41 protein-coding genes (2 of these 41 cut by a window edge) are annotated in these 57,671 nt (G+C 35.5%); 33 read left to right on the forward strand and 8 right to left on the reverse strand.

Going from position 1 to position 57,671, the window contains the following annotated elements:
* The 18 genes from gatB to LEGAS_RS02700 all read left to right on the forward strand — a co-directional run.
* A protein-coding gene (gatB, locus tag LEGAS_RS02615; RefSeq protein ID WP_013231296.1) for an Asp-tRNA(Asn)/Glu-tRNA(Gln) amidotransferase subunit GatB crosses the window boundary here: on the forward strand, positions 1-1,283 show its 3' portion. Its footprint begins 157 nt before the window's first position; the window shows 1,283 of its 1,440 coding nt (coding positions 158-1,440); its start codon lies off the left edge, out of view; the stop codon is at positions 1,281-1,283.
* A 159-nt stretch (positions 1,284-1,442) separates the two neighbouring features.
* Positions 1,443-2,432, forward strand: a complete 990-nt coding sequence (locus LEGAS_RS02620; protein WP_013231297.1) for a diacylglycerol kinase family lipid kinase — start codon at positions 1,443-1,445, stop codon at positions 2,430-2,432.
* Between the two features lie 78 nt (positions 2,433-2,510).
* The gene (gene rlmD, locus LEGAS_RS02625; RefSeq protein ID WP_010390293.1) at positions 2,511-3,905 is read left to right on the forward strand and encodes a 23S rRNA (uracil(1939)-C(5))-methyltransferase RlmD; all 1,395 of its coding nucleotides are present in this window, start codon (positions 2,511-2,513) and stop codon (positions 3,903-3,905) included.
* Between the two features lie 190 nt (positions 3,906-4,095).
* Positions 4,096-5,712, forward strand: coding sequence for a CTP synthase (locus LEGAS_RS02630; RefSeq protein WP_013231298.1), 1,617 nt, complete (start codon positions 4,096-4,098; stop codon positions 5,710-5,712).
* A 78-nt stretch (positions 5,713-5,790) separates the two neighbouring features.
* Positions 5,791-7,581 carry an excinuclease ABC subunit UvrC gene (uvrC, locus tag LEGAS_RS02635; protein WP_013231299.1) on the forward strand — a complete coding sequence of 597 codons (1,791 nt, stop codon included), beginning with the start codon at positions 5,791-5,793 and terminating at the stop codon, positions 7,579-7,581.
* A gap of 69 nt (positions 7,582-7,650) precedes the next feature.
* On the forward strand, positions 7,651-8,403 hold the full coding sequence (locus LEGAS_RS02640) for an ABC transporter ATP-binding protein (RefSeq protein ID WP_013231300.1): 753 nt from the start codon (positions 7,651-7,653) through the stop codon (positions 8,401-8,403).
* Position 8,404: 1 nt separating this feature from the next.
* Entirely contained in the window at positions 8,405-9,199 is a 795-nt protein-coding gene (locus tag LEGAS_RS02645; RefSeq protein WP_013231301.1) for an ABC transporter permease subunit, read from the forward strand.
* A gap of 207 nt (positions 9,200-9,406) precedes the next feature.
* Entirely contained in the window at positions 9,407-10,726 is a 1,320-nt protein-coding gene (gene obgE / locus LEGAS_RS02650; RefSeq protein WP_013231302.1) for a GTPase ObgE, read from the forward strand.
* 258 nt (positions 10,727-10,984) lie between these two features.
* Positions 10,985-12,670 (forward strand): acetolactate synthase AlsS, encoded by a 1,686-nt coding sequence (gene alsS, locus LEGAS_RS02655; protein WP_013231303.1) that lies wholly within the window; start codon positions 10,985-10,987, stop codon positions 12,668-12,670.
* Positions 12,671-13,191: 521 nt separating this feature from the next.
* Complete coding sequence (gene nrdD, locus LEGAS_RS02660) at positions 13,192-15,333, forward strand: anaerobic ribonucleoside-triphosphate reductase (RefSeq protein ID WP_013231304.1); 2,142 nt, start codon at positions 13,192-13,194, stop codon at positions 15,331-15,333.
* Positions 15,323-15,910 carry an anaerobic ribonucleoside-triphosphate reductase activating protein gene (gene nrdG / locus LEGAS_RS02665; protein ID WP_013231305.1) on the forward strand — a complete coding sequence of 196 codons (588 nt, stop codon included), beginning with the start codon at positions 15,323-15,325 and terminating at the stop codon, positions 15,908-15,910. The genes nrdD and nrdG overlap by 11 nt, the downstream gene beginning before the upstream one ends.
* Before the next feature lie 162 nt (positions 15,911-16,072).
* A complete protein-coding gene (locus LEGAS_RS02670; protein ID WP_013231306.1) occupies positions 16,073-17,170 on the forward strand; it encodes an ABC transporter ATP-binding protein in 1,098 nt (365 codons plus the stop codon).
* A gap of 7 nt (positions 17,171-17,177) precedes the next feature.
* Positions 17,178-17,993, forward strand: a complete 816-nt coding sequence (locus LEGAS_RS02675) for an ABC transporter permease (protein WP_013231307.1) — start codon at positions 17,178-17,180, stop codon at positions 17,991-17,993.
* 72 nt (positions 17,994-18,065) lie between these two features.
* Positions 18,066-21,620, forward strand: coding sequence for a CDP-glycerol:glycerophosphate glycerophosphotransferase (locus LEGAS_RS02680; RefSeq protein WP_013231308.1), 3,555 nt, complete (start codon positions 18,066-18,068; stop codon positions 21,618-21,620).
* Positions 21,621-21,911: 291 nt separating this feature from the next.
* Entirely contained in the window at positions 21,912-23,387 is a 1,476-nt protein-coding gene (locus tag LEGAS_RS02685) for a DUF6020 family protein (protein WP_013231309.1), read from the forward strand.
* Between the two features lie 119 nt (positions 23,388-23,506).
* Positions 23,507-24,457 carry a glycosyltransferase family 2 protein gene (locus LEGAS_RS02690; RefSeq protein ID WP_013231310.1) on the forward strand — a complete coding sequence of 317 codons (951 nt, stop codon included), beginning with the start codon at positions 23,507-23,509 and terminating at the stop codon, positions 24,455-24,457.
* A 91-nt stretch (positions 24,458-24,548) separates the two neighbouring features.
* Positions 24,549-27,461 carry an acyltransferase gene (locus LEGAS_RS02695; RefSeq protein ID WP_013231311.1) on the forward strand — a complete coding sequence of 971 codons (2,913 nt, stop codon included), beginning with the start codon at positions 24,549-24,551 and terminating at the stop codon, positions 27,459-27,461.
* Between the two features lie 106 nt (positions 27,462-27,567).
* A complete protein-coding gene (locus tag LEGAS_RS02700; protein ID WP_013231312.1) occupies positions 27,568-28,542 on the forward strand; it encodes a glycosyltransferase family 2 protein in 975 nt (324 codons plus the stop codon).
* Positions 28,543-28,642: 100 nt separating this feature from the next.
* Here the strand turns inward: LEGAS_RS02700 and LEGAS_RS02705 are convergent, their stop codons facing one another.
* Positions 28,643-29,746 carry a helix-turn-helix domain-containing protein gene (locus tag LEGAS_RS02705; protein WP_013231313.1) on the reverse strand — a complete coding sequence of 368 codons (1,104 nt, stop codon included), beginning with the start codon at positions 29,744-29,746 and terminating at the stop codon, positions 28,643-28,645.
* Between the two features lie 239 nt (positions 29,747-29,985).
* On the opposite strand from LEGAS_RS02705, the gene LEGAS_RS02710 reads away from it, so the two are divergent.
* The 11 genes from LEGAS_RS02710 (at position 29,986) to LEGAS_RS02760 (ending at position 47,295) form a co-directional block, all read left to right on the forward strand.
* Positions 29,986-34,341 (forward strand): KxYKxGKxW signal peptide domain-containing protein, encoded by a 4,356-nt coding sequence (locus LEGAS_RS02710; RefSeq protein WP_013231314.1) that lies wholly within the window; start codon positions 29,986-29,988, stop codon positions 34,339-34,341.
* A 100-nt stretch (positions 34,342-34,441) separates the two neighbouring features.
* Positions 34,442-35,707, forward strand: a complete 1,266-nt coding sequence (secY2, locus tag LEGAS_RS02715; protein WP_013231315.1) for an accessory Sec system protein translocase subunit SecY2 — start codon at positions 34,442-34,444, stop codon at positions 35,705-35,707.
* Positions 35,708-35,742: 35 nt separating this feature from the next.
* A complete protein-coding gene (gene asp1, locus LEGAS_RS02720; protein ID WP_013231316.1) occupies positions 35,743-37,332 on the forward strand; it encodes an accessory Sec system protein Asp1 in 1,590 nt (529 codons plus the stop codon).
* Complete coding sequence (asp2, locus tag LEGAS_RS02725) at positions 37,325-38,866, forward strand: accessory Sec system protein Asp2 (protein WP_013231317.1); 1,542 nt, start codon at positions 37,325-37,327, stop codon at positions 38,864-38,866. Before asp1 ends, asp2 begins: the two co-directional genes overlap by 8 nt.
* On the forward strand, positions 38,847-39,869 hold the full coding sequence (gene asp3, locus LEGAS_RS02730; RefSeq protein WP_081457740.1) for an accessory Sec system protein Asp3: 1,023 nt from the start codon (positions 38,847-38,849) through the stop codon (positions 39,867-39,869). The genes asp2 and asp3 overlap by 20 nt, the downstream gene beginning before the upstream one ends.
* 10 nt (positions 39,870-39,879) lie before the next feature.
* Positions 39,880-42,252, forward strand: a complete 2,373-nt coding sequence (gene secA2 / locus LEGAS_RS02735; protein ID WP_013231319.1) for an accessory Sec system translocase SecA2 — start codon at positions 39,880-39,882, stop codon at positions 42,250-42,252.
* Positions 42,253-42,277: 25 nt separating this feature from the next.
* Entirely contained in the window at positions 42,278-43,285 is a 1,008-nt protein-coding gene (locus LEGAS_RS02740) for a sugar transferase (RefSeq protein WP_013231320.1), read from the forward strand.
* Between the two features lie 14 nt (positions 43,286-43,299).
* On the forward strand, positions 43,300-44,808 hold the full coding sequence (gtfA, locus tag LEGAS_RS02745) for an accessory Sec system glycosyltransferase GtfA (RefSeq protein WP_013231321.1): 1,509 nt from the start codon (positions 43,300-43,302) through the stop codon (positions 44,806-44,808).
* Positions 44,801-46,129, forward strand: a complete 1,329-nt coding sequence (gene gtfB, locus LEGAS_RS02750) for an accessory Sec system glycosylation chaperone GtfB (protein ID WP_013231322.1) — start codon at positions 44,801-44,803, stop codon at positions 46,127-46,129. The genes gtfA and gtfB overlap by 8 nt, the downstream gene beginning before the upstream one ends.
* 18 nt (positions 46,130-46,147) lie before the next feature.
* Positions 46,148-46,357, forward strand: a complete 210-nt coding sequence (locus LEGAS_RS02755) for a hypothetical protein (RefSeq protein WP_013231323.1) — start codon at positions 46,148-46,150, stop codon at positions 46,355-46,357.
* Between the two features lie 53 nt (positions 46,358-46,410).
* Entirely contained in the window at positions 46,411-47,295 is an 885-nt protein-coding gene (locus LEGAS_RS02760) for a glycosyltransferase (protein ID WP_242821466.1), read from the forward strand.
* A gap of 75 nt (positions 47,296-47,370) precedes the next feature.
* Here LEGAS_RS02760 and LEGAS_RS02765 read toward each other — a convergent pair whose 3' ends face one another.
* From LEGAS_RS02765 to LEGAS_RS02775, 3 genes are all read right to left on the reverse strand, one after another.
* On the reverse strand, positions 47,371-47,868 hold the full coding sequence (locus LEGAS_RS02765) for a GNAT family N-acetyltransferase (RefSeq protein WP_013231325.1): 498 nt from the start codon (positions 47,866-47,868) through the stop codon (positions 47,371-47,373).
* A 30-nt stretch (positions 47,869-47,898) separates the two neighbouring features.
* Positions 47,899-48,867, reverse strand: coding sequence for a thymidylate synthase (locus LEGAS_RS02770; RefSeq protein WP_013231326.1), 969 nt, complete (start codon positions 48,865-48,867; stop codon positions 47,899-47,901).
* A 274-nt stretch (positions 48,868-49,141) separates the two neighbouring features.
* Positions 49,142-49,624, reverse strand: coding sequence for a deoxycytidylate deaminase (locus tag LEGAS_RS02775; RefSeq protein WP_010384616.1), 483 nt, complete (start codon positions 49,622-49,624; stop codon positions 49,142-49,144).
* A gap of 72 nt (positions 49,625-49,696) precedes the next feature.
* Between LEGAS_RS02775 and LEGAS_RS02780 the strand changes: the two genes are divergently transcribed.
* Complete coding sequence (locus tag LEGAS_RS02780) at positions 49,697-50,539, forward strand: bifunctional 5,10-methylenetetrahydrofolate dehydrogenase/5,10-methenyltetrahydrofolate cyclohydrolase (protein WP_013231327.1); 843 nt, start codon at positions 49,697-49,699, stop codon at positions 50,537-50,539.
* Positions 50,540-50,606: 67 nt separating this feature from the next.
* On the opposite strand, the gene LEGAS_RS10375 is transcribed toward LEGAS_RS02780, so the two are convergent.
* The 3 genes from LEGAS_RS10375 to LEGAS_RS02790 form a co-directional block, all read right to left on the reverse strand.
* Positions 50,607-50,909 carry a CHY zinc finger protein gene (locus tag LEGAS_RS10375; protein ID WP_081457741.1) on the reverse strand — a complete coding sequence of 101 codons (303 nt, stop codon included), beginning with the start codon at positions 50,907-50,909 and terminating at the stop codon, positions 50,607-50,609.
* Complete coding sequence (locus LEGAS_RS02785) at positions 50,902-51,447, reverse strand: biotin transporter BioY (RefSeq protein ID WP_013231328.1); 546 nt, start codon at positions 51,445-51,447, stop codon at positions 50,902-50,904. Before LEGAS_RS02785 ends, LEGAS_RS10375 begins: the two co-directional genes overlap by 8 nt.
* A gap of 115 nt (positions 51,448-51,562) precedes the next feature.
* Positions 51,563-52,180 (reverse strand): GntR family transcriptional regulator, encoded by a 618-nt coding sequence (locus LEGAS_RS02790; protein WP_010384626.1) that lies wholly within the window; start codon positions 52,178-52,180, stop codon positions 51,563-51,565.
* Between the two features lie 202 nt (positions 52,181-52,382).
* On the opposite strand from LEGAS_RS02790, the gene LEGAS_RS02795 reads away from it, so the two are divergent.
* Together LEGAS_RS02795 and LEGAS_RS02800 are read left to right on the forward strand one after the other, a co-directional pair.
* Positions 52,383-53,576 carry a quaternary amine ABC transporter ATP-binding protein gene (locus LEGAS_RS02795; RefSeq protein WP_013231329.1) on the forward strand — a complete coding sequence of 398 codons (1,194 nt, stop codon included), beginning with the start codon at positions 52,383-52,385 and terminating at the stop codon, positions 53,574-53,576.
* Positions 53,569-55,275, forward strand: a complete 1,707-nt coding sequence (locus LEGAS_RS02800; RefSeq protein WP_010384628.1) for an ABC transporter permease/substrate binding protein — start codon at positions 53,569-53,571, stop codon at positions 55,273-55,275. The genes LEGAS_RS02795 and LEGAS_RS02800 overlap by 8 nt, the downstream gene beginning before the upstream one ends.
* A gap of 215 nt (positions 55,276-55,490) precedes the next feature.
* On the opposite strand, the gene LEGAS_RS02805 is transcribed toward LEGAS_RS02800, so the two are convergent.
* The gene (locus LEGAS_RS02805; RefSeq protein ID WP_013231330.1) at positions 55,491-57,419 is read right to left on the reverse strand and encodes a glycoside-pentoside-hexuronide (GPH):cation symporter; all 1,929 of its coding nucleotides are present in this window, start codon (positions 57,417-57,419) and stop codon (positions 55,491-55,493) included.
* Positions 57,420-57,605: 186 nt separating this feature from the next.
* Here LEGAS_RS02805 and LEGAS_RS02810 point away from each other — a divergent pair, with 186 nt between their 5' ends.
* Positions 57,606-57,671: the beginning of a LacI family DNA-binding transcriptional regulator gene (locus LEGAS_RS02810; RefSeq protein ID WP_013231331.1), read on the forward strand. It continues 945 nt past the right edge of the window; 66 of the gene's 1,011 nt are visible here — the first part of the coding sequence; its start codon is at positions 57,606-57,608; its stop codon lies beyond the right edge, outside the window.

Raw genomic sequence — 57,671 nt, forward strand, 5'->3', positions numbered from 1 at the left:
TAGCGAACAAAGGGGCAATAGAATTTGGTATGCGTGCTGCACTTGCTTTACACGCGACTGTGTCTCCATTCATTCGTTGGGATCGCAAAAACTATTTTTATCCTGATAATCCTAAAGCTTATCAAACAACACAATCGCAAACGCCACTTGGCACAAATGGCTATTTAGATGTGACATTGGCTGATGGGACCGTTAAGCGTGTACGTATTAAAGAAATGCACGTCGAAGAAGATGCCGGTAAGAATACGCACGGTGCAGATGGCTATTCTTATGTTGATTTGAATCGTCAAGGCACACCCTTAATTGAAATTGTTTCTGAACCAGACATTGCTTCCCCTGAAGAAGCTTATGCTTACTTAGAACAATTGCGACAAGCTATTTTGTTTACTGGCATTTCAGAAGCTAAAATGCAAGAAGGCCAAATGCGTGCGGATGTCAACATTTCGATTCGGCCATTTGGTTCATCTGGATATGGTACAAAAGTTGAAATGAAGAATATTAACTCATTTAACTACGTTCGTAATGCCTTGATTTTTGAAGAAAAACGTCAAGCAGAGGTTTTGCGATCTGGTGGTGTGATTCAACAAGAAACGCGTCGATACAATGAACCAACTAAGTCAACAATCTTAATGCGTGTTAAAGAAGGTGCAGATGATTATCGTTATTTCCCAGAACCAGACTTGGCGCCAATTACGATTGATCAAACATGGATAAAAAAAGTGGCTGATGAGTTACCTAAATCAGCTGGAGATCGCCAGCGTGACTACGTATCAAACTTAGGTATTGAACTATATGATGCGAAAGTATTGACACAAACGCTTGCAATGTCTGATTTTTATGATGCAACAGTTGCTGCTGGCGCCGATGCGAAACGTGCGGCAAACTATTTAATTGGTGATGTGAATGCCTTTATGAACAAGCATCAAATTGAATTACAGGACACACAATTAACACCAGTACATTTAGCTGGTATGATTAAATTGATTGAAGCTGGTACAATTTCAACAAAACAAGCCAAGCAGGTTTTTGAAGCAATCATGGCAGGAGAAGAACCAGAATCATTTGCTAAAAAGAATGGCTTGGTACAAATTAGTGATCCGGTCGTCTTATTGGGTTGGATTACTGACGTTTTGGACAATAATCCACAATCAATTGAGGATTTTAAAGGTGGTAAAGACCGGGCAACTGGCTACCTTATTGGCCAATTAATGAAGATGTCAAAGGGACAAGCAAACCCAGGTGTCATGAATAAAATGTTGCTAGAAGAATTAGCGAGACGTTGAGTACCAATGATTTTAATGTCATTATGAGATTGAAATCTATAATGAGTAATATATGGCATACGCTTTATACAGGTTTATACCTGTGTACATAGTTTTATGAAAGGATAGTGTTTCACGGTAACGTGATTGGTAGCTTTAATAGCTATATGACACTTTAAAATGAGAGCACGAATTATTTATAATCCAACATCTGGTCGTGAAGCAATTAAACGGGAAATGCTAGCTATTTTGCATACCTACGAGCTTGCTGGTTATGAAACTTCAGCATTTGCTACAACACCAGAACCAATGTCTGCAGCTAAAGAAGCAAAACGTGCAGCAATAGCAGGGTTTGATTTGATTGTAGCGGCTGGTGGCGATGGCACAATCAACGAAGTTGTTAATGGGTTAGCGCCGTTACCCAAACGCCCTATGATGGCCGTTATTCCGGCTGGTACAACGAATGATTATGCACGCGCGTTAAAATTACCGCGTGATGAACCATTAGAAGCAGCTAAAATTATTTTTCAGCGTGAAACCATTAAAATGGACATTGGAAAAATTGATCAAGCAGGCATGTCGAAGTATTTCATGAATATTGCAGCGCTTGGCACAATCAGTGAAGTCACATATGCTGTACCATCTTTGATGAAGTCGTTGTACGGTTATCTGGCCTATCTTGTTAAAGGAACAGAACTTATTACACGAATAAAACCAGTTAATGCTAAAGTTACTTATGATACCGGTGAATATTCTGGTAAAATCTCAATGATATTTTTGGCTTTAACAAATTCTGTTGGTGGCTTTGAGACAATTGTTCCTGATGCTAAATTAGACGATGGTAAATTCACATTGTTAATTATCAAAGAATCCAATTTAGCCCAAATTTTACAAATAGTTGCCCAAATGCTAAATGGTGGGAAGCATGTTGACAATCAACAAATGATTTATAAAAAAACGAATAAAGTGGCAATCACACCTTTGGATCAAGATCAGTTAAAAGTCAATTTAGATGGCGAATATGGTGGAGATGCACCGATGGTGTTTACGGATCTGCAACAACACATCGAATTTGTTGCTAATCGTTCTGGTATGCAAGAAGCAGCGACTATTTCAGATACCACTAAGGAAAAGTTTGTGGCAGACGTCGAAAAACTCGACGTTAAATAAGGTTGACAGTGGGTGTCTAAAAACCCAAGAAAAGGAGATACGACGTACTATAATTAATGTTGTACGTCGTCAAAACATATGGCAAAAGCTAATCGTGTTTACAAAACAGAAGTACCAGTTAAAAAGAATCAAGAAATTCAAGGGGAAGTGATTGATATCACCTACCAAGGTATGGGTGTTGTCAAAATTGATAATTTTCCTATTTTCGTAGTTGATGCTATTCCTGGTGAAGTGGTTAATCTCAGTATTACCAAGGTTTTAAAGAACTATGCGTTTGGACGTGTCCTTACACGCGTACAAGAATCACCAAATCGTGCTGAAGATGTCGATAAAGTGGCTATTACTACAGGAATTGCACCGCTGGCGAACTTGAAGTATGAGGCACAATTAACATTTAAACAACATCAAATTGAACAAATGTTCAAAAAAGTTAATGTTGAGGTTGATGTTAAGCCCACGCTTGGGATGGAGAATCCGACAAAATATCGTAATAAGGCACAAGTGCCAGTACAATTAATTAATGGTCGGTTAGAAACAGGATTTTATCGTCGTGGATCACATAAGCTTGTGCCAACTGATGATTTTTATATCCAAGATCCCAAAGTTGATGAAGCAGTAGTTGTAACGCGTGATATTTTACGTGATTTAGGGATTTCTGCGTATGATGAAGAAACAAACAAAGGGGTTGTGCGTCATATTATGGCACGTCGCGGTTACTATTCACACGAATTAATGGTTGTGATTGTGACAAATACCAAGAAATTACCTGATGCAACAGAAATTGCAACACGGTTGCAGGCAAAACTACCTGAATTAAAGAGCTTTATCCACAATATTAACAATCATGATACAAATGTTATCATGGGACAGTGGAATGAAACGATTTGGGGCGCTAATGAAATTCATGACCAATTAATGGATAAAGATTTTGTTATTGGGCCAAATTCGTTCTATCAAGTGAATCCACAGACTACAGCGACTTTATATACACTTGCTGCTGAAAAAGCAGGATTAAAAAAGACTGACATAGTAGTTGATGCATACTCGGGTATTGGGACGATAACTTTGTCTATTGCTGATAAGGTTAAGAAAATTTATGGTGTTGAGGTCGTTGAAACTGCTGTCGAAGATGCAGAGAAAAATGCTAAAAATAATCACATCGAAAATGTTTCGTTTGTGACAGCTGATGCACCTGAACAGATGGTTAAGTGGGCCGAAGATGGTTTAAAACCAAACGTTGTATTTGTTGATCCACCACGTAAAGGATTAACAGCTGAATTAATTTTTGCTGTTAGTGCTATGAAGCCTGAAACATTTGTATATATCAGCTGTAACCCAGCGACTCTTGCACGCGATGCTGTCCAAATTTTAGCTGAAGGCTTTAAAATTGATGGCGCAGTACAGCCAATTGATCAGTTCCCACAAACAACGCATGTTGAAAGCATTACAGTATTTAAACGTGTGACAGATTAATTGAACGCTGATTTTTAAGTAATTGTTGAAAAAATTTGACAAAAACAGGTTAAATCTGTATCATATATTAGGGCTCCCATTTAATGGGACAGACGTTAAAAGCTCCCAAGTTCAACTTGGGAGCTTTTCTAATTTATTTTTACCCCTGAAACGTTACGAGCGCGGCTGCGCTGAATCATGAGGAGGCATCATGGCAGATAAGCAAGTTAAGTATATTTTTGTAACCGGTGGCGTGGTGTCATCATTGGGCAAGGGCATTGTGGCTGCGTCACTTGGTCGATTGCTAAAAAACCGTGGGTTAAAGTTGGCGATTCAAAAATTAGATCCATACATTAATATTGATCCTGGAACAATGTCACCGTATCAACATGGCGAAACATTTGTAACTGGTGATGGGCTAGAGACTGATTTGGATATGGGCCATTATGAACGTTTTATGGATATTAATACGAATATGTATTCGAATGTTACAACAGGACGTATTTATTCAGAAGTATTAGCCAAAGAACGCCGTGGTGACTACAATGGTGGGACCGTTCAAGTTATTCCACATATTACAGACGCAATTAAAGATAAAATGAAAAAAGCTGCACAATCAACAGATGCTGATGTTGTTATTGTTGAAGTTGGTGGGACAGTTGGTGATATTGAAAGTTTGCCATTCATTGAAGCGTTACGTCAAATGAAGTCTGATCTTGGTAGTGAAAATGTGTTTTATATTCATACGAGTTTGATTGTTTATCTGACAGCGGCTGGTGAAGCTAAAACAAAGCCAACACAGCATTCTGTTGCACAGTTAAGATCATTAGGCATTCAACCTGATATGATCGTTTTGCGTACTTCAGCACCTCTAGAAGAGAGCTTGATAAAGAAAATTTCAACTTTTACAGACGTGAGTCCAGAAGCAGTAGTTGAGTCTCGCGATGTTGAAACACTCTACGAAATACCACTGAATCTACAAGCGCAAGGTATGGATGATGTTGTTTTAAATAAGTTACAAATTGATGCGCCTAAAGCTGATATGGTTGACTGGTCAAAAATGATTGAAGGCATCAAGAATCCAAAAAGGTCAGTTAAGATAGCTGTAGTTGGTAAGTATACAGATTTGCCAGATGCGTATATTTCTGTTAATGAGGCACTTAAGCATGGCGGCTATGCACAAGAAGCAGATGTGACTATTAAGCACATTAAGTCGGAAACTGTAACAGCTGATAATGTGAAAGTATTACTTGCAGGTGTCGATGGTATCATGGTGCCGGGCGGATTTGGTGAGCGCGGGACAGAAGGCAAAATTGAAGCGATTCGCTATGCACGTGAATCTAATATACCTTTCTTAGGCGTGTGCTTAGGTATGCAGTTGGCTTCAGTTGAATTTGCACGACACGTTTTGGGTTATGCAGATGCGAATTCAACTGAATTAAATCCTGAAACGACAGCACCAATTATTGATTTGATGAAAGATCAACAAGATATTGAAAACCTAGGTGGTACATTAAGATTAGGTCTTTATCCGGCCATGTTGGTTCCAAATACATTGACAGCCAAAGCATATGGTAACGTGGCAGAAATTGAACAACGTCATCGTCATCGTTATGAATTCAACACAACGTATCGTCAAGAGTTTGAATCTGCAGGAATTATATTTTCAGCAACATCACCAGATGATCGTTTAATGGAAGTTATTGAGTATCCAAAGAATGATTTCTTTGTGGCAGCACAATATCATCCAGAATTTTTATCTCGCCCGGAACGTCCAGAAGGATTGTATCGTGATTTTATCGGTGCAGCTTTGCAACATGAAGCCTGAAAATGATGATATTAAAAAACACGCGAACGCGTGTTTTTTTTTAGAACAAATACAACCATAGCTTGGTATAATAGAAACATGCTAGCAAATCCATCAAAACACATTGAACAAAAACTCGCGTTGCTTCCAGCAGAACCTGGGTCATACCAAATGAAAGATCAGAATGGCAAAATTATTTATGTCGGCAAGGCTAAAAATTTAAAAAATCGGGTACGATCTTATTTTAAACAAGAACACAATGGTAAAACAGCTGAACTTGTTCAAAATATTGTTGATTTTGAATTTATTGTCACAAATTCCGATAAAGAAGCTTTTCTGTTAGAAAATGAGTTAATTAAAAAGTATAAGCCATATTACAACATCCGCTTAAAATATGGCACAGGTTACCCTTATATTAAAATTACTAAAGAACGTGATCCTAAAATGGCACTGGTTAATGAAGTTAAAAAAGACGGTGGTTTTTATTTTGGACCTTATCCAAACGTTTATGCAGCACAAGAAACGCTACGGTTTTTAGAAAAAAATTATCCCTTGCGTCGTTGCAATGGCTATCAGGGTCGACCATGTTTGTACTACAATATGGGGCAATGCTTAGGACCTTGTTGGCATGAGGTGTCAAAACAGGATTATGACGAACAAATAGATCGCATTAAACATTTTTTGGATGGTGACACAACAACAGTTAAGAAGGCTATTGCTGAAAAAATGAAGGCTGCCGCTGATACCTTAGAATTTGAACGTGCGGCAGATTTAAGAGACCAATTGAAGTATATTGATGAAACTGTCGAAAGTCAACGTGTTTTGTCTAAAGATACAACACCTAGAGATTTATTCAATTACTATTTGGATAAAGGTTGGATGACAGTTGAAGTTTTTTTCTTAAGGCAAGCGCGCTTGATTAGGCAATTTAAACGGACATTTTCAGTTGTGGGTACAGAAGATGAAGAAATGATGAATTTCATTCAGCAATTTTACGCACAACGTAATATTCAAAAACCACATGAAGTTCTTGTGCCCCATGGTATAAATATTGCTGCCTTAACTGAAATTTTGGCAGTATCAGTGCGTATACCAGTACGTGGCGAAAAACGTGATTTAATGGATTTAGCAAAAAAAAATGCACGCATCGCTTTAGAAGAAAAATTCCGGCTTATGCAATTAAATGAGAAAAAGACAACTGGTGCGATGATGGAAATTACCGATGCACTTAAAATTCCGATGGGACATCGTATTGAGGCTTTTGATCACTCACATACACAAGGTGTTGAAATTGTTAGTGCAATGGTTGTTTTTGATGATGGCGTGCCGAATAAAGATTTATATCGTAAATACAAAATTAAATCTGTTAATCACGCAGATGAGTGGGCCGAAACACAGGAAGTTATTCGCCGGCGCTATTCTCGTCTACTAAAAGAAAATGGTAAGATGCCAGATTTGATTTTGATGGATGGTGGTGAAATTCAATTACATGCCGCTAAAGAAGTGTTAGAAGACGAATTGAATTTGCATGTTCCAATTGCGGCGATGGTCAAAAATGACAAGCATAAAACAGCTGACTTAATTGATGGTAAAACTGAAAAAATAGTTATTCTTGATAAACAGTCAGAAGGATTCTTTTTAATTCAACGTGTGCAAGAAGAGGTACATCGATTTGCTATCAACTTTCATCGGCAACTAAGGTCAAAAAATTCACTTGCCTCAAGACTGGATAATATTCAAGGTGTTGGACCTAAAACACGTCAGAAATTGTTGCGAGAATTCGGTTCATTGCCAAAAATAACAGCAGCAAGCGTAGATGATTTAATGATGATAGGTGTTAATGAAAAACTTGCGCGTGTGATACATTTAAGTTTGCAGGCGGGACAGTGAGTGTAGTAGCGGTAAACTTATTTCCTATAACAATATTCTCAGTGCATTTAATTATTGGAAGGGGTAAATATGTTAGAAGTTAAAAATTTATCGAAACAATTTGGTCGATTCGAGGCAGTCAAGAATGCAAACTTTGCTGTTGATCGGGGAGAAATTGTTGGTTTTGTCGGACCAAATGGTGCCGGGAAATCAACCACAATTGATATGATTTTGGGCCTAACAAAACCTGAAACGGGTGAAATTTTAATCAACAGTGAAATTTTAACGCAAAAATCAGCAGCTAAACTACATCAAAAAATGGGATTTTTATCCACTGACATGAATTTAGACCGTAATTTAACAGGTTATGAAGCATTGGCATTTTTTGCTCATTTACGTGGTGATTGGACGCCAGAGGTCAAAAATAACATCAAAAAATTGGCAGTTGAAATTAATGCTAATCTCAACAAAAAAATCAAAAAATTGAGCCGAGGTAATCGACAAAAAATTGGGCTGATCGCATCAATTATGAATGCACCAGAATTGTTGGTGATGGATGAACCAACGAGTGGCTTTGATCCAATTGTCCAAAGCGAATTTATTAGATTGCTTAAAGCACATAAAGCTCAGGGTGGCTCAGCACTTATTTCATCACATAATTTAAGTGAAATTGCTGAAATTTGTGATCGCGTTGTTTTTATTGTTGGTGGCAGAATTGTTGATAATCAATCTATGAATGAACTCCGAGAAAAAGCACCGAAACGTGAAATTATCGATCTAGATGCTGTGTTAGAAAAACTAGTTGATAAAAATCCAGATCAACGTCTAGAAGAGGGTGAATAACATGCTTAGTAATGTTTTTTTGAAAACGCTATATGAAGAACGGATCGCTATTATTGGTTGGGCAATTGGCATTTTATTAGCAATTATTGGTGTAGGTGTCATGTTTCCTTCGATTAAGGAAATTTTTGGCAGTCAGATGGCACAAATTCCAAAAGAGTTTCAAGGTTGGTTTGGTGAAAATGGTAACATGATGAGTTCATTTAAGGGTTATGTTGCTACGGAACTTGTTGGAAATGTTGGCATCATGCTAGTCATTCAGGCAATTATTTTTGGTTCGAGCTTGTTGGCAGGTGATGAAGAAAACAATGTTTTACAGCCATTGTTAACGTTGCCCATTTCTCGTCGTAGTATTTATGCCCAAAAATGGGTGGCTCTTGCGGTAATTAATTTAACTTTGGTTATTGTTTGGGCGATTGCAGTTGAAATAGCAGCGTTACTGGTTCATGAAACAGTTGGCTTTAACATTCTGTTTCGAATTGGTATAGTTTTCTTCTTAACCAATCTTGCACTGGCAACAATTGCTTATTCAATTGGTGCGATGACTGGTAAACGTTCTGCAGGTGGTATATTCATTGGTGTATATGCTTTTTTGGCTTATTTCATTAATGCCTTAGCAGGTCAAGGTGACGTTGTGAAAACGCTAAATCAGTTAAGCATTTTTAAGTATGCAGGGTATATTGAATTGAGTAGTCACACCATTCTGTTTGGAAATATAGTAGTTATTGTAATGGCTTTGATTATATTTTACGTTTTAGGTCTTTTAATTTTTAGTCGACGTGATATCCAAATGAATTAACCCTGTCTAGATTATGTTCCTGAATTATGTTAGACTATAATATTAGAACTATTCGCAAGTCCACTGTGTGGACAGACAAGGAGAAAATGCGCGCGATGAGATTTGACTTTTAGAAATAAGCAATTATTTTTTCGGTAACGGTGGCTCAACTAGTAGAAAATAGCTTATATCACGTCGAATCATGTCTTATCTCGCGCTCTAAATATTATGGCATTCGTAGATCAAGCAGAAATTGAAGTAAAAGCCGGAAAAGGTGGTGACGGTATTGTTTCATTCCGTCATGAAAAATTCGTAGCAATGGGTGGACCATTTGGTGGCGATGGTGGCCGTGGTGGTTCAATCATTTTTAAAGTGGATGAGGGACTTCGGACATTGATGGATTTCCGGTACAACCGTCATTTCAAGGCCCAGCCTGGTGGCAATGGTGGTACAAAGGGTATGACAGGCGCTTCTTCTGAAGATCGCTATATTAAAGTACCACAGGGAACAACCGTTAAAGATGCAGATACTGGTGAAGTATTAGGTGATTTACTTGAAAACGGGCAGGAACTTTTGGTGGCTCAGGGCGGCCGTGGTGGCCGTGGTAATATTCACTTTGCTACGTCTGCAAATCCAGCGCCTGAATTATCAGAAAATGGTGAACCAGGAATTATTCGGAACTTGAAATTAGAATTAAAAGTCTTGGCCGATGTTGGTTTGGTAGGTTTTCCGTCAGCAGGTAAATCAACTTTGCTGTCTGTCGTTTCAAATGCCAAACCAAAAGTTGCGGCATATCATTTTACAACGTTGTCACCAAATATTGGCATGGTACGTTTAGATGACGAACGAGATTTCGTTATGGCGGATTTGCCTGGATTAATCGAAGGTGCATCACAAGGTATTGGATTAGGATTTCAATTTTTACGACATGTAGAACGAACGAAAGTTGTTCTACATTTAGTTGACATGTCAGGCGTTGAAGGAACGGATCCTTATACACAATACCGTAAAATATTGGATGAATTACAACAATATGATGAAACAATTTTAGATCGACCACAAATTGTTGTGCCAACGAAGATGGACATGCCAGACTCTGATGAAAATCTAGCAAAGTTTCAAAAAGAAATTGCTGCTGAATCTGGACTTCCGGTTCAACCAATGATTGTACCTATTTCAGCTTTGACTAGAGAGGGGACACAAGAGTTGATGAGATTAACAGCAGATATGTTGGCAACAGCTCCTGCACCTGAAAGTTATCGCACAGTAGATGAGACGATTACTAGCGAAAAGACATATGACTTTAAGCCAGAAAATCATGACTTTACTATTGTGTGGTCTGAAGAGAGTGAGCAGTGGATCATTGGTGGTTCAGAAGTTGAGAAACTATTCTTGATGACTAATATCCAACGTGACGCTACAATTATGCGCTTTGGTCGCCAGCTGCGACATATGGGTGTTGATGATGCACTGCGTAAAGCAGGTGCTAAAGATGGCGATGATATTCGTATTAGTGACTCGGACTTTGTATTTGAATTTAGTGATTAATATTATTTGTAAACGGGGAACCACTACTGGTCTCCTGTTTTTTTATTTTTTATAAAACTATAAAAATTAGATTGTGAAGTAAAAAACGTTGACATAGAGATAAACTTCACAATGTTTAATTGGCAATACATGAGTAAAAAGTGCTATGATATGAATAGTTAAAAAATATGGAGGAAATGAGTGACGTTACGCGATTTTGGTTTGTAGCCAGTTGATTCCTTAATAATTAGCCCACGAAACGTCGTCTCTCAGTTTATTATGTCAGAACAAAAGTATGGTGCAGATATTGTCACAGATAGTTTGGTCAATCATGGGGTTGACTTGGTATTTGGTATTCCTGGTGCAAAAATAGATCGTTTATTTGAAACATTAGAACATCCGAAGTCAGGTCAAAAGGTGCCTAAGTTAATTGTCGCACGTCATGAACAGAATGCTGCTTTTATGGCGCAGGCTTTTGCTCGTATTACAGGTAAAACGGGCGTTGTAATTGCGACTTCTGGTCCAGGCGTTGGTAATCTTGTCACAGGATTAATGACAGCAAGCGCTGAAAGCGACTCTGTTGTTGCTATTGGTGGGCAAGTACCACGAAGAGATCTTTATCGTTTGACACATCAATCAACGAACTCTATTGCTTTATTTAATCCAATTACAAATTTCAGTTCAGAGATACAAGATCCAAACAATATTTCAGAAATCTTGGCAAATGCTTTTGCAGCTGCTAATGGGGCCAAAAAAGGTGCGGCGTTTGTATCATTGCCACAAGATATTGATGATGCACCAGTTGATGTTGAGGCTTTGGCACAAGTACCAATGGCTAAACAAGGTGCCGCCTCATTATCTGATTTAGATTGGTTAGCTGGAAAAATCAAACAAGCTAAGTTACCTGTTTTGCTGGTAGGTGCACGTGCATCAGATGATGAATCTGTTACGGCTTTGCATAAGCTACTTAATCAAGTTTCTTTGCCAGTTGTAGAGACGTTCCAAGGTGCTGGTGTTATCTCACGTGACTTAGAAGAGACATCATATTTTGGTAGAATTGGTTTGTTCCGTAATCAAACTGGTGATAAGTTGTTGCAACAATCTGACTTGGTGATTACTTTAGGCTATGATGCTATTGAATATGAACCACGTAACTGGAATAAAGAAAACACCTTAAATATTGTGGCATTGGATACAACACCAGTACAAATTGATAATAACTTTGTACCTCAACGCCAACTCATTGGTGATTTGTCACAAAGTATTGACTTATTAACAGAACGTATCAATGGTTATCAATTGCCAGATGCCAGTCAAAAAATCTTGCATGACCTGAAAACAGACCTCCGTCTGTCAAATGAGCCAACGTACACACCGGCTGAAGGTAATTTAAATCACCCATTGACAGTTATTAAATCAATTCAAACACATGTAACAGATGATATGACAGTTTCAACAGATATTGGATCACATTATATATGGATGGCACGTCATTTCAAATCATATGTTGCGCGTCACTTTTTAATTTCAAATGGGATGCAGACATTAGGCGTGGGTTTGCCATGGGCAATGACTGCAGCGATGGTTCGTCCAAATGCTAAGTCAGTTTCAGTTTCAGGTGATGGTGGTTTCTTCTTTTCAGCAATGGAATTAGAAACGGCTGTACGTTTGAATCTAAATACTGTTCACATTGTGTGGAACGATAATGCACATTATGATATGGTGAAATTCCAAGAAGAAATGAAATATAATGGCGAATCTGCCGGTGTTAATTTTGGAAATATTGATTTAGTTAAATATGCAGAAGCATTTGGCGCTAAAGGATTAAGAGTGACGACACCAGCTGATTTAGATGCTGTTTTAGATGAAGCATTTGCAACCAAGGGGCCAGTTGTGGTGGATATTCCAGTTGACTATTCTCACAACTATGAATTAGGTTCACAATTGATTCATGGTGAAGGTTAAACGTTGATATATCAGTGTTTATAAGCGTATATTTCCTGAGTGTACTTTCAAGTGAAAAAACTGATAAAGTAAAGCGATAGAATAAGAAAAAGTATTAACTAGAAGCAATTCTTGTTAGTGCTTTTTATTTGCTTAGATTGATGATGATAGTTAGTTACCTTTGTTACGCCTATTGATTCGTCAAAAAAACTGTAAAGAAAATGTTACATTAATGCTTATGCAGTATTGAGCATGTTAATCATATGATAACTGTTGTTAAGATAACGTTTGCAGCAACACTTACAAAAAATAATGAATAAATATTTGATGTACTACAAGGGTAAATAACACTGAGTAGCGTGTTGTTACTGGCAATATTTCAAATTGAATATGCTAATAATAATGCCTAGTTATACATAGAACAGGTGTTTGACATCTACCACCTAACACGCGCATAATTCTAAATACAGCCATACACAAGATGTGAATCAATTATCATAATACGCATATTATTTTGTATAGAATAAGGGGAATCAGTATACATGAACAAAATTAATGTAGCAACAACAATCACAAAAAGGTCTGGGGAAAAAGTACAATTTAGACCATACAAAATCGCACTTATTCTTGAATCACTTAATATTGAGGGGGATGTTTATGAAGCAATTATGAGCATTGTGCTATCCAAAGCGACACAACCTAATGTGACGACACAAGTAATTTATCAAACTATTTTGACGCAATTAGAAACATTGTCACCAAAGGCCGCAGAGTCTTTTCAATCAATTCATATAGCAGATGAACAGGCATGGCTGCAAGCGACTAACCCAGAAAATAAACTTAAATCATTAATCAACCAAGATGATAAAACAATGCATGAAAATGCTAACAAAGATTCACATGTGTTTAATACATTTCGTGATTTAACGGCTGGTATGATTGGGAAATCTAAGGGCTTGACGATGATGCCTGAAAGTGTGGCGAAAGCGCATTTGCGAGGTGACATTCACTGGCATGATTTAGATTACACGCCTCTTAGTCCGATGACGAACTGTTGTTTGGTAGATTTTGATTATATGTTTAAATCTGGTTATACAATGGGCAATGCACAAGTTGAAACGCCAAAGTCAATTGGTACCGCAACAGCTCAAATGGCACAGATCATTGCCAATGTTGCGTCTTCGCAATATGGTGGGACATCTATTAATCGTGCAGATGAATTGTTAGCACCATATGCTGAAATGAATTACCAAAAGCATTTACATAATGCCAAAATTTATGTGCAAGCAGATAAGCGCCAAGCTTACGCAGAAACTGCTACCAAGAAAGACATCTATGATGCGATGCAGGCATTAGAGTACGAGATTAATACACTCGCCTCAGCGCAGGGTCAAACGCCTTTTACAACGCTTGGTTTTGGTTTGGGAACGAATTGGCTTGAACGAGAAATTCAAAAATCAATATTTAAGATACGTATTAAAGGCATTGGACCAAATCATAGAACCGCTATTTTCCCAAAATTAGTTTTTTCATTGAAACGCGGTATTAATATGAATGCCGAAGATGTTAACTATGATATTAAAAAGTTAGCCATTGAATGCGCTTCAAAACGGATGTATCCTGATGTATTAAATTATGAAAAAATTGTTGCACTAACTGGATCATTCAAAGCACCGATGGGCTGTCGGTCATTTTTACAAGGTTGGCAAAATGAGCAAGGCGTTGAAGTTAATGAGGGACGCATGAATTTGGGAGTTGTGACGCTCAATGTGCCACGTATTGCCTTGCAATCTCAGGGTAGTAAATCACGATTTTGGGAAATATTAGATGAGCGATTAGCCTTAGCGAAGCAGGCATTAAAATTCAAACTTGCTAGAACAAAAGAAGCAGTCCCTGAAAACGCACCAATTTTGTACAAAAATGGTGCGTTTGGCAAGATGCTACAAGATGATGATGACGTTGACACATTATTTAAAAATGGTCGTGCGACATTATCTTTGGGCTATATTGGCTTATATGAAGTCGGAACGTACTTCTTTGGCCCAAATTGGGAAACAAATCAAGAAGCCCACGATTTTACAGTTGAAATTGTGAGACGATTGCATGTTGCTTGCAAAGCGTGGGAAGCAGAAGATGGTTATCACTATTCTGTTTACTCAACGCCTGCTGAATCATTAACGGATCGTTTTTGTGAACTAGACAAAGCCCGATTTGGAGCGATTGCTGATATAACAGACAAAGATTACTATACGAATTCGTTTCATTATGATGTACGTAAGCATCCCACGCCTTTTGAAAAATTGTTATTTGAAGAAGCCTATCCAAAGTACACGAATGGCGGGTTTATTCATTATTGTGAGTACCCTAACTTACGCCAAAATCCAGCAGCACTTGAGGCAGTTTGGGATTTTGCTTATGATCATGTGGGTTATTTAGGAACCAATACGCCAATTGATAAATGTTTTAAATGTGGTTTTGAAGGCGATTTCAAACCTACAGCACGTGGATTTTGCTGTCCTGAGTGTGGCAATCATGATCCAAAAACGTGTGATGTGGTTAAAAGAACGTGCGGTTACTTAGGAAATCCACAGGCACGTCCAATGATTCATGGCCGTCATGTTGAAATTGCGTCACGTGTGAAAAACATGTCACAATCGGAGGTAGATCAAAAACATGTCAAGTAAATTAGCAAATGGCATCACAGTACCAGAGAGTAAAGAGTGGCAATCAGCTGATTTGTCGCTTAACTATGTTGCTGACTACAAGCCCTTTATTATGGTTGATGGTCCAGGTGTGCGGTGTTCAATATACTTATCAGGTTGTAAGTTTTTATGCCCAGGTTGTTATAATGTTGTTGCGCAAAACTTTCATTACGGTACGGCATATACACAAGAACTTGAAGATCAGATCGTTGCTGATTTAAGCCACTCCTATGTTCAAGGGCTAACGTTATTAGGCGGTGAACCTTTCTTGAATACAGCTGTTGCTCTGAAATTAACAAGACGTATACGTGCGGAGTTCGGACATACGAAAGATATTTGGTCCTGGACAGGCTATACGTGGGATGAATTAATGGCCGAAACGGCTGACAAAAAGGCATTATTGCAAGAAATTGATGTCTTAGTGGATGGCCGTTTTGTGCAAGCATTAATGAATTTAAAGTTGCGATTTAAGGGATCATCCAACCAACGTATTATTGATGTACCTGAATCACTAGTGAAAAAAGAGATTGTTTTGTGGACGGATGAGTATGAGAATTGATTTGGAAAGTTGCTGTTAAAGAACATTTTTTGATATTTAATGTTGTTATATTAATGATATGTATAACAGATCAACGTGCGATGTTCGACTAATTGCTCATAAATAGGGTATAATATAGTGTTGTGACTTTTTCACACATTTATATTTTGTCGGAGGAAAGACATGACTGAAGATAGCAAAAAAATTGTTTATACGCCTACTGATCCACGTGGACTGAATGAACCATTCCTACCGGTGTCTATTGCTAAGCAAATTGATTTACCTGGAAATGATAACGTTTCTGGCGCACCATTAAAGGTGAGCGGTAGATATATTACTAAAGAATATGATATGGGCACTTCGCGTAACGAAAAAATTCAAGCTATTTTGAATCCGTTAAAATCTAAAAAAGAAAAATTTTGGGGACTCAAAGGTATTTCTTTTGATGTTTTTGAAGGTGATGTTGTCGGCGTCGTCGGAGTTAATGGGTCTGGAAAGTCTACGTTACTTAACATTTTAAGTGGGGCGTTGATGGAAACTTCAGGGCGCTTAATTCTTAAAGGTAAAACATCACTTTTATCTGTTTGGGATGGTTTACGAGACAATTTAACTGGACTAGAAAACATTCGTTTAAAATCTTTAATGATGGGACTATCAAATAAAGAAATTGATAATCAAATTAATGATATCGCAGAGTTTTCTGAATTAGGAAAATTTATTAAGCAACCAGTTAAAAACTATTCATCGGGTATGCGTTCAAAGCTAGGCTTTGCAATAGCTGTGCATCAAAATCCTGATATTATGATTATTGATGAAGCCTTATCTGTTGGCGATCAAACTTTCACACGTAAAGCATTGAACAAAATGCAAGAGTTCAAAGCAGCTGGAAAGACAATTTTTTTTGTATCACACGCTTTAGGGCAAATTGAAGAATTTACAGATAAGACAATGTGGATTCAATATGGTGAATTACGAGCGTACGGTGACACAGCAACAATCTTACAAGAGTACAAGAATTGGACTAAGTGGTATAACCAGTTAGATGATGACGTTAAAAAATCGTATGTTGCTGCACGTAAGCAAGCACAAAATGATTTTAATCGAACGCAACTAACTGAGCGTATTGTAGAAGATAATCATTTATCAGATGCTGATAAGAAAAAAATTGCGCGTGATAACGCGGTTGGTGGTCGATTAACTTGGTGGAACTGGCTTTTATTAGCAATTGGAACAGGCATATTTGTTTATGCGGTTTATCTTTATGTGTATTTGGGACGGTAATTAAACTATGAGAGAAATTTGGCTTGTGCTACGGGAGCAAATAAAATACTTCCCCGTCATGCTACGTTTGGCTCGCTATGAAACTCGCGCCAAATACAAAGATCATTCATTAGGGATCTTGTGGGATTTGATTAACCCAGTGATGCAAATTGCCACATATTGGTTAGTCTTCGGTATTGGTCTTCGTCAAGGCAATGTAGCAGATGGTATTCCTTATGTTGGCTGGCTAGTTATTGGGCAAGCAACTTGGCTATTTTTGAACACATCATTTATGGATGCAACTTGGAGCATTCGAAATAATGTGCGTCAGGTATCAAAGATGAATTTTCCAATTAGTATTATGCCAACTGTGCGAACATGGATTAACGTCATTCCTTTTGTTATTACATTGGCTGTTGGCGTATTAATTGCAGTTGGGTCAGGTGTGCACTTAACAATGCATGCATTCCAATTTGTCTATTATTTCATAGCTATGCTTGCGTTTTTGCATGCATTAGGCATATTCAATGCTACAATAACTGTTCTGTTCCCAGATTATCAACAACTAATTCAAACGATTATGCGATTTGTATTTTGGTTCTCCGGGGCTGTTATTGATATTGCCGCCAAGCTGGGACCAGACCACGCGCGAATTAGTCGTTTGATTGAATTGAATCCTTTTTACTATCTAATTTCAGGCGTTCGCGATTCATTTTTGAGCACAGGATGGATATGGGATCATCCGTCACAAAATCTTGCTTTCTGGATGTTTGTGTTGGTGGTCTTACTTCTCGGATCACATTTACACTTAAAGTTCCGCGCTTATTTTGCGGATCTTGTCTAAAACAAGGAAAAAGGGGTGTGGGCGATTGCTCGCCCCCTCTTTGCGTACATAACTGATATAGGAGTTTTAAATATGACTGAACCAATTATCCATATACCAAAAAATCTAGACAAGCCAATAACAGTGGTTAATAAAAGTAATCGTAAAAATACACGTTTAAGTGTTGTTGTCCCTATGTATAATGTTGCGTTGTTTTTAAAAGAAGCATTGGATTCATTATTGCGCCAAGGTATTAATGATGAATTACAAGTTATTTTAATTGATGATGGGTCAAAGGATGAGACATCGACAATAGCAAAAGACTACGTTGACCAATACCCTGACGTTTTTGAACTTTACTTATTTGAAAATGGCGGCTTAGGTGCAGCACGTAATCGTGGGACAAATTTGGCGGTTGGTGAATATGTGACATATGTTGATCCAGATGATATTGTAGTGGATGATTCATATCACAATATGTTATCAATTATTAATAGAACAGGTAGTGATGTCATTGGTGGTGCTGTACGTAGGTTTAATAGTACCGGAAAGCAGTGGACTTCAACTGTTCATAATAAAGCCTATCATGATGCTTATGAAGCAACGACACTAGGAGAACATCCTGAGCTGGTTTGGGATACAACGGCATGGAATAAAATCTATAATTTGGAATTTATTCAATCTAATAGTTTGTATTTTCCAGAAAAAATGCTTTATGAAGATATGCCTATGGTTGTACCAATGTATTCTTTGGCAAAAAAAATTGATGTCTTTGATGAGGTTATCTACTTGTGGCGTGAACGTGATGAAGGGGCTCCTTCAATTACTCAGTCGACCGCACAGAAAAATAATTTTACGGATCGTGTTAAAGGGATGAAAATGATTCTGAGCAGCTTAGCTGATTATGATGCTCCGGAGAATGCACAAAATGAGCAGTTAAATAAGATGCTTAATTTTGATTTACGTTTACCTTTTACATATGAAAAATACATCGCTCTTGATGATGAATATAAGGATACTATTTATGAACAAGTAAAAGGATTCTTGAAATTGTTGACACCTGCGCAGTTTAATCAAGCACAATATTGGTATCGAGCCCTGTACACTGTTTGGTTATATCAACCAAAAGTAGTTGTACAAAATGCAATCACTAAATTTGCAAAGTACGAGTTCTGTGTACAATTTAATCAAGATGATGGTAGTTTTCATAGTAGTTACCAAGATGATTTTGATTTTGACTTAGCAACTCTTAATTCTGATTTCGACCCATTTACTCGATTGTATAGTGTGACCGAAGAAAATAATCAAGTAGTGTTAGTGGGACACTTATTCTATCGTTATATGGATTTACCTACTCGAAATTTAATTTCTAATTTAAAAGTTGAACTGGTGAACAAAAATGGGGAAGTGTTGGTTCATTCTAATGGTGTGGCTGATATGCAGTATGATCCAGATGCGACTGCTAAATGGGGATTTGAAAATACGCAAAGTCGAAGGGAACAAGCAGCCCATAATTTTGATATTTCAAGCTATCGTATTACTGTTCCGTTTGCTGAATTGGAAAGGTTAAACGAAACTGTATATGTCAAACTGAAGTTGACGGTTTATGATCGTGAACTTGAGCTTCTAATTAGTGAACCTATGCCGGGAGATCAACCACGACCGGAAGGTTTCGTTATTGATAACGGTTTCTTATTGACTTCTTACTCATCTGATTGGCGATTACGCTTGACATATTTGGCAAACGCCCCGTTGGTAACTACGTTCACTTGGTCCAGAAATCATTACCTTTGGACAATCAAGAATGCTAAAAAGAATATCATCATCTATAATCCGACTAATAGGGAAATTCTAAAATTAGTCAAAAATGGTAATGAATATTCATTGTCTAAGTCAGATGCTAATTATATTGGAACACCAGGTGGGGCAGGACAAGCCTGGTGGCAGTTTATGACAACTGACAATACTAATGATTATGATTCATTTGAGTTAGTACGTATGGCTACACCAACAATTGCTGAACCACATACATTAAAAAAGAATATGACTGTGTTCCATGTTTCAAATCATGTTGCAACTTTAGCAGTTTCTTGGCAGTATCCATTGATAGCTGATGCTGAACTAGATGATGAAAACGTCACAATTAGGTTTTGGTTAGACGGATGGGCACGATTGGCTAGTAGTGCTAATATTACTTTTATTCAGGATGGTTTGGATAATAAGTATGTTGCAAAAAAAATTGAAGGTAATTTTTTAAAACGTAATTTATGGGAAGTTCAGTTACCATTAGGTTTTGGGTTATATGCTCAAAATCGAATGCTTCATCCGGAAGTAACATTGACGTTTTTCCAACGTCAGCCATTTACAATGCCGTTACGTTGGGGCAAGTCTAAATTTAATATTTTTCGAGAGGAACATCCTGTGGGACGTCTAACATGGTATTTCGGATCCGATGATTCAGAGGAACACCGAGTTTTGACAATGCGTCAAAGTACCAATCGTGAAGGTTTTACGACAATGGGTGAAAAAGTTTCATTTTGGCAAGGAAAGTACCAAGAATGGTTGCAGGAACCAATTTTTGAGAAAACTATTATGTATTCGTCATATTGGGGGCAAGATTTTAATGATAATCCGAGAGCTCTGTACGAATATATTGAAAAGCATTATCCAGGATATCAACATGTCGTCGTATACTCGAATATTTTGCAAGATATTGAACTACCAGGTGTTATTCCAGTGGTCACAGGGACGAAAAAATACTGGTATTATTTGGCTCATGCAAAGTATTTTGTTAATAATGTTAATTTTGAAGGTAAGGAACGTGTTAAGCGACCAGAACAATTAGAAATACAAACGATGCATGGCACACCATTGAAACAAATGGGCTTTAAAGTTCTTCAAGATTGGACATCAGCGTCCTATGAGCAATATTTAGAAAAAAATCGTAACTGGGACTATTTGACGGTACCAAGTGATTATGTAGCTGAAATTGCTGCATCCGCATATCGACATCAAGCAAAAGTATTGAATACTGGATATCCGCGTAATGATGAGCTGTTTGTGAGAAATAACGAAGCTGAAATTCTGCGAATTAAACGTGCAATGAAGGTGCCCGTTGATAAAAAATTAGTTTTATATGCACCAACTTGGCGTAAAAAAGGCGAGCGTAAATTAGGCATTGATTTTGAGTCAATGTATGCATCTCTACGTGATGATTTATTTGTTTTGATTCGTCCTCACCATTTAAGTGGTGACATTGAAGTGCCAATGGCATATGCAGATAAAATGATATTATCAGATGATTCATTTGCAATTGACGATTATTATCTAATTAGTGATGTGATGATTACAGACTATTCTTCAGTTATGTTCGATTATGCCTTGCTAAACAAACCGATGGTTTTTTTCGTATATGACTTTGATAATTATGTCAGTTCACGTGGACTGAACTTTGATTTCAAGGCAGATGCACCAGGACCATTAGTATACACACAAACTGAATTAGAAATCTCATTACAATCATTTGAGGAGATACCAAAAAGGTATGAAGATAAGATTGCAATATTTGATACTAAATTTATACAGTACGATGATGGACATGCATCTGAAAATATTTTTAAGGCTGTTTTTGATCCCGAAAAAAGCTAATTTTAAGATTTTCAGTTTATCGAATAATTGTCTTTATTGCATTTATGTATCTTGATTCTCTGATTGATATATGCAATTCATGTATTGGGTTAATAGAGTAGTATTGTTTTATAGGGTAGACTATAGAAATTAGTGCAGTGAATCATTAATTGCTTTAAATTTGTAATCCTATGTACACTTATTGTGGTTTCATAAAGGTTGGATCATAAAATTCGAGAGAACAAGTTAATTCATTGCTGAAATTTGTTAGATCTACATGGTTTATTGGTACCCGGTTAAGGAGATGCTTTTTTGAAAACAAGCAGAAGAACATTTTATTTTTTAGTCATTTTGATAGCGTGGTTACCCTATTGGTGGGCTTTTTTTCCAATAATTGTCAGTTATGATGGAGCAGCTCAACTAGCTAATTTTTTTGGGTTATCTTATCCAAATAATCACCAGCCATATACAGCGGCAGCTATTATGGGAGTGTTAATTAAATTTTTTATGAAATTGACCAATAACAATAGTACATGGTCTTTTGCATTATATGCTGGCTTGATTGGCAGTTGTAGCGCAATTGTTTGTTCTAGACTAGTGGTTAAGTTTGGAACTGCGTTTGGGAGAAATATTCAATGGTTATCATTATTACTGTTTGCGTTATTTCCCTTGTTCCCATTTTATGCATTCTCGTATGATAAAACTGCACCATTCTTAATAGGTATTGGTATGTCATTCTCAGCACTTATTTCGATTGCGATAGATAAAAATCTTAATAATCATTTGTGGGAGTTAGCAATAGGAACAGTAGTAACATCAGTATTTAGATCTGATGGATACTACGTAATGGTTATTGTTTTACTGGCTTGTGTGGTGGTGTTAAGAAGCAAACAACTATTACTGTGTCTAATATCGATTATTGTATTAATGACGGTAATCACTAAGGTGATTTTTCCAATGGCTTTTATTGCGCCAGGATTACCTGGTGACTCTATCAGCGTGCCACTACAACAAGTTGCCTATACAGTAAAAACACATGAAGCACAATTAAAGGGAAGTAAGTTATACGATGATTTGAACAAAATAATGCCCTTAAAAAAAATTACAGAGGCTTACAATCCTAATTTAGCAGACTATGTTAAATTCAATTATGGGAACACCTATAACAATGAAAATAAATCAAAAAAAGAAGCATTTGAAACATTTCTGAAAGAAAGATCAAAATATGGTATCAGAAATTTTTTAAAATTATGGCTAAGATTGGGTATGAAGTATCCATTTGATTATGTAAAGGCATGGATATACCAAGTGGATTCATACTATAGTCCAACAAATGATAATGAGCAAGAAAAGTCGTCTGGTCAATTATTTATGAATCTGAATCAAGTTTGGGTTCAAAATAGAATTACTGATGTCATGAGACAATTAAATTTTTCAGTAGATTATAATGGTTCTGAGTTTGCAAAAAAATTTAAAAATAGATTACTGACACCATTGCATAATAATAATATAATCTATAAAATATTTCTCTCTGCATGGTTATATGACTGGTTACTTATTATATCTAGCTTAATTTTATTAGTAAAAATGATTAGAAAGAAAGTATCCATTGTCTGGGGATTGCCTTTTTTACTTCCTCTAGGCGTATTAGGTGTTGCAATGTTAACGCCAGTTGATGGGGGTATGCGATATATCTTGCCTGTTATTATGGCTGTACCAATGTGTATTGCTGTTATATTTGATACAAATCATTTAAACATTAAGGATAAAAACCGTGAAATAATTTAAAATTAATTGTATTCTAGTTATTAGAACGCTTAATGTGAATTTGAACAGCATGCTAGAAAATTTCTGATTGAATTAAATTGTGTATAATGGACTAAGAAATAAAGTTAAAGAGGAATAAAATGGATAAACTAGCGGTATTGATACCAGCATATAATGAAGCCCAAACTATCGAAAAGGTGGTTAAAGATGTATTGAATGTGACCCAAAGCATTAATGGAACAGTAATATATGTATATGACAATAATTCCAAGGATAGCACAGTTGAATTAGCTAGAAATGCAGGGGCAGTAGTCAGACATGAGTATGCTCAAGGAAAAGGCGCTGTGATCAGACGAATGTTTCGCGAAGTTGATGCTGAAGTTTATGTTATGATCGATGCCGATGATACATATCCGGTTGAAGCTATTCCTGAAATGTATGACAAAGTAAAGAGTCATGGTGTTGATATGGTGGTTGGTGATCGATTATCGTCCACTTATTTTGAAGAAAATAAACGGCCTTTCCACAACGTAGGTAATTCTGTCGTGCGTGGTTTAATTAATTCACTTTTTAAGACTGATATTAAGGACATACTGACAGGATATCGAGCATTTAGTTTTGAATTTGTAAAAACATTTCCAGTTCTTTCACGAGGCTTTGAAATTGAAACAGAGATGTCAATTCATGCTACTGAGAAACGGATGTTGGTAGAGAACCAAGTGATTAGTTACAGGGACAGACCAGAGGGATCGGAGTCTAAACTGGACACCTATGGTGATGGTATGCGGGTATTAAAGACTGTTTTAAATTTGTATCGTAATTATCACCCTTTTGCATTTTTTGGAGCAATTTCGACAGTATTTATTTTATTTAGTTTGGTTGTGTTCTTCATTAGAGTTGTCCAACCATATGCTGAAACTGGTCTTGTAGATAATATGCCAACGCTCATTGTAACGATGATATTGTTATTGATAGCTGTCATTTCGTTCTTTTCTGGCATGATTTTAAATTCTGTTCAAGCAAAAGATAAGCGGGATTTTGAATTAGCATTAATCGAAGCTTCAAATAGAAAAAAAGAACTAAGTAATTGAGTCGGAAAAGCTTTATTATTCTAGGAACGTATTTGTTTGTTAGTTGAATGGTATGCGAGGGAAATTTAATCATGTTTTGGAGTATTAATGAATGTTAAAAAGAATCGGTGAAAAAAGAATAAATAATCAAAAAGTTAAACTGTCAAACATCGAAATTTTAAGATTCATATCTATTTTGCTAGTTATTTTACACCACGTAGCTATTCATACAAATTGGACAATAGGCTTGTCTACTAATTTTGAGTTTGTTCGTGATGGTATGATTCTGAGTGGAAAAGTCGGCGTTGATTTATTTATCATCATTTCTGGATATTTGATGATAAATTCACGAGCAAAGTTAACCAGTCTAGTTAGAACTGTGAGTGAGACAATTGTATTTTCAATATTTATGTACATAGTGGCAATTGTACTAAAAATAAACGGGACCGTTTTTTCAACCGCATACTTTTTTAAGCGGTTATTTCCAGTTATTTTTTCTGATTATTGGTTTGTGACTGCATATGTTTTTATGTACATATTACTACCAATTGTTTTGCCTTTCTTGTCTAAGTTAACTAAAAAAGATTATCAACGTTTTTTGATTATTGGATTCTTGGTTGTTTCTATTTGGCCGATGATCGCCTTAAATAAAGGTATGAATTTTTCCTATGTTATTTTATTTTTATATCTATTTGCAATAGGGGGATATATTCGAAAGTATGGATTAAGAATAAATGCGATAGTTGCAAGCATAGCTGTTATATTATTAACAGCTAGTGCAGTATTAATAACATATGCTATTCGGATGATTTTACATGCGCCACATAATACGTTGTATCAATTATTCTCATTTTTGGGTTGGTCTGGTCCAAATAGTTGGGGAGAAAATATCATTATTTGGTTCGATGCGAGCCCATTTCCTCTAGTAATTGCGGCGTTTATATTTATAGGTGTTATTTCATTGAAGCAGTACTATAATAACATCGTAAATTTTTTTGGAAGTCATGTTTTTGGTGCGTATTTATTTCAAAGTGCACCAATATTTTCACCCTGGATCTATGTTACCATTATTAATGTAAATAGAATTAATGGCACTTTAAACCGACTTGTATTTTCATTAGGTGTCGCGATACTTTTTGTATTCATAGGTATTGTGTTACATGTAATTTTGGAACCAATAGCAAATAAACTAAGTGGATTTTTATTAAAAATAATTAATGAATTAAGTACCCAATGTAATGAGTTTCGTAATTCTAACTTAGGGTTTATTAATTTATTGGGACCAACAATAATTAAAATTACATTTTCAATAATAACAGCTGTTTTTGCAGTACCAGGGAATAAAGTATTAGAGATTATTATAGTTAGTGCAATTTTAATGGCTATGATGCGTTCACACCATATAAAAATCGGAAAGAAATTAAAGAGTATAAATTGGAGTGTTGGAATAATTGGTGGTGCACTTTACATCGTTACTTTTTTACCAGCTAATTATTTTAACACATCATTAATCAGTCATATAGGATTAGTATTGATTTCTTTTGGGACATTTAGTTTTGCGATTGCTAACATGTTGAATCAATTGAAAAATGAACAAAATCAAAATGGCGAACATCTAGGATTCTATGATAGTTATTGGAAATATATATTATTATATAGTACAGTAATATTTATTTATTTTATTGCGTACTATCCTGGTATAATGGTAGTGGATTCTGTTAATCAATGGAATCAAATACATCATGCATATCCTTGGAACAACTGGCATCCAATAGGTCATACTGCTGTGTTATGGTTAACATCAAAAATTTGGGATAATCCAGCAAGCTTTGTCATTCTACAAAGTATAGTATACGTAACATTGTTTTCATATTTTGCCACACTACTAAAACAGTATTCCGGGAAAAAGTGGGTTGGATATCTTTTCTTTGTATTAACAGCAATAGTGCCATTCTTTCCTTTGCAAGCAATGATTCTTGTTAAAGATACATTGTTTACCTATGCCTTCGTATTTTTTGGACTAGCTTTATTTCAGACAGTCAGAACTCATGGGCAATGGTTACATAAACCATTAGCTTTCGTGTTTACTTTATTATCGGTGATGGGAATTAGCCTTTGGAGAAGCAATGGTATACCTATTGTCATAGTCATGTGTCTATTAACAATCATTATTTTAGGAGTTAAAAAATATTGGCGTTTAATTATCATAATGGTCATTGCTATTATCAGTTACTTTGTAATTAGTGGGCCCATAATTACAAATTTTCATGTTTTCGAACCATCTAAGACTGAGTCATATGGTATGCTAATTCAAGTTGATGCGGGTATTATTCACGATAAAGGTTCATTAAATTTGCAACAACAGCAATACTTCAGTAAACTTATGAATAACAAGAATATTGCAAGCTATCAACCTACTAATATTGATGCGATTAAATTTGGTCCAGGATTTGATGCTAAATTATTAAATAATGATACTGGAAAATTTAAAAAAGAAAGCATTTCTTTAATTAAATCTAATAAAATAAAAGCTTTGAAGGCATATAAAGCACAGACAGCCATACTATGGAATCAAAACGCCAAATATCGAATAGGCACATTTATTCGAGACAAGTATAGCTCCTTTGTGCCAGTAAGTTACTTTTTAACAGGTAGCGATATTGAGAAGTACAATATAAAATATCAAATGTTTAGATATGATAGTTATTGGGGTGGCTTTAGTAAACTACACTTGATTTTGGGTAACTGGCAAGCAATGTTTAAAATCAAAAGTGTTCAGTATTGGTTTTTACCGGGAATTTATCTGATGATGCAAGTAATCATCGCTGGATGGTTGGTAGCCCAAGGAATGTGGCGTAAATTATTAGTGATTTTGCCGATCATTGGACTTGCTGCAACATATATGTTGGCCATACCGGTTCCAGACATTAGATATGTGCAACCGATATTATTATATGTGTTTATAACCATATTAGTTGTGAAAATGCCTAATAACACAGTAGATGGTTCTGAAATAAAACATTAGAAATTGTATGGGTAACGGTAAAAATTATTGACTAACAGTCACATTAGTAAAACCTGCTTATCTTACGTATAATGGGATTATCGAATTTTATTAAGGAAATGTCAAAATGACTGAAAAAACTGTTACAGCAGCGATTGTGACTTATAATCGCTTAGAATTATTAAAAGAATCATTGGCGGCTATCTTAGCGCAAACAAAATACCTGTCACATGTGATTATTGTTAATAATATGTCAACTGATGGCACAACAGAATACTTGGATAGTCTAAATGATGAACGTATCGTTGTTTACCATGCGACTGAGAATTTGGGCGGTGCTGGTGGTTTTAATCAAGCAGTCCGTCTATTTGGTGAACAATTACAAGATGACTTTGTCTGGTTAATGGATGATGATACCATTCCAGAACCAGATGCATTATCACATTTAGTGGCATTTACACTTGATCATCCTGAAGTCGGATTTGTCAATTCACAAGTTCGTTGGGGTAGCATTGATGGCAACCCATCTTGGATGAATGTCACTGCACCACGTGCGTTCACATGGCAGCGCTATTTAATTGATACAGAAGAACCAGCTGTTGAAGTTGTTAATTCAACATTTGTATCCGTAATGTTTTCACGAGAGATGGTTGCAATGATTGGTTTACCGCAGAAGGAATATTTTATCTGGGGTGACGATATGGAGTATACCAACCGCATTGCTGATATAAAACGTGGCTATATGGTTATGAATTCTATTGCTGTCCACAAATCTAAAGAGAATACAAAACCTGGTGATATTGTTGCCGAGGTAGATGACAGTAGATTGTGGCGTTATAATTTTGAATACCGTAATCGTATTTTGACAGCACGACGTATCTCAAGAAAAGAAATGATTAAAGTGTTTTCAGTGGCTATATTGCGTGATTTGCGCAAGACACTACTCAAAAAGAATGTTGCTTTCCGTGCGAAAAAACTGGGAGTTATTACACGTGGCCTATGGCGTGGCTTATTCTTCAACCCAACGATTGAGTATGCTGAAGGATTACGTCAGCAAAAAATCAAAAGTCTTAGAGGTGCAGAGATGGATTTATTAGATTAAAAATTATATTATTGCACGATTAAAAAGATTGATTCTTGAATTAGAATCAATCTTTTTTGTGCATTGAACAGTTGATTAATATTTGAATTTTGATGCGTAACTATAAATGAAGATGTTGATCAAAAAAATGTTGACGAAAATATTTAGGAGTTAATCCTGTGATTTCTTTAAATGTTTTAACAAAGTAAGTGGTAGTTGAAAAAGATAACAAATTCGAAATGTCAAGTAATGTGAGATCAGACGCAATTAGAAGTTCTTTGGCGGCATCTATTTTAACTTGCCTTATAAATTGTGTAATGGTTATACCGTATTCATTTTTAAATGCTGGATTTAATAGTTTTTTTGATGCATTAAGCCTTGTAGCGATATCGTCAAGGGTCATACTTTCAGTAATATGTTCTTTAACATATTGGCGAATTCTTTCGTGAAGTGGTAAAAAATTGGTTACACGATAATTTTTGATGACATTAAAATAATGCCAAGTAACTTCTCTAATGACTTGAAAAAAATCAAAAAATTGCGATGATAATTCTATTTCCTGTACAAGATCGTTATGTAAACGAAATGCTGATTCTACAGGATAACCCCATTGGATAATAGCGCGGTTTAAAACTGCTATGTAAGAAATGAGCGTGTCTTTTTCACCTCTAATATAGTTATTATTGGCAAACCGTTCACCAATTATTTTAATATAAGATAATTTTTCTAAAGCAGAAGTCAGTTGTTCGTTATGTGAATAAATAATTGCCTTAATAATATCAGTTTCGGCGTTAAAAAAAAGAGTAGCGTCAAATGGTTGATTATTTTCAATTTTAACGAGTTGTTTATCTGAGAATTTTGTAATAATAACGTCTGTATCAGGTGCATCTTTGCCATTGTATAATTTGTATATAATTTGAGAAATGGATTTTAAATTTGAAAGCGAGTGCATTGTCATTAGTTCATTACTAGTTTCACTATAATTAAAAGAGAGGCAGATAATTAAATTATTCGTAATTTGACAGGTTAAAATATGTCCCCAAGGGCTGTTTAAGGATTGATATTGATGATTGGATAACAATTGAATATTAGCCAATAGGAAATTGATAGTATGATTACTTGTATCAGTAGGTTGGGCATTTAAATAATTAGCTTCATGCGTATTGCTATTGAGTAAAATAACAGCAGCATTTAAAATATCTGCCAATTTTTGAATATCGTTCATGAATCTCCCCCTGAAACTTATATATTATTAATGAAAAATAATCCTATATTAATTAAGTAAAAAAATTTAGTAAAAGGTATATTTATCAATTATATAAAAAAAGTACGTCATAAATGTTCGTTTTATAATAAAGTTCCTTTATTTAACATAAAGGAACTTTTTTTATCATGAAAAAAATTTTTTTTTGAGTGATAATCATAAAGGAATAACTGTTTTCTTTTACTTAAAAAGGAGAAAAAATGAAAAAAAGAGTTCAAAAAAATTATAGAGAAACGAAACTAGTGACTCGTTTTAAAATGTATAAAGATGGGAAAAATTGGGTTACTTCTGGTGTTTCAAAGTTATTAAGTTGGGTTAAATCAACTCAAGATAATGAACTATCATTAAATTCAAAAAAAAGCAAGCATACTGAAGGAACAATATTTAAAGCGGTAGCCTCGATTAGTGCCCTAATAGGTGGTTCAGCTATTGTTTCGCAAGAAGCTTTTGCGGATACTGATAATACGGCTACTGAAAAAAACATCGATAATGTTGGAACAGTTGTTAATAAGGATCAAGTTGTTTTACCAAACCAAACAGTATCTAATCAAGATTCTGTACTCAACAAAACAAGTACTAGTGAAAATAAATCATTCTCAGTCAGTAGTAGTGAATCAGTTTCAACATCAGAGTTAATTAGTGATAGTGAATCAATTTCAACATCAGAGTCGATTAGTGACAGTGAATCAATTTCAACATCAGAGTCGATTAATAATAGCGAATCAACATCAGAATCAGCAAGTCATACCAAGGTCGCATCGGCTTCTGACTCAACCAGTAATAGTGTACCAGCTTCAACTTCAGAAAAAACTAGCGATACTCAAGCTTCCGCAATTTCTGAATCTGCAAGTAATAGTGAATCAGTTTCGACAACAGAGTTGGTGAGTAGCAGTGAATCAATCTCGAGTTCAAGTTCGTCAAATAGGAGCGCAACAGACACGCCCGCTACCACTCGATCACATACCACAACATATGCAACAGAAGCAAATTCAACTGGTTTTGCTGTTAATGATCCGCAATATCCAAATAGTATGCCACGAAATTCTGATAATGTGAATAGATATGACTTTGAATGGTTGACAGTTTATAATGGTAGTACAAAAGTTGGTGATATTTCTATCTCAATTGACCGTAATGGATCTGGTCAATTATATATTCAAGAAATAAGTACAAACGGTACAACGAAAAACTTGACATTGAGTCAGAGTACAGCAAGCATTTCCTCCTTATCATTTTCAGGAACAACATATTATTATGACGGAATAGATGGAAACTATTCACTGGTTATAAAGAGATTAAGTGGAACTTTAAAAACAAATTATGTTGGATTTGTTGCAGACAGTTCTGGTAATGCTTACGGTACGGTCACTAATTTCGTGCCTAAGAATGTAAATCAAAATACAACTTATGTGGATGAAGAAGGGCAGGTTATTAACAATTCTGATAATGTTACCCAAAATGGGTGGACTGGCCAAACATACACAACATCCTCAGGACATGTAATTAATGGATACTATTCTGATGATGTCAATGATAATGGTAACGGAACAATGTCTCAGTTTGGAAAAATTGGTGCCAAATATGAAAAAAATTATCATGATGGTACGAGTGTTATTTATACACAATTAGATAGCATTGGAACAATGCAAGCTGATGTTTATAGGAATGGTGTTAAATCAGTAACCTACACTATTCCGGTTGGGCAGACTGTTCAATATGTTAATGGCAATACAACCTATAATATTAGAAATCCATATATTCAGCAAACACAAGATATACAATATCAGTATAAAAAGTTGGGAAATCTTATTATTAAGAATGAAGATGGAACAATTGTTAATGAAACTCAGTATGTAAATGACTCAACAGATGCGGCAAAAGCATATTATCCAACAAACACAGTTCCGGATAAGCCAGGTTATATAATTACGGCGAAGGATAGTAATGGAAATACCATTGATATTAATACCATTAGAAACGGTGCTATGCCGAATGACTTGTCTATTGACACAATAGTTACTTATGAAAAAGATCCTGTTTCCATAAGTGCAAGCGAATCAATCTCCGGATCAGAATCCGTAAGTACGAGTGAATCAATTTCTGGTTCAGAATCAGCAAGTACGAGTGAATCCGTTTCTGGATCAGAATCGATAAGTACGAGTGAATCAACTTCCGGTTCAGAATCAGTAAGTACAAGCGAATCAATTTCTGGTTCAGAATCCGTAAGTACAAGCGAATCCGTTTCTGGATCAGAATCCGTAAGTACAAGCGAATCCGTTTCTGGATCAGAATCAGTAAGTACGAGTGAATCAGTTTCTGATTCATCATCAGTAAGTACAAGCGAATCAATTTCTGGATCTGAATCAGCAAGTACGAGTGAATCAGTTTCTGGATCAGAATCAGTAAGTACGAGTGAATCAACTTCTGGATCAGAATCAGTAAGTACGAGTGAATCAGCTTCTGGATCAGAATCAGTAAGCACAAGCGAATCCGTTTCTGGATCAGAATCAGTAAGTACAAGCGAATCAATTTCTGATTCATCATCAGCAAGTACAAGTGAATCCGTTTCTGGATCAGAATCAGTAAGTACAAGTGAATCCGTTTCCGGATCAGAATCAGTAAGTACGAGTGAATCAGTTTCTGATTCATCATCAGTAAGTACAAGCGAATCAATTTCTGGTTCAGAATCAGTAAGTACGAGTGAATCAACTTCCGGATCAGAATCAGTAAGTACGAGTGAATCAATCTCCGGATCAGAATCAGTAAGTACAAGCGAATCCGTTTCCGGTTCAGAATCTGAATCGGTAAGTACAAGCGAATCAATTTCTGATTCATCATCAGCAAGTACGAGTGAATCCGTTTCTGGATCAGAATCAGTAAGTACAAGCGAATCCGTTTCAGATTCATCATCAGTAAGTACAAGCGAATCCGTTTCAGATTCATCATCAGTAAGTACGAGTGAATCAATCTCTGGATCAGAGTCCGTAAGTACGAGTGAATCAATTTCTGGATCAGAATCAGTAAGTACGAGTGAATCAATTTCTGGATCAGAATCCGTAAGTACGAGTGAATCAATCTCTGGATCAGAATCAGTAAGTACGAGTGAATCAATCTCTGGATCAGAATCCGTAAGTACAAGCGAATCAACTTCCGGATCAGAATCCGTAAGTACGAGTGAATCAACTTCCGGATCAGAATCAGTAAGTACAAGTGAGTCAATCTCCGGATCAGAATCAGTAAGTACGAGTGAATCCGTTTCTGGATCAGAATCAGTAAGTACGAGTGAATCAATCTCTGGATCAGAATCAGTAAGTACAAGCGAATCAATTTCTGATTCATCATCAGCAAGTACGAGTGAATCAACTTCTGGATCAGAATCAGTAAGTACGAGTGAATCAGTTTCTGATTCATCATCAGTAAGTACAAGTGAATCAGTTTCTGGATCAGAATCAGTAAGTACGAGTGAATCAATCTCCGGATCAGAGTCTGTAAGTACGAGTGAATCAATCTCCGGATCAGAGTCCGTAAGTACGAGTGAATCAATTTCTGGATCAGAATCAGTAAGTACAAGTGAATCAGTTTCTGATTCATCATCAGTAAGTACAAGCGAATCAATTTCTGGATCTGAATCAGCAAGTACGAGTGAATCAGTTTCTGGATCAGAATCAGTAAGTACGAGTGAATCAACTTCTGGATCAGAATCAGTAAGTACAAGCGAATCAGCTTCTGGATCAGAATCAGTAAGCACAAGCGAATCCGTTTCTGGATCAGAATCAGTAAGTACAAGTGAATCAATTTCTGGATCAGAATCAGTAAGTACGAGTGAATCTGAATCAATTTCTGGATCAGAATCAGTAAGTACGAGTGAATCAACTTCTGGATCAGAATCTGAATCGGTAAGTACAAGCGAATCAATTTCTGATTCATCATCAGCAAGTACGAGTGAATCCGTTTCTGGATCAGAATCAGTAAGTACAAGCGAATCCGTTTCAGATTCATCATCAGTAAGTACAAGCGAATCCGTTTCAGATTCATCATCAGTAAGTACGAGTGAATCAATCTCTGGATCAGAGTCCGTAAGTACGAGTGAATCAATTTCTGGATCTGAATCAGTAAGTACAAGTGAATCCGTTTCTGGATCTGAATCAGCAAGTACGAGTGAATCAGTTTCTGGATCGGAATCAGTAAGTACGAGTGAATCCGTTTCCGGATCGGAATCAGTAAGTACGAGTGAATCCGTTTCCGGTTCAGAATCAGTAAGTACAAGCGAATCAACCTCTGGATCAGAATCAGCAAGTACAAGTGAATCAGTCTCCGGATCAGAATCAGTAAGTACGAGTGAGTCAATGTCAACTTCAGATTCAACATCGGAATCAATGAGCGAATCATTAGTACAATCTAGCTTTAAAACTCAAAAAGTTTCGAAAGATTCTGTACTACCAAGCACAGGAATTAATTCAAATAATTCAAACAATATTAGCGCATTACTTGGTCTCGGTGTACTGTCAACCGCCGCAATCATTAAAAAATCTAAAAAAAATAAAAACACAAAGTAAGTTATTATTAAAATTTTAACGACACATTGTTCAAATAGTTAGTAAGCAATCAAAACTATTTGGGCAGTACATATGATAAGTTGTAAAATGGGGGATTATTTTGAAGGGAGAAAATATAAATAATATTCATTTAGTGTTAAAAAAAATGCTATGGACGAGTTTGATTGTATTTATATTTTTAATTGGTAGAAATATACTCATTCCTGGTGTTGATGCTAAGCAATTAGCTAGATTTTTAAATAATCAGTACTTACTTCAAATCGTTAACGGTACAACAGGTGGAGATTTGAGTCGTATGTCACTTTTTGCTTTAGGTTTGGGCCCATGGATGTCAGCAACAATTTTATGGCGAGTGCTGACTTTGATAAAAAGATTTGATTTAAAAAAAATACCAATTGAACGTACCTTTCTTTTTAAAATAGCAATAGCAATAATTATTGGATTTATACAATCAATTGCGATAATTAGCAATATCGACATTAATCCGAAAATTAGTATTTTTGCACAGACACAATTTGGGGCTATGGCAACAATTAGTCTGATCATGGTCTCCGGGGCTGTTTTTTTAGTTTGGTTATCGAATATGAATGAAATATTAGGCATTGGGGGACCGACAGTATTAATTTTAGCGAGTATGATAATTAACTGGCCTACCAATGTTAGCTTGTATATTTTAGAAAATGTTCGTTCTAGTTTGGATATTAATTCGGTAATTTTAATGTTGGTCATTATGATAAGTATTGTATTTCTAGTACTCTTAACTGTTGTCGTTCAAAGAGCGCAAAGACAGATACCTATTAGAAGAATTTTGGTAAATAATAACTTCTATCAGCAATCTTATTTACCTATTCAAATTAATCCAGCTGGTGGTATGCCATTGATGTACAGTATGACTTTACTGGTTTTACCACAATATATACTACAAGCAGTACATTATTGGTTGCCAAATAATGTACTGGTTGAAAATGGATTAGACAATATAGCAATTACCAAGCCTCTGGGAGTCACAGCATACATAATAATTCTGTTTGCTTTATCAATTGGTTTTGCTTTTATTAATATCAACCCAGACCAAATTGCAGAAGACCTACAACAAAATAGTGACTATATTGATAATGTTGAACCAGGGGACGCAACTAGGGAATACATTACTGAAATTGTTTTTAGGTTATCATTTGTGGGTGCATTATACATGAGTTTAATTGCTGGATTTCCGTTGTATTTTGGTATCATTGATAAACAATATACGCAGTATGCGCTCACAGCAGGATCTATTATTATTCTGGTAAATTTAGTCATCAATATTATCGATCAAATGAAAGCGTTACTGACAAAAAACAATTATAGTGCGTTATTTTTTGAATAATAAACGATTATTTGTTTAGAAACGAGGCATCAATTATGTTTTATTTTGTACCTTATTGGTATGGTGAAAGCAAAGCAACGACTTTTGATGACACTGTTAATCAAATCAGGATGTTTGAAGCTGTGCATGAAAATTCAGAGACTATCATCTGCGAATACTCACCTCAAATAAGGTGTTTTCTACATCAACAAAATCTATCATTAAACAAATATTGGTCAGTTTTTGATATGATACAAAATATAGAAGATGTTAACAACAAAATTGTGGATTTTAATGATTTGAGTTGGCCAATAGAATCAGAATTTGTCTACACACCTTTTCGTGTCAATGTGATTCTGGCAGGGAAAATATTTGCCAATATTTCGTTTGGATTAGAATCTCAATTATCGAGTGTTAGTTATTTTGATGACGATCAGATCAGTAAAACACTTATTTTTGATGATAGAGGTTTTTTGTCTAGTATTATTTATTTTAGTGCTGGTAAAAAAACAGTTCAAGAGTACTTTGATGTTAGTGGTATTTGGCAAATTCGCGTGACATATTTAACTGAATCAGAAAAAATTGTTATTAATCCTATGAGTTATCACCGATTTAAAAAAAATACATATCACAGTTTAAATGATCTGATACAAGAAATGATTAATTATCATTTTGCGAATGAGTCTGATCTCAAGCATGCAACTTTAATTATTGCAGCGAATGAAAAATATAATCAGCTATTATTGAATTTATCGTATCGTCCGAGTAATTTGGTGCTTTCTTTTTTTAAAAACAGATACGAATATAAAAAAAATGAACAGTTACTTATTGATGAATTATCACTAGCTGATATTGTGATTGCGGACACTATTGGTCAGTTAGAAGATATCAAAGAAATTGTTGTTGCAAAAAATAATAGTCATTTAGTCAATAAATTACAGCACATTACACCATACGACACAAGATTTCAATTAGGCATCAGTCAACAATATAAAGAATTGACAATCTTACTCAACACACAGGAACTGTCGAAGGAAGAAATCATTTTTGTATTGTACACGATATTATCTTGCATGGCAGATAATAATTTAATTGCATTATCTATTACTTGCTCTGAAGAAAATAATGCTGAAAAGATCGACGATTATATTAAGCAAGTTTTAGTTGAATATTATCATTTGGATAATAATGTTATTTTAAATGATTTACAAATGGATAACACAACAGATGAAAATAAACTAGGGGACAGGGATAATGCTGGCGATACCCAACAACCAGTGGGGGTTAGTTTGTATAAACGAATTAGTATGCACACTTTTCCAACAGAGAATGATATGATTCAAGCATTTGAAAATGTTCGTTTAATCATTGATATTAGTCATAGACCTAATATCTATACACAAATAGCTGGCATAAGTGCTGGTATTCCGCAAATTAATCTATCGGCATCACCATATATTATAAATCAGCAAAATGGTTTAATTATTCAAGATCTATCTGAATTAAAAAAAGCAATTGATTACTATCTCATCGGACTAAGCCATTGGAATACTGCGCTTGTGTATGCCGTTCAACAAATGAGACAGTATACAAATGGGGCAATTGTCAGAAAATGGCGGCACATATTAGGTGAAGAAAATGGCTGATAAAATCATTCGTATACTACAGGTTGGTGTGACTAATTGGGCGACACAGCTTAACTTGGCTGATCAGTCAATGGATTGGCAGTTTGTGAGTAATGATAATGTGTCTGATTATTTTACTAAGTTATTAAATAATGAAGATGGAACACCATTGTTTGAGGCGATTTTGTTGACTGATAGTGATAAATTAGATTGTTTTGAACCGATTTTTAAAATTGCAAATCCTTATACAATTTTAATAGACTCAAATCAAATCATTGAAAATCAACAACTGCTTGAGTTATTGGCACGATATCAAGCATACAAAATTGATATGAGCGTTAAGGAGAAAGTGGTTTATGATTTAGCGCACTATTTTTTTGTTGGACAATACGGCGAAAAACTTAATATTAATCAAGTTCAGGTATCACCTCATTTTAATGGTCAGATCCAGTACAATGGTCATGTGAATTTATTATTAACGGGTGATTTTGGTACAACATTAACATCCACTTTGTCATGGCAGTATAATATTGCTGCAAAATCAGATCATAATCATGAGTTGTGGCTAGAATATGACACGAGTGAGAATGTGATGATGGCGTTAAGTGTACAAATGATTGAGAGTGGTACTTCTAACATTTTAAAGCAGTGGATAGTTAAGGGAGAGGCTATGACTGCACCGCTATTAATTGAAAGTCATGCCAAATCAGCCTATTATTTGGCAGTTTCGCTACAAGTACAAGGTGATGGCTATATTAAAGTTGGCAATCTTCATAATCGGTTGGCTAGAAAAAAATTCGGACAATTTATTTTAGGTGGCGAACGATTGATTGACAATAAGCATGAAGAAATTATGGCTTATTTTGATCCTGGGGACATGAAGCCACCGCTGAACGTCTATTTTTCTGGTTATCGTTCAGCCGAAGGATTTGAAGGTTACTGGATGATGAAGAAAATGGGGACACCATTTCTATTGATAACAGATCCTCGTTTAGAAGGTGGGGCATTTTATATAGGAAGTAAAGAAATTGAAAATAATATTTATCAAATTATTCAACAAAAAATGAATGATTTAAATTTTACGACTGATCAGCTCGTTTTATCTGGCTTGTCTATGGGAACATTTGGGGCCTTATATTATGCTAGCAAGTTAGAACCGCATGCTATTATTATTGGGAAACCATTAGTGAACTTGGGCAATATTGCTTTGAACGAGAAATTAGTTAGACCAAACATTTTTCCAACATCGTTAGATTTATTACTGTCCATGACTGGTGGGAACACGGTAAAGCATGCCGAAATGTTAAATCAGCGATTTTGGCAGCAATTTGATCAGGCTAATTTCAATCAAACATTATTTGCCATTGCTTATATGAAAGATGATGATTACGATTCTACCGCATATCATGATTTGTTAACGAGTTTAAGTCATAGTCAGGCTATCATTATCAGTAAAGGCATTGCTGGACGACATAATGATGACTCAGCCGCAATTAATAATTGGTTTTTTTCTCAATATCAGAGAATATTAGTCGATGAATTCAAAAGAAAGTGATAACAGTATGGTTAATCAAAATGCTATTATTTATTGGCAACCTCACATTGGCGAAACATACATGTATGGGTCAATAATAAATTATGTTACTAAAGACCATGTTACATTTCAAAATGATTTATTTTCAGCTGGGAGTTTTGTGCACACGTGGTTGTCATCAAGCAGTTACCAAGTACAACGATCAGTTGTTGCATTACCTTTGTTAGAGAATGGTATCGAATATCAAATCAAAATGAATGCATCAGTTATGCCCGAAAATACAGTGTATCTGCAATTTAAATTTTATGATCGTTATGAAGATATGATTGATAGCGTGACTATAAAGAACGGCGTTGGAAAATTCATTTATCCTAATAATGCGTATGCTTATAGTATGGCGCTAATCAATGCTGGCTTACAAGAGTTAGTCTTTCATCATGTTGAAATTAGTGAGGCAATTCATGAGAAACAATTGCTTTTTGATAACGATGGACTATATATATCTGACATTTTAAATAACGAAACAAACTCAAGTTTGTTGCAAGTATTATTTACTGAGCCTGTAGTTGGCACTATTGGTATCGTCCCAGACAATTTGTTAAATCAAATACCTGATGTGGTTCAAATTACCAGTAGTAAACTATATGGTGGTTTTTACATGAATAATCAAGTTGAAAATGACATCATAGCTGTTTTAGATCAAATACAAAAGATTTATGAAGTTCAATCGATTAATTTTATTGGTTATGGACCTGTATCTAGTGCTGCTGCGTTGTATTATGCAACCAAAGTAACACAAAGCACTGCTTACGTGTCCTCTGATTATGGTGATATAAGTCTGTCAAAAAATGTGATTTATACCGATGGTTATGAACAATTTATCGCGGCAAAAAAAAATTTTGTTAATACATCAAAACATACTTATTATCAAGTAGAGCCGTTGATAGCAAATTTAAAAATTGTGGGGACTCTGTTAGATAAATCTTCACGTTTACAGTCGTATATTGATTTTGTCGGTCATTGAAAGGAACAAAATGCTCACTTTAGATAATATGCGTCTAAGAAAAACACAAAAAATTTTAAGACAAGTCAATCGATTGACCAATGTAATGTCTAAAATGTCTGATGTTGAACTTAAACAGCAAACCAATTTGTTGAAGCAACAACTAAATAGTGGTAAAAAATTAGATGATATTTTACCACAAGCTTTTGCAACAATTAGAGAGGCAGATAAAAGAGTACTTGGAAAATTTCCTTATGATGTACAGGTTTTAGGTGGGATTGTATTACATCAAGGCAATATTGCTGAGATGAAGACAGGCGAAGGTAAAACATTAACTGCTACGTTACCAATTTATTTAAATGCTTTAACTGGTGAGGGTGTGATGCTAATTACAACCAACAGTTATTTAGCTATTCGTGATGCACATGAACTTGGAAAAGTTTATGAGTGGTTGGGACTTTCCGTCGCAGTGGGTGTTAATGAAAATCCAAATTATAATTATACGGTAACAGAAAAGCAGGAAATATATCGAGCTGATATTTTATATACAACGAATGATGCAATTGGTTTTGATTATTTACAAGAAAATTTAGTGGCTAGTCAAGATAAACAGTTCTTACGCACGTTTAACTATGCCATTTTGGATGAAGTAGATGCTATTTTGTTAGATTCAGCTCAAACACCACTGATTATTTCTGGATCACCTCGGGTACAATCAAATCTATTTAATATCGCTGATCAATTTGTTTTGACGCTGTCTGAAAGCACAGATTATGCCTTGGATGATGAAAAAAAGCATGTTTGGTTGACAGATCAAGGTATCGAACAAGCAAAGTGCTTTTTCGAAAAGCCGAATTTATTCTCTACTGACAATTATTTACTAATCAGACATATTGAATTAGCCTTACAAGCGAAAGAATTGTTCAAAAGTAATCATGATTACGTTATTGATAAAGACGAAATAAAGTTACTAGATGTGAAAAATGGCCGTATTATGGCGGGTACAAAATTACAATCAGGATTGCATCAAGCTATTGAAGCCAAAGAACATCTCAATATTACGCAACAGACACGTGCAATGGCTTCAATTACCTATCAAAATTTATTTAGAATGTTCAAAAAATTAGCTGGCATGACTGGTACAGGAAAAACTAATGAAGAAGAATTTATTGAAACCTATAATATGACAGTCATTGTTATTCCAACGCATCGCCCAATGATTCGAAAAGATTTACCTGACAAAATTTATGTTAATTTACCAGAAAAATTGTATGCCTCAATGTCTTTGGTCAAAACATGTTATCAAAAACAGCAGCCGGTGTTGTTGGCGACAGGATCAGTAGAAATATCTGAAATTTATTCACAAATGTTATTACGTGAAGGCATTCCACATAATGTGTTAAATGCTAGGAATATTGCTAAAGAGGCAGCAATTATTGCTGAAGCTGGGCAATTGGGGGCAGTGACTGTGGCAACTGCTATGGCTGGTAGAGGAACAGACATCAAATTAGGGGAGGGCGTTTCGGAGTTAGGTGGGTTAGCTGTTATTGGTACTGAACGTATGACAAGCAAACGGATAGATTTGCAACTTGCTGGTCGTGCAGGGCGACAAGGAGACCCTGGATTTAGCCAATTTTTTGTTAGTTTAGAAGATGATATTATCATTAAACGCGGTTCGGAGCGTATTCATCGATATTATAAAAAATTTGCCGAACAATTTAATGTCGAAAATCCACATGAATTAACACAGCATCGTTTTAAAACGAGTGTTAATAAGGCACAATTCTCAGAAGAAAGTCAGGGACGTGTCGCAAGATTAAATGCTTTAGAGTTTGATGAGAGCATGCGAATTCAGAGAACATTAGTTTATGAAGAACGAAATAAATTATTAAGGATGAACCGTACTTTAGAGAAAGAACTTTTGAGTGCAGCGCATCGAGAGATTGATAATTTTTTGCGAAAAAATAAGCAATTGACATCAAATTTACTTAAAAGATATATCTTAGATAATATTAATTATAATTTTAAACAATCTGATAGCATTCTAGATCCCGATAACTTTCATGATGTGGCTTCTCAGTTGTTAAAGATGGTAGAAGAGGAGCTACAAAGAAAACGCGAGGTCATGGCATCGACGACCCAAACGATTAATTTTCAAAGAGTTTGTGTTTTAAAAGCCATCGATGTTGGATGGATTGAACAGGTAGATAATTTACAACAGTTACGCCTGGTTGTAACTGATAGAAGATATTCACAAAAAAATCCGCTTTATGAATATCAAAAAGAAACCATTATATCTTATCAAAAAATGTGCAAACAGGTGGATAAACTAGTGTTGAAAAATATTATGTTAAGCACAATTAAACGTGAAAAAAACGGTGAACTCACAGTTTCATTTCCATAACATGATTGTTAGAAAGGACAAAATATTGAGAACTCACATTACAAATATTTATGGTCAATCATCTTCCAGTACAGCCATGATTGCTCAAAATATGGTAACAGAGGTTGCTAAATCACTTGGATTTAATGAAATTGGTATTTATTCATATCCGATTCATACAGATACGCCGCAAGAAATACGTAAGCGTATTGATGGTATGTTAGCAGGTGTTTCAGCACACGATGTTGTTATTGTTCAACTCCCGAGCTGGAATGGCATTGAATTCGACGAACTATTTATTAATAAACTATTAAGTTATCCAGGTATTAAAATTGCAGTATTTATTCATGATGTTGTGCCACTTATGTTTGAAAATAATTATTATTTGATGCAAAGATCGATTAATTTGTATAATAAGGCTGTGACATTGATTGTGCCTTCGAAGGCAATGGCTAATAGACTAAAAAGTGAGGGCTTAGTGATGGATCATATTGTGATACAACAACTTTGGGACCATGCAACTAGTTTGATGCCAGCGGCGCCAAAATTTGAGCCGTTGATTAACTTCGCAGGATCAGTCACACGTTTTCCGTTTGTCAAAAGTTGGCATAATGATACAAAACTTCAAGTTTTTTCACAATATGATGAAAAAAATTTAAATGAACGAGTGAGTTACCAGGGATGGTTACCAGACAACGAGATATTACGTCATTTGAACCGCGGTTTTGGTTTAGTATGGAGTGAAAACACTAAAAATCAGTTTGAGCGTGAATACTCAAAAATTAACCTATCTTATAAATTAAGCACCTATTTGGCATCTGGATTACCAGTCATTGTGAATCAGGGCATTTCCAATCAAAAATTTATTGAAGACAATAATATCGGTATCGTTGTGCCATCTTTATCAGAGGTAGATCAACGTATAAAAAATATAACAAAAGCGCAGTATAATGATATGGCTGAAAATGTTAAACGAGTTGGATATTTAATTCGTCAAGGTTATTTCACTAAAAAAATATTAATTGATACTATGCATCAAATATTGTCTTATTAAGAAAGGAACGATACATGACGATTTATAGCTTTAATTTAGGTATTGGTTGGGCAAGTAGTGGCGTTGAGTACGCGCAGCTTTATCGAGCACAAATTTTTAGAAATTTGAAACAAAAAGCCAAGTTTGTCTTTTTAGATCTTATTACTGGAGATAATATTGAGCATTTAACACATAACATTGGTTTTACTGATGATGAAATTATTTGGATTTATCAATATTTTTCAGATATTAAAATTGAGCCAACATCTTATTCATTAAAACAGTTAGAAAATAGTTTTAGTCTGTCATTTGATCGTATTGAACAGAACACGGGTTATGTACGTTATATATTTGATAAAGCAAATGTAATGGTAACTGCCTATTTTGCAAAAAAAAATAAAAACGTTGTGGAGCGAGCGGAATATGTATCTCGAGGAAAATTAATTCGTAAGGATTACTACACGCATACTAAATTATTTTCAGAATATTATACACCAAGAGATAACAGGGCATATGTGTATGAGAGACGTTTTTTTAATCAAGACGGTTCGATAGCTTTAGAAGAAATTGTTGATGGCGAAAGTAGTATGTTTCGCCTAAAAAATCAAGTCATACAAGGTAAAAATGGTTTGATTGCTTATTTTCTGAAATCTTTAAATTTAACAAAAACGGATATTATTATTTTAGATCGTGCAACCAATATAGGAAGTACTATTTTTAAATATAGTGCGCCAGCAAAATTGGGTGTTGTTGTTCATGCTGAACATTTTAATGATAATCAAACCGATGAACAAAATGTGTTGTGGAATAATTTTTATGAATACCAATTTGATCAAGTCAAAAATGTTGATTTTTTAATCACAGCAACACAGTCACAAGAAGAAGTGTTAAGACGCCACTTTGATCAATACACTGCATACACACCGAATATTGTTACAATTCCTGTTGGAAATTTAGATAAGTTGCATATACCGTTAAAAGCAAGAAAGACACATTCGCTGATAACGGCTTCTCGATTAGCAAATGAGAAGCATGTTGATTGGCTAGTAAGCGCTGTGATTAAGGCAAAAGAGGTTGTTCCAGATATCACTTTTGATATTTATGGTAAAGGTGGTGAAGAACAAAAAATCAGGAAAATCATTAACGATAACCATGCACAGGATTATATTAAACTAATGGGCCATTCAGAGTTAACACAAGTTTATCAAAAATATGATGCCTATATTTCCGCTTCGACAAGTGAAGGTTTTGGCTTAACGTTAATGGAGGCGGTCGGATCAGGATTACCTATAATTGGATTTGATGTACGATATGGCAATCAAACTTTTATTCAAAATAAAAAGAATGGGTACCTAATAACTTATGATAAATCAGATGATATAAGTATTATCATCAGTAAACTAACGCATGATATCATTGTACTTTATACAGAGCATCATCTAGCTGATTTTGAACAGCAATCTTATAATATTGCAAAAGATTATTTGATCGATGAGGTACAACAAAAATGGCAAAATTTGATCGAAAGGGCGTTAAATGATTAATTTATTTGATAGATACACGCAATCAAGTCGTGATTTACATGATTCTTTAAAAGCTGCTGGTTATGATCAAGCAACTGTAGTTGTGACAGAAGATGGTTTTTTACCAGATCATGTCAGTTCTCCTTTTTCATATTATACAAAAATATACGAGCAAGTTGGCCGTCCGTTGTACTTTAATCAAGTAGACTGCCCTAATTTTTGGGAGATTCGTGGTAACAATCACGATGCCACTATTTATGATGAAGATAAAAAAATGGCAAATATTATTTATGTTCCAAATCTTGCTCATAAACGCTATGTTCAAAAAGTTGAATGGTTAGACTTAAATGGGCACATTCGCAGCGTTGACCATTATAGTAAAAATGGCAATAAGTTTGCGCATACGAATTATAATATAATGAATCAACCAACGATAACGACATATTATAGTGTTGATAATCATGAAATAATTGTTGAAAATCACATTACAAAAGATATTATTTTAAATTTAAATCAGCAAGTATATATTTTTAAATCGCGTGCAGATTTCGTCACTTATTATTTAAAAAGTGTATATGGTAATGATATGAATCGTATTTTATATAATTCATTGTCTGTACCCTTTCTTGTATCATACCAGTTAGAGCAACCGGGAGATGATCTGTTGTTCTGGCAGGAACCATTAGCGCAAGATATGATATTACCTGGTAATATGATTAACTTGTTAGAACATCATGGCCGGACTCAAAAAATTATTTTTCAAAATAAAATAGATTACAATAAAGTACAAAATAAGTACCCACACTTAGCTCATCAATTATCATATGTTGGTTACATTTATCCGATTAATAAACATGATCAAGATCCAAATGAGGCATTGATATTAACTAATTCTGATGATATAGAGCAAATTACTCAAATTGTTGAAGCTCTCCCTAGCGTTAACTTTAATATTGGTGCTTTGACTGAAATGTCAAGTAAACTAATGCGATTGATGAAGTATCAAAATGTGACATTATACCCTAATATTGAATATCATGTTATAGATGAATTACTGACAACCTGTGCTTTTTACTTAGATATTAATCATGATATGGAAATAATGTCTGCTGTGCGCCGAGCATTTTTGAATAATTTATTAATTTTGACTTTTGACAATACGAGTCATAATCAAGAATTCACATTACCAGAACATATATTTACAACAAATAATAGTAGTGAGTTAGTTAATTCGGTTCTGAAATACATGAGTAATCGACAAATGTTATCGGACGCTTTAATATTACAACAAAATCATGCAAATCAAAGTAGTATAGATGACTATCAAAACATCATTAATTAAGTATTGGAGGGATGATTTATGAACGAAAAAGATGATAATAAGCAATTCCAACAAGATCCTGTACAGCGTGAAATTAATGAGCGATTAAAGTATGCGCGTTATAAAGTGCCAAATCAAAAAAAAGTGCGACATAAATATGAAAATATGCAAACACTGTTAGCTGGGATTATGGCATTAGGAATATTATTTGGATTAATAGCTATTATTATTCAATTATTTATGAAATAGTATAAATTTTGTTAGTTGACTCATGTTTGTTTAGAAATTGGACATGGAATAGCATGTCAATTAGAAGGGGCAAATTTAAAATGAAAAAAGCCATTTTTTACACTTATAGTGGTGAATATGAGTGGTTAGTAGCTGTGTCAATACAGTCTATTATTGATCATTATATTTCTGAAGAAACAATTGATATTTTAGTTTTTACTGATAAAACATTTGAAACCCAGCAGGCAACAATAAAAAAGTTACCTTGTTTAAGTGGGAAGCCACAAATCAAAATTTCATTTTGGCGTTTTCCAAATTGGATTAACCGCATTACAAATAATGTTTCTGAACGTTTTCCGGCTGTAACTTTTTTAAGGTTGGGCATACCAATAGAATTTCAAGAATTTGATAAAATGCTTTATCTCGATGCAGATACACTAATTTATACAGACATTCATCATGTTTTTAATCAATTAAAAACCGAGACAATAGCTGGTGTATTAGATATATTTCATTATTTAAATACAGCAGATGACCAAATATTGAAGCAATATAATGACACGTATAATATTGTTGATTCTTCAAAGTATATTAATTCTGGGGTACTACTATACAATAATAAACAGTACGCACAGCATTGGACAATTGATGAACTCGTCAATAATATCAATGATGGTCAATTTAGTCATTTCCCAGATCAAGAATTGATTAATCAAAAGTTCAATCCAAATATTCTAATTCTGCCACATGAATACAATTATCAAGAAAATATCTCATTTTTAGATCATTGGCAGGTACCAGAAAAATATAAAGAATCATTGACGTTATCTGAGAAAAATGTGCGAATCAAACATTTTTTACCGTTACCAAAACCATCTAGCCCTTTAATTGGTTATCGTGATCAATTTGATATCGATTGGTGGCAAATGGCCATGCGCTTAAAAGAAATTTTATCTTAATATAGAATTTCAATTTCAAATAGACTATCAAAAAAGCGATACAATAGTTATCTATTGTGTCGCCCTTCAGTTATTTCAACTTATAAACTCAGTCACAAGCATTCCCATCATCATACTATCATGGTATTTACCTTCAGCAAAGAAGTGGCCACGAAGGATACCTTCTTCAATAAAACCAATTTTTTTATAAATATGAATTGCTGCATCATTATCAACATCAACATATAAATAAACTTTGTGCATGTTCAGAACTTTGAAAGCATACTCAGTTCCCGCTTTGATTGCCATTTGAGCATAGCCATTTCCTTGATGATCTGGATGAATAATAATTTGTATTTCGGTATGTCGATGAAGGCCATCAATATACATTAATTCAACAACACCGATAAATTGTTTATCATCTTCAACAACAAAACGTCGCTCAGTCTGGTCAAGTACGTGTCGTTCATAAAGAAGTTCTAACTCATCAAATGATGTATAGGCTTCTTGGAACCATAAAGCCATTACTTTTCGTGAGTTTTCTTGTTGATATATATAGGGTAAGTCTTTTTTTTCAAGTGGTCTAATCTTCATTTTTATGCTTTCAGTTGTGCGTTTAAAACATTAAACGGCAACGGGTGCTTTGATTGCTGGTTCGCTTTCGTAGTCTAATACTTTGATATCATCCATGGTGTAGTCAAATAAGGATTTAACTTCAGGATTCAACCAAAGTTTTGGCAGCTTGTGCATTGGACGTGAGAGTTGTTCAGTGATTTGCTCAGTGTGATTATTATAAATATGTGTGTCACCGATAGTATGAACGAAATCACCAACTTCATAACCAGTTTGAGCCGCTACCATATGCAACAATAGTGAATACGAGGCAATATTAAAAGGCACACCTAGAAAAAAATCACCAGAGCGTTGATATAATTGGACACTGAGTTTTCCGTCAGCTACGTAGAATTGACTTAATACATGGCAAGAAGGTAAAGGTGCTTGGGGTGTTTTTTCGGCGTTCCAAGCGGTTAGAATGAGTCGGCGTGAGTCAGGGTTAGTTTTAATCTGCTCAACTAGGCGACTTACTTGGTCGATGGTATCTGTATCGGCAGTTAAAGAAGATGTTTCCCAGTTACGCCATAATTTACCATAAACATCACCGACATAACCAAATGTTTCCATGAACTCATCATCGTTTAATATTTTGTCAACAAAAATGTCTTTTTGTTCTTTATATGCGAGAGCGAACGCCGTATCTTTTTGGGCACGATGACCAAAATTAGTCATGTCAGGACCTGTGTATTGGTCAGATTCTATCCAATTTTTAAATGCCCACTCATCCCATATATGGTTATTGTGCTGTAGTAAGAAACGAATGTTGTTGTCCCCACGTAGAAACCAAAGTAATTCTGATTTAATGAGGCCAAAGTAAACCTTTTTAGTTGTAAGTAGTGGAAAGCCTTCCTGAAGATCGAACCGCATCTGTGTACCGAACAAAGAATGTGTGCCAGTTCCTGTACGATCTCCTTTTTGGGTGCCTTCATCAAGTACTTTTTTTGCAAGATCAAGATATTGTTGTTCATTTTTTGACATAATTATTAGCGCGCAAATGTGACATTTGCGCATTTCCTTTCGAAATTTCCTTACTTTAAATACTAACGAAAATTAGTTTAATAAGCAAGGCTGAAAGATATTATATAATGCTAGTTTCGCACTGATTTTTCATATGATTAATATCAAATCTAAAAGCCGTATAGCTGTCTATTAAAATGTACCAATTTATGACATTCGTTTTATAAACCAATAAACTATGATAAAATAAAATATAGTTCGTTATTAACTGATAAATAGTTGTTTTTTTGTCAGATCATTCATAGGAAATAAATTGATGCAAATCAATTTGTGAAGCAGTTTGCTCTGAAAAAGGGACTTGCTTTAAAATAACGTGTTTTTGTGCCAATAATTCTTCAGCAAAAGAATCATTATGATAATCACGCATAAAGTTTATTTTTTGTATGCCAGCCTGTAACAATAATTTGGTGCAATGGACACAGGGTACATCAGTAACATATACTTCTGCGCCATCAACACTGATTCCCATCTGGGCTGCCTGCATTAAGGCATTTTGTTCAGCATGTACAGCGCGAATACAATGACCATCCACGATTAAATCACCGACATCTGTACAGTGAGGGGTACCAGATACAGAACCATTATAGCCACTAGAAATGATACGGTTATTTTGAACAATGACGGCACCAACGTGTAAACGGGTACAGGTTGAACGCGTGGACAAGATGGCAGCTTGCGCGATAAAGTATTGATCCCAGCTGATACGATTATATGACATGTGAGCTCCAATAAATTTATTTTGTTAAGAAGAATATAACATAAAACGACGATCAAGCGAAGGAGCTTTTTAATGACTGAAATACTCGATGGTGCAGCAGTAGCCAAAATTACAAACGAAAAAACTGCTGAACGTGTTTCGCGGTTGAATAAACCGGTGACTCTTGCTGTCATTTACGATCCCAAAAATGATGGTAGTCGTTTATATGTTGGTATGAAATCCAAAAAAGCAGCGGCATTAGGTATCACAACACTAGATATTCCAACTGATGAAAATGCGACAACGGCAAGTGTGATTAAACTAGTTGAAGAGCTTAATGCAGATGAGCATGTTACCGGTATTTTGGTTCAAAGTCCACTGGCTAAAGGTGTGAAAGAACGTGAAATTTTTTCTGCCGTGGCGCCACATAAAGACGCTGATGGACTAGGCGCTACCGTGCAGGGTATGTTGTTTGGTGATGCACTAGAAGATTATACCGTTGCTGCAACACCACAAGGTGTGATGACACTGTTACATCATTATAATATTGAAATGTTTCGTAAAAGTGCTGTTGTTATCGGACGCTCTCAGTTATTTGGTCGACCAATGTTTGCGTTATTAACAAATGCAGATGCAACAGTCACATTAGCGCATCGTTATACGCCTGAAGCCATGTTAAAGGCGCAATTGAAGATGGCAGATATTGTTGTCGTTGGTGTCGGTATACCACACTTTATTTCGGGAGCAGATTTAAAATCTGGTGCTGTTGTCGTTGATGTCGGTATGAATTATGTTAACGGAAAAGCAGTTGGGGATGTTGACTTTGAATCAGCACAAGGCGTTGCAAGTTACATCACGCCAGTACCCGGTGGTGTTGGGCCAATGACAATTGCAACGTTATTAGAAAACACTGTTTCATTAGCAGAAAAATATTAATAATAATGAAAAAACCATTGGTAAATTAATTACTAATGGTTTTTTGTATTATTCTCTGCTATTGATCTTAACAAAAATAAATATCATGATGCAAATGACAACGCGGATTAAATTCATGTTGACATCTGGGACATCTTATACATGAAATATAGGTATCGCCTGTCATTTCTAATTGACAGATGCCACACATGACGCTTATCTGTGACATGTGCATGGGCTGAAATGTATGAGTTATCAATGAATCGTGACAAAGTGCGCAGGCAAAATATCTCTGACATTGTTGGCACATATTAGCAATGACATCACAAGATTGATGCCAGTGTTGACAGCGACCAGCTTCATCAAGAGAAAGTCCAAAAATTTCAGACATGATATAAAATACGAAAACGGCGACGCAATGTGAGTGTTATTATGGTTGCTATAACAGCTTTGATAATGTCACCAGGAATGAATGCCAATTGGAAAGTGAGTGCCTTAGTTAATGGCATATGTGTCACAATGTGCAAACCAAAAGCACCAGAAATATCAATTAAAACAACACCAAATATTAAAATAGTTAAAAACATTGTGAAAAAATTTGTATAATTTAAATGATCAAGATAAGTTATCGTCAATCCAATAAGTAAGGCAGCGAATGGATATGCCCAAAGATAGCCTGCTGTTGCACTGAAAAATGCTGGTAAACCACCAGCACCACCAGTCAAAACAGGCAAACCTATTGCAGCTAAAAACAACCATACAATGATAGCTAGAAAGCCATTGCGCCACCCTAATAGAGCACCAGCTAACATGATGCCAATATTTTGAATCGTAATTGGTACAATTCCAAGTGGTATTGTAGGTACATAGGCCATGACAACAAGCAGGGCAATCATTACCACGGTAAACGTTAGTTTTTGTGTTTTCATGTTTCTTCCTTTTGTAAACTTTTTTATTTATATAAGTTTACAATTAAAACAACGCCTTGTCAACAATAAAAAACTGCTGTTAGATAAAGACTAACAGCAGCTTTTTAGGTAGTTATTAATGATAAAAAAAGTTTTGAACAGCTTGAACAGCAGTTTCATTCCCAACAAAATATAAGGTATCTCCACGTTCAATAACGGCGTAAGGGCCAGGAGATACAACCAGCTCATCATCATGTAATAAAGCAACAATCGTTGTACCAGTACTCTGCCATAAGGTAAGCGTACCAATAGATTGACCAAATTTGGGGCTATCATCACTTAATGCTAACTCATATGGACTCAGTGGGCTATGACGCTGAACACGTTGACTTTGTTCAAGTAACAATGTTAAAGCATTTTCCATTGATTTAATTTCTTGTTTTTGATTGGTAATGAGATCGTTTATTTGTTTGTGAATTGTTTGAATGTCAGATGTCGTCTGTGCTTGATTTAAAAATGCCTTGGCTTTTTCGCGAGACAGAACTTCAACACCACTGCCATGTATCAGTTTAACAATCTGAAGGTCTGCTAGAATACTGACAGCTTTACGTGCTGTTTCAGATGATACACCAAAGGCGACGGATAACGTTGATCTAGCATGTAGTTTGCTACCAACAGCATATTCGTTGTCGGCTATTTTTTGCGCGATTTGATACGCTATTTTGCGGTATCTTGGTTCTCTGATTGTTTGCATGGCATTCTCCAAAAGCAGGTGTTGGTTTGACAAAAGTGACAACTTGTGACAAAATAGAAGACATCACTTAGTGACAATTCTTTTTTTTTAATAAGTTGTCACTAAGAAGTATAAGATAAATAGTGAGCGTAGTCAATGAAAATAAGTTAAAACTGTTAAAAAAGCGGGTTACTTAATTTATTTTCAACAAATGGAGGGCTTCATGGCTAAAGTAGAGATTAAACATCTCACAAAAATATTCGGAAAGCGACCCAAAGCGGCGCTGAAGATGGTAAAACAACATAAAAGTAAAGATGAAATTGTTGAAAAAACTGGCAGCACAGTTGGTGTATACGACATCAACATGAGTATTGACGAAGGCGAAATATTCGTTATTATGGGACTATCAGGTTCAGGTAAATCAACATTAATCAGACTGTTAAATCGCTTGATTGAACCAACTCAAGGACAACTGTTCATTGATGGTGAAGAGATCACTAAATTTAATAAAAAACAGATGTTAGAAATACGGCGTCAAAAAATGAGCATGGTGTTTCAGAATTTTGGTCTTTTTCCACACCGTACATTACTAGAAAACACTGAATATGGCTTAGAAATACAAGGTGTTAATAAGGAAGAACGCCGTAAACGTGCAGAACATGCACTAGACAATGCTAAATTGTTAAGTTATAAAGATCAATATCCTAGTCAACTGTCAGGTGGCATGCAACAACGAGTGGGACTTGCGCGTGCGTTAACAAACGACCCAGACATTTTATTAATGGACGAGGCTTTTTCGGCTCTTGATCCATTAGTACGTGGTGAAATGCAAGATGAATTGCTAGAATTACAAGCAAATGTTCAAAAAACAATCATTTTTATTACACATGATTTAAATGAAGCTTTACATATTGGTGATCATATTGCCATTATGAAGGATGGTGAATTGCAACAAATTGGGACAGGAGAAGAAATTTTAACGCATCCTGCTAATGAGTATGTGAAGTCCTTTATTGGTGGCGTTGATCGTTCGAAGGTTTTGACTGCAGAAAGTATTATGATTCCGGCTTTAACAACAAATATTGATGTGGATGGTCCAACAGTTGCTTTACGAAAGATGGCAGACGAAGAAGTATCAGGATTAGTTGCCGTGAACCGTAAACGAGAGATGCTTGGCTACCTATCATCGGATGAAGCGGCGAAGGCACGGCGAAATCAAACGCCACTATCACAAGCTGTTATGCAAATGCCAACAGTTGATTTAGACACACTAGTTGCTGATATTATGCCAATTATTTATGATGCACAAACGCCGGTAGCAGTTGTTGACGCCAATAAACATGCAAGAGGTGTTATCATTCGAGGTTCTGTTTTGGAAGCATTAGCCGATACGGAAGGAGATGAAACCGATGCCTAATTTACCTAAAGTACCATTAGAGAGTTGGATAAGTGAGGGCGTCAACTGGCTGACAACTCATTTATCTGGACTATTTAATTTGATGCAAAGAAGTGGTCAAAGTATCATGGATGGCCTAACCAATGGCTTGACAGCAATACCAATGCCATTGATGATTGCTGGATTAACAGTTATAGCTATTTTAACAACACCTAAAAAATATGGTTTTCCCTTATTCACCTTAATTGGTTTGGCATTAATTGCCAATCAAAATTTATGGTCGGACTTGATGAGTACCGTGACATTGGTTATTATGGCGTCTGTTATTTCTCTTGTAATTGGTATTCCATTAGGAATTATTACTGCTAAATCGCCAAAAACTGCCGCAATTGTTAAACCAATTTTGGATTTCATGCAGACAATGCCTGGCTTTGTTTATTTAATTCCTGCTGTTGCCTTCTTTGGTATAGGTGTGGTACCTGGCGTATTCGCTTCAATTATATTCGCATTACCACCAATGGTGAGAATGACTGATTTAGGTATTCGACAAGTACCTGTGGCATTAGTTGAAGCCGCTGATTCTTTTGGATCGACAACTTGGCAAAAATTGATTAAGCTTGAATTACCAAATGCGAGAAATACTATTTTAGCTGGTGCAAACCAGACAATTATGTTAGCATTATCAATGGTTGTGACTGCGTCAATGATTGGGGCACCAGGCCTTGGTCGCGGTGTATTATCTGCTGTACAGCGTGCAGATGTTGGTTCAGGTTTTGTCAATGGCCTTGGATTAGTTATTTTAGCTATTATTATTGATCGTTTCACGCAAAAGCTAAACACCAAACCGGGACAAAAGGTAGCAACACGCCCTTGGCGTCGCTGGGCAATTTTGGCCACAGCACTCATTATGATTGGCGGTGGTGTTGTCAATGCGGTAACATCACAGAAATCATCTGGTCAAAAAGTCAATCTTGGTTATGTTTCTTGGGATTCTGAAGTCGCTTCAACAAACGTATTGGCTGAGTCGCTTAGACAACATGGCTACGATGTGACAATGACACCACTGGATAATGCTGTGTTATGGCAATCATTAGCAAACGGGCAGGTGGATGCGTCAGTCAGTGCTTGGTTACCATATACCCATAAAGCATTATATGATCGATATAAAAATGATATTTCATTACTTGGGCCAAACTTACATGGTGCAAAAACTGGCTTTGTTGTCCCAGATTATATGAAAGTAAATTCAATTGCTGATTTAACTAATGAAGCCAACAAAACAGTTACGGGTATTGAACCTGGTGCTGGTGAAATGATTACCGCACAAAAAACACTTGATAGTTATTCAAATCTTAAGGGATGGAACTTACTAAGTGCTTCTTCAGGTGCTATGGCAACTGCACTTGACAAAGCTTATAAAACAAAACAAGATATTGTGGTAACAGGATGGTCACCACATTGGATGTTTAGTAAGTATAAGTTAAAGTATTTACAAGATCCAAAGGGAACAATGGGTAAGAATGAAAGTATCAATACCATTACGCGTAAAGATTTGAAAAAAGATAATCCTAAATTTGAAAAAGTGATGGATAAATTTAATTGGACTAAAGAAGATATGGAAAGTGTCATGCTTGACATACAAAATGGGGCAAAGCCAAAGCAAGCTGCAACAAAGTGGTTGAAATCACATCAAAAGCTTGCTGATAGTTGGTATAAGTAACATTTGAGATGCAAGAATGATTATAATTAGGTCTATTTGATTGATGGTTTATAATTATCGTAAAATTCATACAAAAAAGGCATTAAGGAAATTAGAGAAATCTAGTCGACTTAGTGCTTTTTTAGGCAAATAAAAAAGCGTCAGAAAGCATTCTTACATTTCTGGCGCAAAATAATGTTGTAGGTGTTCAATCCGTTTTATGCTAATAACATAAATTAATCTTTTGATAAATGTAATATAATATCATTTTTGTCAACAATACTACCGGATTTTTTAGTGTGCTCCAAGGATGATAGCGCAGTTGAATTGGTTATAGTAACAATAACCGTATCATCAAATCCAGCATCTTTAATTGATTTATCCCAGAATTCAATCAAGAGATCACCCTTTTTAACATGTTGTCCACGTTCAAAGTATGTTATAAAACCAGTACCACGCATGGCTACTGTACCAATACCAATGTGAATAAGTGTAACAACACCTGAATCTGAAACCAAACCAACTGCATGTCTTGTTGAAAACGCAACACGAACGATGCCATCAAATGGGGCATAAACACGACCATCAGAGGGGATGATACCGAAACCATCGCCAAGTGACCCTGAAGAAAATGTTTTATCTTTGACATCGGAAAGTGCAATCAATTTTCCAGCAATTGGCGCATTAAATGTTGATTGCCCGATAGCTAATTTGGGTACAATAATGTCGTTGTCACTTGAACTGACCACAAATTCTTTGCCCCAAGTTTTTTCGAGTTGATCCACAATTTCAGCGTGCTTTTTTTCTGTCAATGTGACTTTTTTGTAGAAAACAAATGTACCGAGAATAATCACAACAAATGGGACGCCAAACATAATAACTTTAAAAATTAATTGCCCTGAACCAGTGATTGAAGCTGCAGTTGCACCAGTTGTCATACCAGCAGCAACTGCTGTTAAACCAACAACACCATTTGAAATGGCACCTGCTAATTTATCCAATAGGGGACGTACTGACAATGTGAGTGATTCATCACGGTGACCAAGCTTGAGCTGACCATATTCGACAGAATCAGAGATTGTCATTAACACGACTAAGAATACTAATGGTTGAGGGATAGCAAATAATTGTGCTGCAAGAATAACTAGTGGCAGTGACGTGCCAGCAATAACAAATAGAATAATACCGACTGTCATGGTCAGTATGCACCAGAAGAACAAGCTGCGACGATTGAGTTTGTCAGCCAGTTTAGGAAATAATGCGACTGAGATCAATCCAGTGAAAACGTTTATACCAGCAAAGATTGTGAACGCGGAGGCATTACCTAAAATAAAGGTGAAATAATAAAGCTCGAGTGAATTCACAAGTGTTATACCAGTTGTATAGAGGCCATAAGCCAATGCAATCCACATTAGTTGATCGTTATGTGTCAAAATGTGCATAACATTTTTAAAGCTGGTTTTTTCTTTGTTTTTACGAAGATCTGAATCAACCTCTTTTGTACCAATTCCAACGACAATAGAACTGATCCATGCGACACCGGCTACAATGACAGCAAACCAGAACCAACCGCGAGTATCACCAGTACCACCATTACGATTCAAGGAGAAGAAAAGAACAAGCGGCATAACAACAACACCGACTAAATTAGCGCCTAATGTCGAGCCGATACGGGCAAATGTTGCTGTCTTTTCACGTTCTCTAGAATCAAATGTCAGTGCGGGAATCATCGACCAAAATCCAATATCCTTGAAGGAATAGAAGATATCCATTGTAATGTAGATCAGTGCAAAGAGCACAAGATATACAATGGGGTTAGATTTGTTTAAACCGCCCATATTAGTAAATAAGATCACTAAGGCAATTGAGCCAACTGTTCCACCAATGACAACCCAAGGTTTGAATTTTCCCCATCGCGAAACTGTATTATCAATTGCATTACCAATGAAGGGATCAATGGCTAATTCTACAAAGCGCAATAGAAAAATAACCAAGGTAATAATGCTAATCATTCTATCATTTTGAGCGGCATTACCACTGTTGAAAAGGTGAGTAGTGACGAACATAATGAAATACGTTGAAAGTGTTGCGAAAAACACATCATTACCAAACGCACCGAATGCATATGACATGCGCGATGACATAGATTGTTTGTTAGACTTCATAAGCGTATCTCCTTTAATTTAGTTCAGCTAACATAATTCATAGTAAGCGCTTTCATAATAAAAAGCAACCTTTTTAGTAAACTTTTAGTAAAGTATTATATCGCGATGTGTAGTAAAATAAAGAAGAGAGCCTTAGGGATATAATTAATAATAAATAGCGCCCTACTAAGAACTGAGGATGAATAAATGGTGACAATTAAACAAATAGCAACAGCAACAGGGGTGTCCTCTAGTACTGTATCACGGGTTCTG

Origin of the sequence: Leuconostoc gasicomitatum LMG 18811 (assembly GCF_000196855.1) — a bacterium.
Taxonomy (GTDB): Bacteria; Bacillota; Bacilli; order Lactobacillales; family Lactobacillaceae; genus Leuconostoc; species Leuconostoc gasicomitatum.

What these genes read in the sequence shown, in the direction of transcription:
- LEGAS_RS02620 (WP_013231297.1), top strand. Translation starts at nt 1,443, where the DNA reads ATGAGAGCACGAATTATTTATAATCCAACATCTGGTCGTGAAGCAATT.
- rlmD (WP_010390293.1), top strand. Translation starts at nt 2,511, where the DNA reads ATGGCAAAAGCTAATCGTGTTTACAAAACAGAAGTACCAGTTAAAAAG.
- LEGAS_RS02630 (WP_013231298.1), top strand. Translation starts at nt 4,096, where the DNA reads ATGGCAGATAAGCAAGTTAAGTATATTTTTGTAACCGGTGGCGTGGTG.
- uvrC (WP_013231299.1), top strand. Translation starts at nt 5,791, where the DNA reads ATGCTAGCAAATCCATCAAAACACATTGAACAAAAACTCGCGTTGCTT.
- LEGAS_RS02640 (WP_013231300.1), top strand. Translation starts at nt 7,651, where the DNA reads ATGTTAGAAGTTAAAAATTTATCGAAACAATTTGGTCGATTCGAGGCA.
- LEGAS_RS02645 (WP_013231301.1), top strand. Translation starts at nt 8,405, where the DNA reads ATGCTTAGTAATGTTTTTTTGAAAACGCTATATGAAGAACGGATCGCT.
- obgE (WP_013231302.1), top strand. Translation starts at nt 9,407, where the DNA reads ATGGCATTCGTAGATCAAGCAGAAATTGAAGTAAAAGCCGGAAAAGGT.
- alsS (WP_013231303.1), top strand. Translation starts at nt 10,985, where the DNA reads ATGTCAGAACAAAAGTATGGTGCAGATATTGTCACAGATAGTTTGGTC.
- nrdD (WP_013231304.1), top strand. Translation starts at nt 13,192, where the DNA reads ATGAACAAAATTAATGTAGCAACAACAATCACAAAAAGGTCTGGGGAA.
- nrdG (WP_013231305.1), top strand. Translation starts at nt 15,323, where the DNA reads ATGTCAAGTAAATTAGCAAATGGCATCACAGTACCAGAGAGTAAAGAG.
- LEGAS_RS02670 (WP_013231306.1), top strand. Translation starts at nt 16,073, where the DNA reads ATGACTGAAGATAGCAAAAAAATTGTTTATACGCCTACTGATCCACGT.
- LEGAS_RS02675 (WP_013231307.1), top strand. Translation starts at nt 17,178, where the DNA reads ATGAGAGAAATTTGGCTTGTGCTACGGGAGCAAATAAAATACTTCCCC.
- LEGAS_RS02680 (WP_013231308.1), top strand. Translation starts at nt 18,066, where the DNA reads ATGACTGAACCAATTATCCATATACCAAAAAATCTAGACAAGCCAATA.
- LEGAS_RS02690 (WP_013231310.1), top strand. Translation starts at nt 23,507, where the DNA reads ATGGATAAACTAGCGGTATTGATACCAGCATATAATGAAGCCCAAACT.
- LEGAS_RS02695 (WP_013231311.1), top strand. Translation starts at nt 24,549, where the DNA reads ATGTTAAAAAGAATCGGTGAAAAAAGAATAAATAATCAAAAAGTTAAA.
- LEGAS_RS02700 (WP_013231312.1), top strand. Translation starts at nt 27,568, where the DNA reads ATGACTGAAAAAACTGTTACAGCAGCGATTGTGACTTATAATCGCTTA.
- LEGAS_RS02705 (WP_013231313.1), bottom strand. Translation starts at nt 29,746, where the DNA reads ATGAACGATATTCAAAAATTGGCAGATATTTTAAATGCTGCTGTTATT.
- LEGAS_RS02710 (WP_013231314.1), top strand. Translation starts at nt 29,986, where the DNA reads ATGAAAAAAAGAGTTCAAAAAAATTATAGAGAAACGAAACTAGTGACT.
- asp1 (WP_013231316.1), top strand. Translation starts at nt 35,743, where the DNA reads ATGTTTTATTTTGTACCTTATTGGTATGGTGAAAGCAAAGCAACGACT.
- asp2 (WP_013231317.1), top strand. Translation starts at nt 37,325, where the DNA reads ATGGCTGATAAAATCATTCGTATACTACAGGTTGGTGTGACTAATTGG.
- asp3 (WP_081457740.1), top strand. Translation starts at nt 38,847, where the DNA reads ATGAATTCAAAAGAAAGTGATAACAGTATGGTTAATCAAAATGCTATT.
- secA2 (WP_013231319.1), top strand. Translation starts at nt 39,880, where the DNA reads ATGCTCACTTTAGATAATATGCGTCTAAGAAAAACACAAAAAATTTTA.
- gtfA (WP_013231321.1), top strand. Translation starts at nt 43,300, where the DNA reads ATGACGATTTATAGCTTTAATTTAGGTATTGGTTGGGCAAGTAGTGGC.
- gtfB (WP_013231322.1), top strand. Translation starts at nt 44,801, where the DNA reads ATGATTAATTTATTTGATAGATACACGCAATCAAGTCGTGATTTACAT.
- LEGAS_RS02755 (WP_013231323.1), top strand. Translation starts at nt 46,148, where the DNA reads ATGAACGAAAAAGATGATAATAAGCAATTCCAACAAGATCCTGTACAG.
- LEGAS_RS02760 (WP_242821466.1), top strand. Translation starts at nt 46,411, where the DNA reads ATGTCAATTAGAAGGGGCAAATTTAAAATGAAAAAAGCCATTTTTTAC.
- LEGAS_RS02765 (WP_013231325.1), bottom strand. Translation starts at nt 47,868, where the DNA reads ATGAAGATTAGACCACTTGAAAAAAAAGACTTACCCTATATATATCAA.
- LEGAS_RS02770 (WP_013231326.1), bottom strand. Translation starts at nt 48,867, where the DNA reads ATGTCAAAAAATGAACAACAATATCTTGATCTTGCAAAAAAAGTACTT.
- LEGAS_RS02775 (WP_010384616.1), bottom strand. Translation starts at nt 49,624, where the DNA reads ATGTCATATAATCGTATCAGCTGGGATCAATACTTTATCGCGCAAGCT.
- LEGAS_RS02780 (WP_013231327.1), top strand. Translation starts at nt 49,697, where the DNA reads ATGACTGAAATACTCGATGGTGCAGCAGTAGCCAAAATTACAAACGAA.
- LEGAS_RS10375 (WP_081457741.1), bottom strand. Translation starts at nt 50,909, where the DNA reads ATGTCTGAAATTTTTGGACTTTCTCTTGATGAAGCTGGTCGCTGTCAA.
- LEGAS_RS02785 (WP_013231328.1), bottom strand. Translation starts at nt 51,447, where the DNA reads ATGAAAACACAAAAACTAACGTTTACCGTGGTAATGATTGCCCTGCTT.
- LEGAS_RS02790 (WP_010384626.1), bottom strand. Translation starts at nt 52,180, where the DNA reads ATGCAAACAATCAGAGAACCAAGATACCGCAAAATAGCGTATCAAATC.
- LEGAS_RS02795 (WP_013231329.1), top strand. Translation starts at nt 52,383, where the DNA reads ATGGCTAAAGTAGAGATTAAACATCTCACAAAAATATTCGGAAAGCGA.
- LEGAS_RS02800 (WP_010384628.1), top strand. Translation starts at nt 53,569, where the DNA reads ATGCCTAATTTACCTAAAGTACCATTAGAGAGTTGGATAAGTGAGGGC.
- LEGAS_RS02805 (WP_013231330.1), bottom strand. Translation starts at nt 57,419, where the DNA reads ATGAAGTCTAACAAACAATCTATGTCATCGCGCATGTCATATGCATTC.